Raw genomic sequence first — 54751 nt, forward strand, 5'->3', positions numbered from 1 at the left:
GACCAGGTGCCAGCCCAGCAGCAGCGCGAGCACCGTCACGGCGATCATCAGGCCGAGGTTCGGGGAGGCGGTGAACCAGACCGTCAGCGCCACGAAGGCGCCGAGCGCGCCGAGGTTGAGCGCGTTCTTGCCCGGCAGCATCAGCGGCCGGGAGTTGATCCGGGCCGACAGCTTGAGGAAGGCGACGATCGAGCCGGTGAAGGTGACCGCGCCGATGAAGATGCCGATGAACACCTCGGCGTGGTGGATGCGCAGCAGGTCGGAGCCGATCAGCGTCTGCGCGGCGCCGTGCGACTCCACCTCGAGGTAGCTGTTCCAGCCCACCAGCACGGCGGCGAGGCCGACGAAGCTGTGCAGGACGGCGATCAGCTCGGGCATCTGCGTCATCTCGACGCGGCGCGCCCGCCACAGGCCGATCACGGCGCCGAGCGCCATGGCCAGGACGATCAGCGCGACCGCGCCGGCGGTGATGCTCTGTGCGGCGACCACGATGGTGGCGACGAGCGCGAGCGCCATCCCGGCGATGCCGTAGACGACACCGGCGCGGGAGGTGCGGTGCTGGGAGAGGCCCGCCAGGCTGAGGATGAACAGCAGCGCGGCGACCAGGTCGGCCGCGTGGGAGGCCGTCGTGGAGGTCATCTCGGCTCAGCCTTTCGAGAACATGGACAGCATGCGGCGGGTGACGGCGAAACCTCCGAAGATGTTGACGCTCGTCAGCAGGATCGCCACGAAGGACAGGGTGGTGACGATCCAGCTCTCGTGGCCGATCTGCAGCAGTGCGCCGATCACGACGATGCCGGAGATGGCGTTGGTCACCGACATCAGCGGCGTGTGCAGCGCGTGGTGCACCTTGCCGATGACGTAGTAGCCGATCACGACCGCCAGCGCGAACACCGTGAAGTTCTCCGCGAGCTGCGCGGGCGCGAAGGCCACGAGCAGGAACATCGCGAGCATCCCGGCGCCGATCAGGCCGAGGCGGCCCGCGGGGGTGAGCTTCGGCTGCTTGGGTTCCGGCTTCGCCGCGGCGGCGGCGGGCTGCGCGGCGGGCGCGGCCGAGACCGAGACGGCCGGCGGCGGCCAGGTGACGTCGCCGGCCTGCACGACGGTGACGGCGCGCTGCACGACGTCGTCGAAGTCGATCGTCAGCTGCCCGTCCTTGCCGGGGGTGAGCAGCTTGACCAGGTTCAGCAGGTTGGTGCCGAACAGCTGGGAGGCCTGGGCCGGCAACCGGGAGGCGAGGTCGGTGTAGCCGATGATGGTGACGCCGTTGTCGGTCACCACGGCGCGGCCCGCGACGGTGCCCTCGACGTTGCCGCCCATGGCCGCGGCCATGTCGACGATGACGCTGCCGGGCTTCATCGCCGCGACGTCGGCGGCCGTCAGCAGGCGCGGTGCCGGACGGCCGGGGATGAGCGCGGTGGTGACGACGATGTCCACGTCCTTGGCCTGCTCGTGGTAGAGCTCGGCCGCGGCGCGGTCGTAGTCGGCGGAGGTGGCCTTGGCGTAGCCGTCGGTGCTCTGCTCCTGCACCACGTTGACCGGCAGGTACTCGCCGCCCAGTGACTTGACCTGGTCGGCGACCTCGGGGCGCGGGTCGGTGGCGCGGACGATGGCGCCGAGCGAGGAGGCGGCGCCGATGGCGGCGAGGCCGGCGACGCCGGCCCCGGCGATGAGGACCTTCGCCGGGGGGACCTTGCCGGCGGCGGTGACCTGGCCGGTGAAGAAGCGGCCGAAGACGTGGGCGGCCTCGATCACGGCGCGGTAGCCGGCGATGTTGGCCATCGAGGACAGCACGTCCATCGACTGCGCGCGCGAGATGCGCGGCACGGCGTCCAGCGCCAGGGCGGTGACCTGGGCGTCGGCGAGCGACTGGAGCAGCTCGGGCTTCTGGGCCGGGGCCAGCAGACCCGCGACGGTCGCGCCGTGACGCAGCTTGGCGATCTCGGCCTCGGAGGGGGCGTTGACCTTCAGGACGACGTCCGCGTCCCAGGCGTCGCCGATGCCCGCGCCGGCGTCCAGGTAGGCCTGGTCGGTGAAGCCGGAGGCCGCGCCGGCCTCGGACTCGACCACGACCTCGTAACCGAGGCCCAGCAGCTGCTTGACGGTCGCCGGGGTCGCGGCGACGCGCGTCTCCCCGGAGACGGACTCGGCGACGACGCCGATGCGCTGCGGAGGGTGGTGCGCGGGTTCTTGAGCAGACATGTCGTTGTCTCGTGTTCTCTCGTCAGAGGAGGGTGTGACGGGGGATCCGCGATCGGGGAGGCGTCATGGGGGACTCCTTCCCCTTGGTCGCAGGAACCTACCCGTCACGGAGCGTCGCCACGACGGAGCACGGCCGTGACATGTTTCACTTTCCGGCGGTTCGGGAACCGGCGGCAGCGGCCCGGCGTCACCCGGCGGGATCGCGACAGATCCGCGCGGGGCCGGGGGAGTCGCCTGCTTCGTGTGCGTCTTCCCGGTCCGGCCAGGGCAAGGCCGGGCGGCGGCAAACCCGTTCCACGGACTTGGCCTGAACATGACGGTCGGCGAGCGGAATGATTGCTTCATACACCCACCGCTCCTAGCGTGATCATGTCGGCGGCCGCAGTGGACCGGCCGCACCCCGCCGCCACGGGGTGAAGCGCCGACCCACGCAGAAGGGCAACCGAGCCGTATGTGCGGGATCACCGGATGGGTCTCCTACGACCGCGACCTCACCACCGAGCGGGCCTCCGTCGACGCGATGAACGCCACCATGGCTCTGCGCGGCCCCGACGCCGCAGGGGTCTGGCTGGACACCCACGCGGCCCTCGGCCACCGCCGGCTGGCCGTCATCGACCTCGAGGGCGGCGCGCAGCCGATGACCGTCACCCACGACGGCCGCACCCTGCTGGCCACCACCTACAGCGGCGAGATCTACAACTACCGCGAGCTGCGCGCCGAGCTGACCGCGCGCGGCCACACGTTCACCACCGCCAGCGACACCGAGGTGGCGCTGCGCGCCTACCTGGAGTGGGGCGAGGACTTCACCCACCGCCTCAACGGCATGTACGCCTTCGCGCTGTGGGACCCGCGCCGCGAGGAACTGCTGCTGGTGCGCGACCGCATGGGCATCAAGCCGCTCTACTACTACCCGACCCGCGACGGCGTGCTGTTCGGCTCCGAGCCCAAGGCGATCCTGGCCCACCCCCTGGCCCGGGCCGTCGTCGACGCCGAGGGCCTGTCCGAACTGTTCTCCTTCGTGAAGAGCCCCGGCCACGCCGTCTACTGCGGCATGCGCGAACTGCGTCCCGGTCATACCCTGCGGGTGCGCCGCGGCGGCCTCACCGAGCGCCGCTACTGGGCGCTGGAGGCGAGGGAGCACACCGACGACCTCGACACCACGGTCGGCCGCGTCCGCGAGCTGCTCGACGACATCGTCGAGCGCCAGCTCGTCGCCGACGTTCCGCTGTGCACCCTGCTCTCCGGCGGCCTCGACTCCTCCGTGATCACCGCCCTCGCCGCCCGGCAGCTCGGCGAGAACGGCCGTGGGCCGGTGCGCTCCTTCGCCGTCGACTTCGTCGGCCAGACCGAGAACTTCCGCCCCGACGCGCTGCGCGGCACCCCCGACGGCCCCTACGCGCACGCCCTGGCCGAGCACGTGGCCGCCGACCACCGCGACATCGTGCTGTCCACCCTCGACCTGACCGAGCGCGCCGGCCGCGACGCCGTGCTGTTCGCCCGCGACCTGCCCATCGGCATCGGGGAGGGCGACACCTCCCTCTACCTGCTGTTCAAGGCCATCCGCGAGCAGACCACCGTCGCGCTGTCGGGCGAGTCCGCCGACGAGGTCTTCGGCGGGTACTCCTGGTTCCACGACCCCGAGGCCGTCGCGGGCGACACCTTCCCGTGGCTGTGGGCCATCCAGCGCGGCTTCGCCGGCGAGGGCGCCGCGCTCTCCGCCACGGCGCTGCTCCAGCCCGGCCTGCTCGGCAAGGTCGACGTGGCCGGTTACCGCCAGGCCCAGTACCGGCAGGCGCTGGCCGAGGTGCCGCGGCTGCGCGGCGAGGGCGCCACCGAGCGCCGGATGCGCGAGATCAGCCACCTCCACCTCACCCGCTTCGTCCAGATCCTGCTCGACCGCAAGGACCGCGCGTCCATGGCCACCGGCCTGGAGGTCCGCGTTCCGTTCTGCGACCACCGGTTGGTCGAGTACGTCTTCAACGCCCCCTGGGCGATGAAGACCTTCGACGGCCGGGAGAAGTCGTTGCTGCGCGCGGCGACTCGCGACGTCCTGCCGGACGTCGTCGCCGAACGCGTCAAGAGCCCCTACCCCTCCACCCAGGACCCCGCCTACGCGGAGGCGCTGCGCGGCGACCTGAAGGCTGTCCTGGCCGACCGCGACGCCCGTGTCCACGACCTCCTCGACACCCCGGCCGCGGCGGCGGCGGTCGCCTCCGCCGCCGGCCCGGACCTGCGCAACGCCGCCGAGACGGTCCTCGCCCTGGACACCTGGCTGCGCAACTACGACGTGTCGCTGGAGGTGTGAACCCGGTCCGGCCCCCCGTCGGCTGAACGGCGCGGCCGGGGCCGGGTCGGCGCGGGCCCTGCCGCCCCGGGCGGAGGCGGCGGGGCCCGCCCGGGGGTCAGAGCAGCTGGGCCATCCAGGCCTCGACGTCGTCCGCCGCGCGCGGGAGGCCGGCGGAGAGGCAGAGCGGGCCGTCTGCGGTGATCAGGAAGTCGTCCTCGATACGCATGCCGATGCCGCGCAGTTCCTGGGGGACCGTCAGGTCGTCCGCCTGGAAGTACAGGCCCGGCTCGACGGTGAGCACGTGGCCGACCTGGAGCGGGCCCTCGTGGTACGTCTGCTGGCGGGCCGCGCCGCAGTCGTGGCAGTCCAGGCCGAGCATGTGGCCCGAGCCGCACAGGGTGTAGCGGCGGAACAGCTGGCTGTCGGGGGCGAGCGCCGCCTCGGCGTCCGGCAGCAGGCCCCACGCTTCCAGGCCCTCGGCGATGACCCGCACGGCCGCGTCGTGGAAGTCGCCGTAGCGCGCGCCCGGCCGCAGCGCGGCGATGCCCGCCGACTGCGCCGCGAACACCAGGTCGTAGACGCGGCGCTGCGCGTCGGTGAACCGGCCGCTGACCGGCAGCACGCGGGTGACGTCGCCGGTGTAGAAGCTGTCCGCCTCGACGCCCGCGTCGAGCAGCAGCACGTCGCCCTCGCGCACCGGACCGTCGTTGCGCATCCAGTGCAGCGTGGTGGAGTGGGTGCCGCACGCGGCGATGGTCTCGAAGCCGAGCCCGTAGCCGTCCAGGCGGGCACGGCGGTTGAAGGTGCCCTCGACCCAGCGCTCGCCGCGCGCCAGGCGGGTGGCGTGCCGAAGCTCGCCCACCACGTCGTGGAAGCCGGCCACGGTCGCGTCGACGGCGATCCGCAGCTGCTCGACCTCCCACTCGTCCTTGACCAGCCGCAGCTCCGACAGGAACTGCAGCAGCTCCGCGTCGGCCTCGGGGGCGGGCGCCACCGTCGCGTCGACGACCGCGTCCTGGCCGCGCACCACGCGGGTGGGCACGCCGGTGCCGAGCGCGCGCGGCAGCTCCTCGCGCGCGGCGGCGGCGAGGCCGAGTGCGTCGGAGGTCTCGGTGAGGCTGCGCCGCCGGCCGACCCAGAACTCGCCGTGCTGCCGGTCGCTGTAGAGCTCCGTGCCGCGCGGTCCGCCGTCGCGCGGCGAGCGGCCGCGGGTGAACAGCGTGACGTGGTGGCCGTTGCCGTGCGGCTCGAAGACCAGCACGCTGTCCGGGACGGCGTCGGCGCCCTGCTCGGCGGTCAGGTGCACGAACGCGGAGTGCGGCCGGAAGGTGTAGTCGAAGTCGTTGCTGCGCACCTTCCAGCCGCCGGCGGGCACCACGATCCGCTCGCCGGGGAACCGCTCCGACAGCGCCGCGCGGCGCTTGGCCGCGTAGGCCGCGCCGGGCAGCGGCGCCAGGCTCAGCGAGGTGTCCGCCCAGCCCTGCCGGAAGTTCTCGGCCAGGACGTTGGGCACCGCCTTGTCGTGGCTCTGCGTCCCGTCGAGGTTCCGGGTCCCGCGCACCGCATCGCTCTGCCGCTCCACGGCATGCCTCCGCTCGTCGTCTTCGTCGACCAACGGCGGCGACAATACCATTGCACATATGACACGGCGCTAGCCTCGTGCTGCGCGAGCCCGGGCTCAGCCGCCGTAGATCGACGAGCCCACCACCACCTGGTGTCCGGTCACCTGGAGGTCCACGCCGGTCGGCGTCGAGGTCGCCGCCGTGAAGTCCACGTTGTCCGGCAGCGGGATGCTCCAGTCGTAGCCCGACGTCTGCATCCCGGGCACCTCGATCTCCACCTGCCCGCGCTGCGCCAGCAGGCTCGCCACCACGTCCAGCTGCCGACCCGCCCAGGGGCCGCTGATCCGGATCCTGGCCTCCTGCTCGTTCGACCCGGGCGCCGGGCCGACCGTCAGCGCGCCGCCCTGTCCCATCAGCCGGGTCACCACCCCCGACAGGTCCTGGTAGCTGAACGTCAGATCTCCGGTCACCAGGTCGACCTGCGCACTGCGCGCCGTCAGCGACGGCACGTGCAGGCCGTGCAGGTCCAAGGTCAGCCGCTGCACGTTCAGGTAGTCCCCGGCCGCATGGGAGCTCGTGTTCACGCTGAAGTCGCCCGCGCTGAGGGTGACGTGGTCCAGCTGCCCGCCGAGCGCCTGGGTGAGGAACGGGAACCCGTCGATGGCCACGTGCACGTAGCCGTTGGTGGAATCCTGTCCCCAGCCGTACTTCTGCTGCGCGAGCTTGGCCGCCTCCTGCTCGGCGAGGTGGTTCGCCACCCGGTCCGCCGCGATGCCCAGCACCGCGAGTACCACCACCACGATCGTCAGCACTTTGACCCACCGACGCCTCATCGTCCGCCCCCGTCGTTCGTTCCGAGGCCCCCGGCCTCGGCGATGGTCAGCAGGCTAACCGGTCGGGTGCGGAGCTTGATCGCCAGGGGTCAACTTCGCGGCACGCTGCCCTCCAGGAGCAGCAGCAGCTCGGCCAGCCGGTCGGCGAGCTCGGCCCGGTGCTCGGGCGAGAGTCCGGCGAGCAGCGCGTGCTCGCGGTCGAGCTGGTCCGGCAAGGCCCGGTCGGCCAGCTCGCGGCCGGCCCCGGTGAGCGTCAGATGCGCGACGCGGCGGTCGCGTTCGTCGGTGCGGCGCTCGACCAACCCCTGCTGCTCCAGCCGCTGCAGCCGCTTGGTGACCGCCGCCCCGGACGCGAACGTCTCCCGGGCCAGCTCTCCCGCCGTCAGCGGCCGACCGGACCGGCGCAGGGTGCCCAGCAGGTCGAACTCGGCGCGGGTGAGCCGCTCCGGCCGCAGTTGCGCGTCGGCCGCCTGCTGCAGCAGGGCCGCGCAGCGGTTGATCCGGCCGATCACGCCGATCGGCTCCAGGTCCAGATCCGGGTGGACCTGCGCCCACTGCCGCATGATGCCGGTGACGATGTCCTCCTGCCGCGGCCGCGCCGCGGCCGCGCGCGTCGTCCCGTGCGTTGCCGCGTGCGTCGCCCCGGGCGCGGGCGCCGTCGTGTCAGACATGCGCCGCCTCCCGTTCCGCCAGCAGGGCCAGCATCCGGTGCCCTTCACGTTCCACCTGTGCCACCTCCTGCAACGGTGCCGGTCGCTGCCACCACTCTCCCGCATGCCCGTCCGCCGACTCGCGCAGCTCGTGGAGCGTGTCGGCGAGCCGCGCGTGCACGGCGGCGCGCGGGGGAGCGGGGCGGGCGATCTGGGTGCGCGCCACCGCCTGCGCGGCCCGCGCCTGCCCGAGCGCGGTCGTGAGCCGCTCGCCCGCCCGCCGGTTGGTCACCAGCAGCGCCCCGGCCATGCCGAGCCCTGCCCCGAACAGGGTGTCCAGCCAGCGGTCGCCGACCAGCGTGCCGACCGGCTCGGCGGTGGTCAGGCTGGCCAGCAGCAACGCCATCGGCGTCACGAAGACCTGCCCCAGCCAGTAGTTGCGGGTCATCGTCGCCTCGGCGCCGACCTGGCAGGCGGCGATCAGTGCCAGTGCGAACAGTGCGCCGAGCTCCGGTTGCCGGGCGAGCGGCACGGCAACGCTGAACACCACCAGCCCCAGCAGGCTGCCGAGCGTGCGCTGCAGCGCACGCTGGAACGACACGCTCGTGTTCGCCCGGTGGACGGCCGCCGCCGTGACGACGGCCCAGTACGGGTGCCCGACGCCGGCTGCGAGCGACGCCAGACCCGCCAGCGCGCACCCGAGCCCCACGCGCGCCGCCAGCGGCAGGTGCGCGCGCAGCTGCCGCGGCGCACGCGGCCGTCCCAGTGTCAGTGCGGGCCCGTGCGCGCGCACCAGCGCCGGCGCGAGGCAGACCAGCCAGGCGACGGCTCCTCCCGCCGCGACCAGGGCCAGGTGGGCCGGTACCTCGGCGAGCCGCTGCGGCAGGAAGAACGCCGACGCGCTGACGAAGGTGAAGATCACGTTGCCGGGCGGTCCGAGCCGCGTCGCGTCGCACAGCAGCTTCTGTGCCGCCGCGACGGCCGACGCCAGCAGCACCAGCACCACCGTCGACCGCACGAGCGAGGCCGCCGTCAGGGCCACCGCCACGCTGACCGCCATCGCGCCGACCACCCACAGCAGCGTCCGCGCCCGCTCCCGGTAGGGGAGCGCGTGCGCGAACAGCGCGCACATCGTCCCGGCGCTGGTGTAGGGCACCAGGTCCAGGCGTCCGATCGCGAGCAGCAGCAGGTTCGGCAGCGCGGTGGCGACGGCGACGCTCAGCGCGGGCCGGTGCCAGGGCCCGACGGCGGGCCGCAGGCGCAGGGCGCCGCGCAGCGGGAGGGCGGGGTTGTGGTGGTGCATGGAGATAGTTTAGCAAGTGTTTTACTCGTGAAACATCTCGCGCTTGCCTCGCGCCTGCCTCGCGCGCGCCCCGGCCCTGCCTCCGCTTCAGCGGCGCGGCGAGAAGCGGTGCAGCGGGAGGCGGCGGAGCAGGGCCTGGACCTCGGCGATGCCGAACAGGTGGCTCGCCAGCAGGAACGCCACCAACATCACCAGACCGCCGGCTGTCAGGGACGACAGGGCGGAGGTCGCGAGTCGGAGCGGGGAGCCGCCGGTGGCGGTGGGGAGGCACTGCGCCACCGCCCAGCCGGCCGCGCCCGCGAGCGACGCCGCCGCGACAAGTCGGCCGTAGGTGCGCAGCACTCGTCGTCCGTCCAGGCGGCCGTCGAACCGTCGGCGCAGTCGCTGAGCCGTGATCAGCAGCCCGGCGAGGTAGGAGACCGCGTACGCCGCCGCCATCCCGACCACCGCGTACCGCGCCGGCAGCCACAGGTGGCAGGCGGAGGCCAGGACGATGTCCAACAGCGAGATCCACGCCGCCATCCAGAACGGCGTCCGGGTGTCCTCGAAGGCGTAGAAGCCACGCAGCAGCACATACTGCGCAGAGAACGGGATCAGCCCCAGCGCGAACGCCTGGAGCATCTCGCCGAACGGCGGAGCGCTCAGGGGGCCGCCGAGTCCGTAGGAGAACAGCAACGTGGCGAGCTGCGGCCCGAGTGCGAGGAAGAAGAAGGCCGCCGGCACGATCAAGGCCCCGGTGTTGCGCAGGGCCTGGGACAGGTCGGCGCGCGCCGCGTCGATCCTGTGCTCCGCCACGGCCCGGGTCAGCCCCGGGAGCATCGCCGTCACCAGCGACACGGTGACCACGGACTGCGGCAGGATCCACAGGCTCTGCGCGAAGAAGTACGGGGTGCTGCCGGCGTGGGCGTCCATCGCGTCCCGCGCGTTCGCGAAGCGGGTGACCACGGCCAGCGCGATCTGGTTCACCAGCACGAACAGCAGCGTCCAGCGCGCCGCGGAGACGCTCTTTCCCAGACCCGTGCCGCGCCAGTCGAACCGCAGCCGGAACGAGAACCCGGCCCGCGCGAGCGCGGGCAGCAGGCACAACGCCTGCACGGCGATGCCCGCGGTGGTCACCAGTCCCAGTGCGGTCACCTGCCCGGAGCCGAGGTGGTAGCCGTCACCGCGTGGCACGACCAGGTAGAACACCGCGAACAGGACGATCAGCACCACGTTGTTCAGCATCGGGGCCCAGCCCATCGCGGCGAACCGCCCTCGGGCGTTCAGCAACTGGCCGAGCAGGAAGTAGACGCCGTAGAAGAGGATCTGCGGCAGCAGCAGCCGGGTGAAGGCGATCGTCAGCGCGAGGTCCCGGTCGGACGCCATGTAGAGCGAGGCGATCTGCGGCGCGAAGGCCACGGCCGTCACCGTCCCGACCACCAGCACGACCAGCATCATCGTCACCAGGCGCTGTTCGTGGGCCCGCCCGCCGTCGGGGTGCTCGCTGCGGGCACGCACCAGCTGAGGCACCAGCACGGAGTTGAGCGCTCCACCGATCATGAGCGTGTACAGGCTGGTCGGGACCGTGTTGGCGGTGTTGTAGGCCGCCCCTACGCCCAGCGTTCCCAGGGCGATGTTCTGGAGCACCATCCGCCCCAGCCCACCGGCCCGGGAGGCCACGGTGGCGACAGCCAGCAGCGCGGACGACCGCGCCAGGGTTCCGCCTGCGCTGCTGCCGCGCCGCTTGGCGTGGCGTCCCCGTCCGCGTGGGGAGGGAATGGACTGTGCGGACATCTCCGGCGAGGACGCCGCCCCTCTGGGCTCCACCATCCGCACAATCTAGCGATCATCGGATGCTGGATACGGTTCGAATCCGGATCATCCGGAGATGTCCGCGGCCCCTTCCAGCTCCAGCACTGTCAGCGGCGAACCCTCCGGGTGGGCCTCGCGCAGCGGCTCGGTCAGGTGGACCACGTACGGGCCGTTGCCCCGGCAGCTGTCGATGCTGACGACCTCGTCCTCGATCCGCGCCCGGCAGGGCACCGGCACCGGCTCGGTGATGGGCAGGTGGTGGTTGCGCCAGTGGATCGGGTCGGTCGGGTGCGCCGTGGAGACAGGGGCGACGGCGGTGGCGAGCACGGGGTTCATGGCCGAGCAGAGTACGCCCGAAAGGCGTCGCTGGGGAGTCCTTGAGGGGGCCTCTTTTCCCTGGTGGGAGACCTGTCAACAGCGTCGGCGGCGGGGCTGTCCGGGGTCTTCGGCGACCCGCTGCGGAACTGGGAATTCCGGTCCGGGAGTTGGCGACCGGTCAGACCGGCGGCGCTCCCGGCGCGTGGCGATCGGGTGATCCGGCCCTGTCCCGAGGCGCGGTCACGCCGTGTCCGGATGCCGGGATGGCACGATCGGCGGGCGGGGGAGCGGCCGGTCCGACCGGTCGCCGACCGGCACGCCGAGAATGGAGACGCTGTGTCCCACCACCTGAGCGGCCCCAACCTGCGCTCCCCGAAGGGTGACGCCCGACTGGACCTCACCGACCTCTTCGTCTTCCCCGCCGCCGAACCCGGCCGCACCGTGCTCATCATGAACGTCAACCCCTTCGCCCCCACCCAGGGCGAGGCGTTCCACCCCGACGCCGTCTACCGGATCAACGTCGACCTCGACGGCGACAACCGGGCCGACCTTGCCTACAGCTTCGTCTTCGACGCCCCGCACGACGGCCGGCAGACCGTCACCGTCCACCGCGCGGAGGGCGCTGACGCCCGCAGCCACGAGCCCACCGGACCCGCCGTCATCACGGGCGCCGCCGTCGACTTCGGCCGCGTGCCCAGCATCGTCCACAGCGGCGGCTACCGCTTCTTCGCGGGCCTGCGGAGCGATCCCTTCTTCGCCGACCTCGACGGCATCGTCAACGGGTTCCAGTGGACCGGCAACGACTTCGGCCTCGACAAGAACGTCTTCGGCATCGTGCTGGAGGTCGACGACGACGAGCTCGGCCCCGGCCCGATCGGCGTCTGGGCCCGCGTCAGCCTGCGCCAGGACGGGCAGCTGCTCTCCGTCGACCGCGGCGCCCACCCCTCCCTGACCGCCTACTTCAACGCGGAGGAGGTCAAGGACGCCTACAACGCCGGCGAGCCGGCCGACGACTGGGACGCCTACCGCGAGGCCTGGACCGCGGTCCTGGCCCACACCGGCGGCTACGGTCAGGCCGACGCGGAGGCGGCGCTGCGCACCGTCCTGCCGGACGTCCTGCGCTACGACCGTTCCCAGCCCGCCGCCTACCCCAACGGCCGCACCCTGCGCGACGACGTCACCTCCGCGCGGCTCGCGATGGTCTCGGGCGGCAAGGTCACCGACGACCACATCCCACCCCACACCGACCTGCTCACCGTCTTCCCCTACCTCGGGCAGGCCCACGCCGTCGCGCCCTGACCGCCGTAACCCCGGTGCGGCCCGGGGTCCTTCGTTCGGGTGGTGGTGTCCGCCGAAAGTGGAGTTGTGGGGTGGGCGGGTAATACGGTCACGGCGTGATCGCCGACCTGACGCCGGCCGACCTGGTCACCGACCCGGCCGACTGCCTGCCCATCTTCGAGGAGCGCGTCCGCGCCGAGCAGCGCCGGCTCGCGGTGCTCCAGGAGGTCGTGCGGGAGCTGCGCGGCATCGAGCAGGCCCGCGCGCGGCTCCAGACCCTCCTGGACGGTGACGCGTGCGGCGTCGCCGTCGGCGCGGGCCTGCCCGGCCAGGTCGGTGCCGAGCTCGCCGCCCACGACGTCGTCGGGGAGGAGGGGTTGGGTCTGCACCACCGCGACCTCGTCACCGGCGTCTCCCCGGTCGCCCTCGTCCGCGCACCCGGCCGCGGCCGCGCCGCGTCCGGCCCCGGGCCGAGGTCCGGGGCCGAGGGCGGTCGCCGTGGCCGCCCCGGCCGGCACCTGGACCGCGCGATGGAGGTCCTGGCCGCCGAGCCCGACCGCCGTTTCAGCGCCCCGCAGATCGCCGCGCTGATCGGCGCGGATGCGGACTGGCTCCGCTTCGTCCTGCACAGCGCGGCGAACCGGGGCCTGGTCCAGCGCCATTCCCAGTCCCGCCCGATGGGCGGCCGCGGCCGCCCGGTCGTCATCCAGTTCAGCGCCGCCCGGCCGGAACACCCGCCCCTCCACGGCTGACGCCCGCTCGGTGTCGGGTCAGTCGGCCGCCGAGGTCAGGAACCGGTCGCGGTCGACGACGACACGGTCGACCTCGCCCGAGGCGATCTCCCGGCCGTGGCCGTCGACGGCCTGGACCCGAAAGGTCAGCCGCCGACCCTCCGCGCCTTCCGGCGCCTGCGCGGTGACGGAGACCCAGCCGCCCACGGGTGTGGCCCGTACATGGGCCACACGGATCGCCGTGCCGACCGTCGTCTGCCCCGGCGCCAGCAGCGGTGCGGCCGCCCGCACGGTCGCGGCCTCCAGCCACGCGATCAGGCGCGGCGTGGCCAGTACGGGTACGTCCCCGCTGCCCAGAGCGATCGCGGTGTCGGTCTCGGTCACGTCGTGGCGCATCGCGCCAGGTTAGCCGTCTTCGGGGCGCGAACGCCTCATGAGTCCGCGCCGCTGACGTCGCCGATCGCGACGATGACCGCGGTGGCCTGCCCGCTCGGCGTCCGGTAGGCGACGCTGTCGCCGACCCGATGGCCCAGCAGGGCCTCGCCGAGGGGGCTGTCCGAGGTGACCAGGCCCTCGTCGAGCTCGTTCGCCACCACGCCGATGTGGAAGGTCTCCTGCGTTCCGGCTCCGTCGAACCGCAGGGTCACCGTACTGCCCACCCCGACCTCGTCGCTGCTCGGCGGCCCGGCCTCGGCGCCCTGGCGCAGCCGCAGCGTCACGTCGTTGATCCGGGCGTCCAGCCGGGCCACGTCCGTGACCCGCTGCAGCTCGTCCGCCTGGTCGGCGCGGTCCCCGGCGGAGTCGGTCACCCCGAGGGTCTCGGCAGCCGCCTGCCGCTCCGCGCGCAGGTCCACCAGCTCCTGCTCGAGCGCCTGCCGCGAGGCGGCACTGATCGGCTCCGGTTCACTGCTCATGCGAGGCTCCGGGAGGTGCGTCGGGACACAACGGACGTATCAGGAGCAACCTACGCCCTGACGAGCCCGGCCCGGAGCAGGAACGCCGTGGTTTCCACCCTCACCGGGCAGCGTCGACGCGGTCGACTGTCCGGCGCAGGTGGGGGAGCGCATGCTGGAGGGGAGGCGGTGAGGGCATGGCGGAACCAGCCGGGGAGGCGGTGATCCGGGCGACCGGGCTGACCAAGCGGTATCCGCGGGCTGCGGTCGCCGCCGTCGACGGGATCGACCTGGCCGTCGGGAGGGGTGAGCTCTTCGGGTTGCTCGGCCCGAACGGTGCGGGGAAGACCACCACCGTGGGCATGCTGACGACGCGGGTCGTGCCCACCGCCGGGCAGGCGGTCGTCGCCGGGATCGACGTGGTGGCCAGGCCCACGCTGGTCAAGCAGCTGATTGCCGTGGTGACGCAGCAGAACACCTTGGACCGGTCCCTCACCGTGCGCGAGAACCTGTACTTCCACGGCCTGCTCTTCGGCATGCCGTCGCGCCGGGCCCGCGCGGAGGCCGACGCGATGCTCGAACGCTTCCGGCTCGCCTCGCACGCGGACGACCCGGTACAGATCCTGTCCGGTGGCACGGCGCAGCGGCTGATGGTGGCCCGGGCGATCCTGCACCGGCCCGCCGTGCTCTTCCTCGACGAGCCGACGGCGGGCCTGGACCCGCAGAGCAGGCTCGCGCTGTGGGAGGTCCTCGGCGAGCTCGTCGCCGAGCGGCAGACGATCCTGCTCACCACCCACAACATGGAGGAGGCCGACCGGCTCTGCGACCGGGTCGCCATCATCGACCACGGCCGCATCCTGGCCCTGGACACCCCTGCGGAGCTGAAGCGCGGCATCCGGGCCGACACCCAGGTGACCGTCCAGCTCGCACCCCCGGAACGCGCCCTTGAACCCACCGCGGCGGCAGCCGCGCCGGACGGCGACGGCCGGGGCGCGGCGCTGGCCGAGGTGCTCACCGAGCGGGTGCCGGGCGTGGTCCGCACCCGGGTCGTCGACGGGCGGCGCGTCGAACTCCAGCTGCGGGGCCGAGACCGGGTGCTGCCGCGGGTGCTGGAGGCGGCCGAGTCCTCCGGCTTCCACGTCGCGGACCTCTCCGTCACGCAGACCTCGCTGGAGACCGTCTTCATCCGGCTCACCGGAAAGGAGCTGCGGGAGTGACGAACCTGGAGACGCCGGCCCTGGCCGTGATCAGGCCGGAACGCTCCGCCGCGGCGGCCTCCCGGGCCGCGTTGCGGGCGCTGATCCTGCGGGATCTGACGGTGCTGCGCAAGAACTTCGGCGAGTTCGTCGGGCGGACGGTGATGCAGCCGCTGATGCTGGTCTTCGTCTTCCTCTACGTCTTCCCGACGATCGGCCAGGGCGTCGGCTCGGGCGGCGGCCGGGCCGGGGAGTCGGACTTCGCGACGGTGCTGGTGCCGGGCGTGGTCGCGATCTCGATCATGTTCCAGGGGATCCAGTCGGTGGCCATCCAGCTCTCGCAGGAGTTCGGCTACACCCGGGAGATCGAGGACCGGGTCCAGGCGCCGTGTCCGATCTGGCTCGTGGCGGTCGCGCGGGTGCTGTCGGGGGCCACGCAGGCGCTGATCTCCGCGCTGATCGTGTTCCCGATCGCCGCCGTGGTCCACGCGCCGGGCGTGCACGCGCACCTGAGCGTGCACTGGTGGGTCGTGGTGACCCTGATCCCGCTCTCCTGCGTGGCGATGACCTCGCTCGGCCTGCTGCTGGGCACCACCTTCGAGCCCCGCAACATCGGCCTGATGTTCGGCTTCGTGGTGCTGCCGCTGGTGTTCCTGGGCGGTACCTACTACCAGTGGACGCGCCTCGGCGCGGTCAACGCGGGCGGCTTCCACTGGCTCCAGGTGCTGGTGCTGGTCAACCCGCTGATCTACATCGCGGAGGGCATGCGCGCGGGGCTGACCGACGCCGCGCACATGCCGCTGGTCGCGGTGTATCCGGTCCTCGTCGGCTTCTGCGTGCTCTTCCTCAGCATGGGCCTGCGCAACTTCCGTCGCCGCGTGCTGTCGTAGCTGCCGCGGACGCGGGACGGCGGACAGCGGCCGGCGGTCAGTGGCCGGCGGTCAGTGGCCGGGGCCGTGGGTGCGGCGCAGGAGGCGCCAGGCCCAGGTCGAGAGGGACTCCGGCGGGGGGCCGAGGCGTGCGGAGCGGCCGTGGATCCAGGCGTCGTACAGGGAGATGGGCGTGTCGTGGCGGACGGTCAGCCGGCACAGGCGCAACGGGTCGTCGGAGGTGGTGGCGAGCGCGTCCGAGGTGGCGCAGGCCGAGTCCCAGCCGGCCTGGCGTACCGCGCGGCGCACGGTCGGGCCGTGGTAGCCGAGCGGGTAGGCGTAGCTGGTGACCTCGTGGCCGAGGGCGTCCTCCAGGTCGCGCTTGCAGCCCTCGATCTCGGAGCGCAGCGTGCGCCCGGAGACGGTGTCGAGCGCGGGGTGGGTGCGCGAGTGGCCGCCGATCTCGATCCCGTAGGCGTCCAGGCCGGCGACCTGGCGCCAGTTGAGCATCATCGCGGGCGGCAGGCGCGAGCCGGAGGGCCGGCCGCCGGGCGGGTGGATCGCGCCGGTGACGACGAAGAGCGTGGCGGGCAGCTCGCGGGCGGCGAGCATGGGGGCCACGGTCCAGTAGAAGTCCGCGAAGCCCTCGTCGAAGGTCAGCACCATGGCCCGGGGCGGCAGCGGTGGACCGCCGCGGATCGCGGAGACCAGCCGCCGCAGCGGGACGACGGACATCTGCGCGTGCGCCAGGTGCTCCAGCTGCTCGTCGAAGCGGTCGGGGCGCACCGTGAGCGGTGCCGCCCACTCGGGCGGGTTCTCGGCGACCGAGTGGTACTGCAGGATCGGGACGACGCTCACCGGGCGCCCTTGTCTCCCTCGGCGGGGCTGTCGGCGCGGCCGGGGCCAGAAGCCACTCGTCGCGGGTGTCCCTGCGGTCGCACCGACGCCGGCACGCTTTCGGGGCTGTGCGTCGTGTGGGCGGCGGGGCAGGGGCAGGCCGCGTCGGAGTTCCGGCCGCGTCGGTTCATGGGGGCGTGCCCGTCGTGCAGGCCGAGCGCGGCCAGGCGTCGGCGGACCGGCGCCAGTTCGAGGACGGCGAGGACGAGCAGCGCCACGGCGGCGACGGTGAGGTAGCTGCCGAGGATGTCGGTGGGGTAGTGGTCGCCGAGGTAGACGCGCCCGAACCCGACGGCGAGCGCGAAGAGCAGCGCGAGCGCGGCGCCGACGCGGCGCAGGCGGCCGGTGCCGACGAGCACCGAGACCACGATGACCAGCAGCAGCGTCGCGGTCGTGTCGTGGCCGCTGGGGAAGCTGCCGGAGTTGTCGGGCGGCTGCACCCACAGCGAGGCGGGCGGCCGGGGCCGGTCCACGACGGCCTTGAGCACCAACGCGAGCGACCAGGCCGCTCCCGCGGTCACCAGCAGCCGGGTGGCGGCGAGCCGTCGCCCGCGCAGGACCAGCACCCCGACGCCGATCACCAGCGCCGCGATGCCGACGGCCTCGGCCGAGGCGTCGGTGAGCCACCGGAACGCGTCCGTGGCCCCGGCCCCTCGGAGTGGTGCCACGGCGCGGTCGATCCGCAGGTCCAGCCGGGTGACGGCGGAGACGTGCACGAGCACCGCGAGCACCAGCAGCAGCGCGAGCAGCGCCACTCCGGCGACCGCCGCGCGCGGGAGCGAGCGGCCCGGCGCCGGCGAGGCGGCAGGCCGCGGGGTCATCCGCGGGCCAGTCGGGAGGGCCGCGCGGACCGGGTCCGGCCCAGTTGCCCGCGCCTCGCCGCCGCCGACCCCGGCGCCGCCCCTGTCGGGCGGTGCGACGTCGGTCGGCGCGACCGCGGGTGGCAGGACCTCGGGTGGTGCGACGTCGGGCGGCTGGAAGTCGGTTGACGCGACGTCGGGTGCGGTGGGCGCCGCGGAGGCGGTGTGCCGGCCGGTGGGGTCCGGTCCGCCGAAGGCCCGGGAGCCGGTGCGCGGGCCTCGGCCATGGGTCGGCGCGCGGCCGTCCTTCGGGTGGAAGCGGTGGGTCGCGGTCATCGCGGTGCCTCCTCGGCGGGGCGGGCGGCCTGGGCCAGGGCGCGGCAGACGGTGTCGACCTGACGTTCGGTGAGCCCCGGATGCATCGGGAGCGAGAGCAGGCCCGGGAAGAGCGCGTCCGCGCCAGGGAAGCCGCCCGCGGGACTCAGCGCGGTGCGGCGGAAGTAGGGCATCCGGTGCAGCGGCACGAAGTGCACCGAGGTGCCGATCTCGCGCGCGGCCAGCCGGTCGATCAGCTCGTCGCGCGCGAGGCCGAACCGCTCCTCCAGGACGCGGACGGCGTACAGGTGCCAGGCGTGCCGGCCTTCGGCCGGCTCCAGCGGCAGACGCAGGCCGGGGACGTGCCGCAGCCGCGCGGTGTAGAGGGTGGCGATCGCCTCGCGGCGGCGCTGCCACTCGGGCAGGTGCCGCAGTTGCATGCGGCCGATGGCCGCCTGAAGGTCCGTCATGTTGGCCTTGATCCCGGCCTCGTCGACGGTGTAGCGCCATCCGCCGCCCGGCTGGTAGCGGCGCCAGGCGTCGGCGGACATGCCGTGCAGGCGGGCGCGGTGGACGTGCGCGGCCAGCTCGGGGTCGTCGGTGGTGACCATGCCGCCCTCGCCGATCGGCAGGTTCTTCGTCGCGTAGAAGCTGAAGCAGGTGGCGCGTGAGAGCGAGCCGACGGGCTTCTCGCCGACGTAGGTGCCCAGGGCGTGCGCGGCGTCCTCGACGACCAGGTCGAGCGGCAGCGAGGCGGCGGTGGCGAGCTCCTCCAGGGGCGCGGGGGCGCCCGCGAGGTGGACCACCACCATGGCGGCGGGTCGCCCGGTGCGGGTGACCGCGCGGGCGGTGGTGAGCGCCGAGGGCATGCCGGTGCGTGGGTCCACGTCCACCAGGACCGGCAGCAGGCCGGCGTGCAGCACGGCGTGGGCCGTGCCGCAGAAGGTCAGCGTGGGGACCAGGACCCGGCTGCCGGCCGGCAGGCGCAGGGCCCGGAGGGCCAGTTCGAGCGCGGCGGTGCAGGAGCTGACCCCGACCGCGTGCGCGGCCCCCACGTACGCGGCGAACTCCCGCTCGAACAGGGCGGTCTCCGGGCCGGTGGTCACCCAGCCGGACGCCAGTACCCGCTGCGCGGCCTCCCGCGCCTCGGTGCTGATCTCGGTCCGTGCGAAGGGCACGGGCCCGTCGGGCACGGGCTCTTCACGGCGGGCTGGACCGCCGTCGCGGCGCCCCTCGAAGAGGCGGTCCGGGAGACGGTCGGGGAAGGACCGGCTGACGTCCATGGCTCGCTCCTCGTCCGGCGGAGGTGCCCGCCGGACCTCCGACGCTAGGCCGTCGCCGCCCGGTGCGGATCACGCAAAGGTACGAGCCGGATCTCGCCCCGCCGCATGAGCCCGTCATGGCCCTGCGCTGCCAGGATGAGGGCACCTCCTCGCCGGGTGGTCCCGCGGGACGACCGCGACCGACCGGCGGGGCCGCACGAAGAGCGAGCCGCAACAGGAGCGGGTTGGCCATCGGAGGTCGGCGGATGGAACTCAACGAAGCGCTGCACCGGATCGTGGTCGGCCACTGGCGGCTGCTGCTGGTTCTGACGCTGCTGCCGGTGCTGGTCATCGCGGCCCTGCAGGTGCGGGCCAAGCCCGGCTACGACGCCACGGCCAGGCTGCAGGCCTCCAACCAGACGCCGAGCACGACCACCGAGGCGGACGCCGTACTGAACCGGGCCCAGGGCTTCGCAACCAGCCAGTCCGTGGTGGAACGGGCCCTGCAGCAGGCAGGCATCACCAGCCGGACGCCGACGCAGATCGAGCACGCGACGACCCTCACGCGGGTCGGCACCTCCACGGTGCTGAACCTCACCGTCAACGACCCGGACCCGCACACCGCCGTGGCCGTCGACTCCGCGCTGGCGACCCAGCTGGTCACCTACCTCAACGGCGGGCCGCAGACCACCAGCGACGCCTCGCTGGTCAGCCAGCTCACCGGGCAGGAGCAGGCGCTGCTCGGGCAGCGCAGCCAGGTCGCCGCGCAACTGGCGCTGGCCCGCACGACCGCGGACAGTGCGCGGCTCTCCGCGCAGCTCGCTGCGATCGACCAGCAGCTGGGCGCCGTGCAGGCGGAGCTCAACGGCATCAACAACAACTCCGCGTCGGTGATCTCCCAGCCGTCCTCGGCCCAGCCGGCCAAGTCCTCGCTCGTCACCGACGTCACCCTGGGAGCGCTGCTCGGCCTCGTCACCGGCCTGCTGGTGGCCTCCGTCCTGGAGTCCGTGCGACCGCGCGTCGCCGACGCCGCCGCGTTCGGCCGCGAGATCGGCGCGCCGCTGCTGGGCGAGATCGCCGTGGACGGTGAGGGCGAGGAGGTCAGGGTCCAGATCCCGGCCGAGACGCGGGTCGGCGCCAGGCGCGCGGTCGCGCACCACCGCGTCGACACCCTGGTGCTGACCGGACCCGACCCGGCCGGCCGACTGCCGTTCGTCGCCGACGCGCTCGAACGGGAGCTCGGCAGCGTGGTGTCGACGGCCGACAAGCCGCGGCAGCCGTCCCCGAACGGCGACGGGTCCGGTGTGCGCGCCGCCGCCCACACCCCGCGAGCCGGCGGCGCCGCTCTGCTCGGTGCGTCGCAACTGCTGGAGGCTGCCGACTTCACCGACCACCCCGAGCCGGCGCCCGCCCGCCCGGTACGCGTCCGGGCCCTGTCCGAGCTGGACGACGCCCCCGACCGGACCGAGTGGGACGAGGGCCGCCGCGAGGGACTGCTCGTCGTCGTGCCCGACCTGGCCTCGCACCGCGAGGTACGGCGGGTCCGCCACCTCGCCGACGCGACCGGCTGGCCGCTGGTCGGCGTGCTGGGCATGGACCGCGACCGCGGCGACCGGCGTGACCACCAGCGCGGAAGGCGGTGAGCGCGGTGACCACGATGGCCGGGGAGGCCCCCCGGATCAGGGTCGAGTGGGGGACGGACGACGCGGGCCTGGGCGCGGTGCTGCGTGCCGCACTGGCCGTGCTGGACGGTGGCGGCCGGATCCGTCTGGTCGGGGCCGGTCAGGCGGCCGACATCGTTCACACCGTCGGCGTGACCGCTGCGACGGGTCCGCGCGGCGCGTGGGACGGGGGCGCGAACGGCGCGAACGGTGCGGCGCACCGGGTGCACACCCTGTCCGCCGTGCCGCTGCGGCCCGCCCGCACGGTGCCCGGCTGGTGGTGGGGCCGCCGCCAGCGCCGCCGTGTCGGCGCCTCGGCCACCTGGCTGGCCCACGGCCGCGTCGCCGCCCAGCTCCTCGTCGCCTCGGGCGCGGTGCCGGGCGAGCAGATCCACTGGCTGCCGATCGTCGCGCCCCTTGCCTGCCACGCCGACGGCCCGGTCGACCGCGCCGAGGTGCGCGCCCGGCTGGGCGTCCCGCCGGGCGTGGTCCTGGCGCTGACGTGCACCTCGCTCGGCGCCCCGGACGCCGCCTGCGGCTGGGAACGTTTCCTGGCCGCCGACCACCGGGACGTCATGACCCTGCGCTGCGCGCTGCCCGGCGCGCCTGCCATGCGTCCGCCGGACGCCTCCGACGCCTCCGACGCCTCCGACGCCTCCGGCGCTCGGTGGGACGCCGCGCCCGGCGCCCCCACCTTTCCCGAACTGCTGGCGGCAGCCGACCTGTTCGTCGCCGACCAGGGTGAGCTGACCGCGGCCAACCCCGGTGTCGCCGCGGTCGCGGCCGGAGTGCCGGTCATCGCGGTGACGACCGACAGCACGGCGGAGCTGGTGCGCTCCGGCCGCAACGGCTTCGTGGTACCACCCGATGCGGGCGCCGTCGCCGAGGCTGTGCACGCCTGTGCGGCGGGAGAACTGCCGCACGCCCGGACCCCTCGGGCGACCGCCGGCAGCAGGCCGGACCCGGTTCTGGAGGAGCTTGCCCGGGGCCTGCTGCGCGCCTACCACTGCGCGCTCATCCACCACGGCGGCCGTCACGCTGTCGGCCGCGCCACCGCCAGCGCATTCGCCGCCGGACCGGACCCGGTCCCGGCGGGCTGAACCGGAGGGACGACCATGCAACTCGTGCACCGGGACCACCGCAGCCGCCGCACCCGCCCCGCGCGGCCGACCGGCTGTCGCACGCTGATCGTCGGCGCCGGCGACGCGGGCCGCACCCTCGCCCACGACCTGCTGGAGACACCGTCCTACGGCCTCGCGCCGTTCGGCTTCCTCGACGACGACCCGACCAAGCACCGGGTCGACCGGCTCCCCGTTCTCGGACCGCTCGCGGCGCTCGCCGCCGTCGTCCAGGCCGAGGCAGTGGACGTGGTGATCGTCGCGATCCCCTCGCTGCCGCCGCTCGAACTCGCGGCGCTGCTGCGCCAGGCCGCCGACTCGGGCGCGCGGGTGCGCTACCTGCCGGCGTTCCACGCGGCCGTGCAGCGCGGCAGCCGTGCCGGGGACCTGTGGCAGGTCTCGCCCACGACGCTGCTCGGACGCGACGAGATCCACGTGGTCCGCGCCGCGACCCGGTCGGTGGTGGCGGGCCGCCGGGTGCTGGTGACCGGGGCGGGCGGCTCGATCGGCAGCGAGCTCTGCCGTCAGGTGCGCTCCTACCACCCCTCCGCGCTGTACATGCTGGACCACGACGAGTCCAACCTGCACCGCCTGCAGCTGGAGGTCACCGGCAGGGCCCTGCTCGACACCGACGAGCTGCTCGTCGCCGACATCCGCGACCGGGCCCGCCTCGACCAGATCTTCGCGACGCTCCGTCCCGAGGTGGTCTTCCACGCCGCCGCCCACAAGCACCTGCCGCTGCTGGAGCTGCACCCCTGCGAGGGCGTCAAGTCCAACGTGATGGGCACCCAGCACCTCGTCGAGGCCGCCGTCACCCACGGCACCCGCCGCTTCGTGCTCATCTCCACCGACAAGGCCGCCTCCCCGACCTCGGTGCTCGGCGCCACCAAGCAGCTCGCCGAGCTGATCGTGCGCAGCCACGCGGGGGAGGGCACCAGCGTCGGCTCGGTCCGCTTCGGCAACGTGCTCGGCAGCCGCGGCTCGTTCCTGCACGTGATGGCCCACCAGATCGCCAACGACGAGCCGGTGACCATCACCGACCCCGAGGTCGACCGGTTCTTCATGACCGTCGAGGAGGCAGTCGGCCTGGTGCTGGAGGCGGCGGCCATGGCCGAGGCGGGAGAGACCTTCGTCCTGGACATGGGGGAGCCGGTGCGGATGGTCTCGCTCGTCGAGAACTACGCCGCGCTCGTCGGCAAGCCCGACGTGCAGATCCGGTTCACCGGCCTGCGGCCCGGCGAGAAGCTCAACGAGACGCTGTTCGCCGAGGCCGAGGAGAACGTCCCGACCGCCCACCCGAGGATCTCCGCGACCCGCGGCGCCGTCCTGCCCGACAACCTCGACACCGGCCTGAAGGAGCTCTACGAAGCCGCGGGCCACAACGACAGTTGCGCGGTGCGGCGGCGGATGGCCGCCCTGGTGCCGGAGTACCGGCCGCCGCTGCTGACCGAGCCCGCCGCCCGTGACCTGCTCGACACCCTGTGGCTGGACGACTTCTGATGCGCGCCACACTCGTCCAGGCCGGGGAGCGGCTGGTGGTGTCCTGCGCCGAGCGCTGGGTCGCCCGCGTGCTCGCCGAGGCGTGCCCGGATGCCTGGCACCCGGTCGGCAGCACCGTCCCGGACATCGAGGTCTTCGTCTCCACCGAGCGCGCCCCGATGGACCTGACCGGCGCCGAACCCCTCACCCGCGGCGCCTGGCTGCGGCGCGGCGACGTGCTGCTGACCAACGCCGCCGGCAGCGGCTTCGACCTGGGTGTGCGCGTCGAGGGCGACCGGCTGCGGGTGGAGGCCCGCTGGCGGCCGCCGCTGCGCGAGCACGCCGCCGCCTACGCGCTGCGCTCCCGCTTCCACCTGCTGGCCCGTGCCGCGCTGGTGCAGTACCCGGCGCTGTGGTGGTCCGGCCGCCGCGGCCGCGCGCCGCTGCACGCCGCCGCCGTCACCGTCGGCGACGCCACCTGCCTGCTGGCCGGGCCCGGCGGCATCGGCCGCTCCACCCTGCTGCTGCAGGCCGTCGCCGCCGGCGAGCACGCCTGCTCGGACAACCTCTGCGTCAGCGACGGCGTCTGGACCCACGGACTGGTCGAGCCGGTCCGCGTCGAGGGCGGCGGCGGACGCCGGATGGCCTACGGTCGCAGCGAACGCGCACTGCCCGGCCGAGTCGACGCGCTGCGCCCGGACCGGCTGGTGGTGCTGCGCCGCTCCAACGCCGCCTGGCCGGTCGTGAACCCGCTGGAGCCGACCGCCGCCGCCCGCGCGATCACCGCCGGCACCTACATGGCCGGTGAACTGCGCCGCTACTGGGCCTTCGCGGCGGCCCTCGCGCTCGGCACCGGCATCGGCCCGAGCCATCCGGAGGTCGCCGAGACCTCCGCCGAGCTCGCCGCCCGGCTGCCTGCCTACGAGATCGTCCTCGGCGCCGCCCCCAGCGCGGGCCTGGCCGAACTGCTCTCCCATGCCTCGGCGGTGATGCTGTGAACAGGATGCGGGTTGCCACCGTGATCACCCGGATGCAGGCCGGGGCCGGCGTCGTCGCGCTGCGCGGCGCGCTCGCCCTGGACCCGCAGCGCTACCAGGTGACGTTCGTCGCCGGCAGCGGTGACCGGCTGCTCGACGAGGCGCGGGCAGCCGGGCTGGAGGTGCTCCTGGAACCGGCGCTGCGTTCGCCGATCGCGCCGCACCAGGACCTGCTCGCCCTCCACCGCCTCACCCGCCTGTTCGTCCGCCGCGGCTTCGACGTCGTGCACACCCACAGCTCCAAGGCCGGCGCGCTGGGACGCGTCGCCGCCCACCGTGCCGGGGTGCCGCGCATCGTGCACACCTTCCACGGCTTCCCGTTCCACGAGTTCCAGTCGGCGCCGCGCCGCGAGGCCTACGTGCGCATCGAACGGCGCGTGGGACGGTTCACCGACGTCGCGCTGTGCGTCGGCACCGCCGTCTCCGTGGAGGCTGTGCGGCGCGGGCTGGTCGGGCCGGAACGGGTGCGCACCATCGCCATCCCCGTGCCCGTCGGCGCGACCACCGTGACGCCGCAGACCCGCGCCCACGCCCGGCGCGCGCTCGGACTGACCGGTGCCGGGCCCGTCGTCGGCGCGGTCGGCCGCCTGTCCTACCAGAAGGCGCCTGAGGACTTCGTCGCCGCCCTCCTCGCCCTGCACCGGCCGGACGTGACCGGGGTGTGGATCGGCGGCGGCGAACTGGCCCACCGGATGCAGGAACTGGCCCGCGACGCCATGCCCCGGGCCCGGATCGTGCTCGCGGGCGAACGCGGCGACGTGCCCGAGCTGCTGCCCGCGTTCGACGTCTTCGCCCTGCCCAGCCGCTACGAAGGCCTTCCGGTCGCGATCTGCGAGGCCATGGTCTGCGGCGTCCCGGTCGTCGCCACCGCCGTCAACTCCGTGCCGGACGTCGTCTGCCCGGGTGAGTCCGGGCTGCTCGTCCCGCCCGAACGCCCCGACCTGTTCGCCCGCGCCGTCGCCCACCTGCTCGACCGGCCCGCCGACGCCGCCCGGATGGCCAAGGCCGCCCGCGCCCGCATCGACGACCGCTTCAGCGAACACGCCCTCGGCGAGACCCTGGCCGCCGCGTACAGCGACGGCGCGCCGTGGACCACACCCCACGACGCGCCGTCCCGGCCCGTCGGCCGTCACGCCGTCTTCCAGTAGCAGGAGGGGACATGCGCATCGACGTGTTCTCCGCCCGTGCGGGCTCCGACCCCACGCGCCCGTTCACCGCCATCGGCCCGGACGAGGGCGCACCGGGCGCAGCCGCCGACGGCCTCACCGTCTTCGACAGCCCCGACGCCCGCGCCGATCCGGCGCTGCTGGCCCGACTGCGCGACGGCACCGCGACCGCCGATCTCGCCGCGCCGCCCGTGGTGCTGCCGGACTTCTGCCACAAGGAGAAGTCGGAGATGCCCTCCAGCATCGCCGTCGCCACCCGCGACGCCATCCGGCCCGCCCTGACCGACGCCGCCCTCAACTGCGGCATGGCGCTGGCCACGCTCGACATCCCGCGCCCGAGCCCCGCCGCCGTCACCGACTTCTACTGCCGCGTCCGCGAGCGCTACCCGAACCCGCCCGGCTGGCGCTTCGACCTCAGCCGTGAAGACGTCCTGCAGGCCGCTGTGACCGGCGCCGGCTTCGCGGCCGAACGCTACGGCATCGACCGCCACGACCTGGACCGCGTCGAGGAGTTCGGCGTGCTCCCGGTCGACCGGTTCGGCGGCGCCCGCCGCGCCCGGCGCGAACTGCCGTGGATCTGCGTGCAGCTGGCCCGGCTCCGGTTCGGCTCGATCGGCCCCAGTACGCACTTCCTGGAACTCCAGGAGGTCGAGGAGGTCTTCGAACCGGAGATCGCCGCCCGCCTCGGTCTGCACCAGGGCCAGGTCACCCTTCAGTTCCACAACGGCGGCGGCGTCCTGACCAGCCAGATCGGCGAACTGTACGCGCGGCGCAAGGCCGCCTCGACACGGCTGCGTGCCCAGATGGCTGTGCAGAAGCCGCTCACGCACCTGCTGGCCGGCTCCCCGCTGCGTGCCCGGCAGCGCTACGAGGCCTACTTCACCGCCGGCTGCCCCTCCGTCGCCGCCGACTCCGACGAGGGCCGCCGCCTGATGCTGGCCCAGCGCCTCTCCATGAACTACGGCTTCGCCTACCGCCTGGCCACCTACGCGACGCTGCGCGCCTTCGCCACCGAGGCCTTCGGCGCTGACGCCTGCCTGCGCCTGGTCGTCGACTCGCCGCACAACTCCGTCTACGAGGAACAGATCGACGGCGCGCCCGCGTTCGTGCACCGCCACAACGCCGCCCGGGCCTGGACCCCCGAGCTGATGCGCGGCCACCCCGCGTTCGCGCAGACCGGCCAACCGCTGCTGGTTCCCGGCACCAACCGCACCTCCTCGTTCCTGTGCGTGCCCGCCCGGCAGGCCCGGCGCAGCCTCTACACCGCCTGTCACGGCACCGGCAGCATCATCAGCGCCTTCGCCCGCGACGGCCGCTCCGACGCCGACCCGTACGGCCGCCGCACCCTGCGCTACGGCTACAGCGACGCCGCTCCCCAGGAGATCCCGCAACTCGACGACCTTGGCGTCGACGCCGCGCTGTCCATCCTCACCGGCAACGGTCTGGTCCGGCCGGTCGCCCGGCTGCGCCCCTTCGCGGTGCTGACATGACGACCGAGCTGGCCCTGACCCCGGACCGCACCGGCGCTGTGACCTGGCAGGAGCTGCTCCCGCAGGGCCGCCGCTACGTCGCCCTGCCGTCCCGCGGCGATCCCGTCGTCGTCGCCCTCGACGACCGGCCCGTGCTGGAGTACCTGCGCACCTCGCTGCTCACGGTGCCCCCGCACAGCCGGCTGCCCGGGTGGTGCGTCAGCGCCGCGTGCGGTCTGCTGCGGCTGCCCCCCGCCTGGCGGCTGACACCCCATCTGGCGCCACCCCGGAGCGGGCCTGCTCCCGGCCCGGACCATCCCGACGACGCCGCACCGGTGCCCGTCCTGCGCGGTCGGGACCGGGACCGTGCCGGGCAGCCGACGCCGGGCGCACTCGGCCCGGCCCTGGCGGACCTGCTGGCCGCACACGACGGCCGGATCCTCATGCTCCGCCACAGCCACGACCCCGACGCCAGCACCCTGCTGCTCCTGTTCGGCGCCGGCGAAGCCACGCCGCGCCTGGCCGTCAAACTCCCCGCCCGCCCCGGTGCCGCCGCCCGCGTGCTGGCCGAGGCCGACCGCCTGGACGCCCTGGCCGCCCTCCCGCTCGGACGCCTGCGCAGCACCGTGCCCGAGGTCGTCGAGCTGCTCGGCCACCCCGGCCAGCCCGCCCTGGTCACCACCGCCCAACCCGGCACCCCCATGCTGGTCGACTACCACCGCCGCGGGCACACCGCCCATCCCGAGACCGTCCGCGCCGACCTCGCCGCCGCCCAGGCCTGGCTTGCCGCCTTCCAGTCCGCGACGGCCGGCCGCCCGGCGCCCCTCGATCTGGCCCCCGGCGTGCTGGACGCCCTCGCCGAGCACGACAGCGCGCACCCGCGCCTGCAGCGGCTCGCGGTGCTGCGGCGCCGGCTGCGCCGGCATCAGGCTCGCCAGGTCGCCGTGCACGGCGACTACTGGCCGGGCAACATCCTGCTGCGCGGCGGTACGGTCAGCGGCGTCGTCGACTGGGAGCGCTCGGCGCCCACCGGCAGCCCGATCCGGGACCCTGCCCGCCTCGTCCTCGGCTACTCCCAGTACCTCGACGGCCACACCCGCCCCGGCCACCGGATCCGCGGCCACCCCGGCCTCCTTGCCGGGGACCCCGCCGCGTGCGTCGCCTACGCCCTGGACGGGTCCGGCTGGTACCCGGACCTCGTCCGCGCCTCGCTCGAGCGCGCCCTCACCCGCGCCGGCGTCCCGGCCCACTGTGCCCGCGACGCCGTCCTCGCCGAGACCGCCGCACTCGCGGCCGAGGCCACCGACCCGACCTACCGCGCACAGGTGCTGGCGGTCTTCGACCGCCTCAGCGAGGCAGGCCCCGGCGGGGGGGTGACGGCGTGACGACGACTCTTCTGCCGCCGCGGACCGACCCCGGCCCCCGCCCCGAGCTCGCGCCCGAGCCGCTGCCCGCAGGGCCGCCACGGCGCGGGACCGCCGAACGGGCGGCCGTGGTGGCCGCGGCGCTGGCGATGGTGTTCCAGCCGATCCTGCAGCCGACCGGCCCCGGCCACACCTCGCCCGTCGACCTCTTCACCCTCGCCACGCTGCTGTTCACCGGCGTCTGGGCGGCCACCAGCGGACGCCGCCTCGGCGCGCCCTACGTGCTGCCGATGGCCCTGCTGATCATCGGCGGCGGCATCGCCGGACTCGCCGGGCCGCTGCCCGGCACCTCGCTGCTGCAGCTCGTCCAGGACCTGGTGCTGATCGCCTGGACCGCCGCCCTCTACAACCTCGGCCGCCGCCCGCACGTCCTCGGCACCCTGACGGCTGCGTTCGCCTACTCCGCGATCGGCTGGGCCGCCCTGCTCGACCTCGCCTCCGTGGCCCACATCAGCGCCATCGAGGGGATCTCCGAGGCCGACGGCAACCGCCTGCTGTTCACCTTCGGCGACCCCAACTACGCCGCCGCGTACTGGGTCGTGGCCATCCTCGTCGTCTACGCCACCTGCAGGCCGCGCCGCCGTGCCGCGCGACTGGCCGGATACACGCTGCTGCTGTGGGCGTTCGCCCTCTCGGAGTCCAACGGCGGGCTGCTGGAGCTGGTCATCGCCGTCGTCTTCGTCGCGGCCGTGCGGATGTGGCGCCGACACGGGCTGGTACCCGCCATCGCCATGGTCCTGGTCACCGCCGCGCTGCTGACGACGGCCCTGAACGCCGTGCCGCTCGGCACCGTGCAGAACTGGGCCGCGCAGTCCGGCCAGCCGCTGCTGGTCAACTCGATCGGCCGCAGCGACAACAGCACCTCGCAGCGCTCGACGCTGATCGCTGAGTCCATGCAGCTCTACTTCTCCGACGGCGTCCTCGGCAGCGGCCCGCGCACCACCAAGCAGCTGCTGACCGATCGCCAGTACCCCTACGCCAAGGAAGCCCACGACGACTACCTGGCGGCCCTGACCGAACGCGGCCCGCTCGGCGTGATCGGCATCGTGATGCTGGTCCTGGCGGGGTTCCTGCGCTCCAGCCGGGTCCTGCGCGCGCCTCCTGGCCGCGGTGCGTTCGGCACGCAGGTGCCTCGCCCGGCGGGCCTGGTCGCGGCGCTGCTGGCCATGGGCGTGGCGGGCGCGTACTACCAGGTGCTGCACTTCCGGTTCGTCTGGATCCTGCTGGCCTTCGTCGCGGTCCTGGCCGCGGGGCCGGCGCGGGAGCTCGTCGCCGAGCGTGCGGGAGGCCTCGGCACGCTCGCACGCATCGGCCGCGGCCCCCTGCGGGGCGGCGAAGCCGGGCTGAGGACGCCGGGCGGTCCCGCGCGGTTCGACCCCGGCCCTGCCCGGGGCGGGGAGGCGGGGCTGTTTCCGCCCCGCACGGGCGCCGGCGACGCGGGCGGTCCTGCAGGGCTCGATCCCGGCCCTGTTCGGGGTGCCGAAGCCAGGCCGGGGGCGCCGGGCACGGGCGTCGGCGACCCGGGAGGTCCTGGAGGGCTCGACCCCGGCCCCGCTCGGGGCGGGGAGGCGGGCGCACGGCCGGGGAGCGGCGTCAGCCGCGGCAGTACCACGGGCGCGGGCCTCGGCGCGCCGGGCCGTGTGCCCCTCGGCGCCGCACCGTCCCCACCGGCGATCCGGCCGTCCGGCCCGCCGCAGGCGGCCGGTGGCCGAGGGAGTCGAGGTTCGGCGCGGCCCCCCGCCGGGACGACGCAGAGCCCGCGGGGCGGGACCGGCACCGCCGGACTCGGGCGGCGCAGCATGGCGACCAACCTGGCCGCGCAGGGTGCCGCGCTGCTGGTGGTGTCCGTCGCCAGCCTGCTCGTGGCGCGCCTGTCCGGCGCGGCGGTCCTCGGCGAGTACACGCTGTTGCGGGTGCTGCCCTGGTTGGTCGGCGTCGTCGTCAGCTGCGGCCTGCCCGTCGCCTCCACCTACTTCCTCGCCGCCCGTCCGGACGACCGACGGCTGCGGCCCACCCTCACCCTCCTCGGCGTGGCGAGCGCCCTGCTCGGCACCGCGCTGTGGGTCGCCATGACACCCCTGCTGCAGCGCGCGCTCTTCTCGGCGCTGCCCAAGACGCTGATCGCGTTCATGGGGGTCACCGTCGCCACTCAGCTGCTCACCGTCTGGGCCAAGGCCTGCTGTCAGGGCCGTGCCGACATGCGCGGCGCGAACCTGGTGATCGTCTGCGAGGAACTGCTCTTCCTGCCCGCCTATGCCGGCGCGCTCGCCCTCGGGATGCGCGGCATCGAGGCCGTGGCGGCCGGCATGGTCGTCGGCGGCCTCGCCGCAACCGTCACGGGGCTCGCCCGGCTCGCGCTCACCGGCTTCGGACGCGACTGGGCCCGTCCCTCGCGCGACGTCGCGGGGGAGGTGCTGCGCTACGGCGCCAGGGGCCAACTCGGCAACGTGCTGATGCTGGTCAACCTGCGCCTCGACTTCGTCGTCCTGGGCGCCATCGCCGGGCCGGCGGTGCTGGGCGTCTACGCGGTGGCGTCGAAGTTCGCCGAGCTGATGCGCCTGCCCGCCGCCGCGCTGAACTACGTGCTGTATCCGCGCTTCGCCCGCGAGGAGCCCCGCGAGGCCGCCGCCGACGCCCGCCATCTGCTGCCGCGCGCCCTCCTCGGCACCCTGCTGCTGACGCCCGTCGTCGCGGGCGCCGCCGTGGTCGCTCTGCCCGTCCTGTACGGACGGGCGTTCCACGGCGCGGTGGTGCCCGCGCTGATCCTGCTGATCGGCCTCGCCGTCGAGGGCGCCGCCGCCGTCTCCTCCGCCTACCTGTGCGGGGCCGGCCGCCCCGGGGCGAACTCGCTCGGCATGGGCATGGGCGTCGTCATCACCGTGGTCCTCGACGTCCTGCTCATCCCGCGCCACGGCGCCGTCGGCGCGGCCGTCGCGTCCAGCGCGGCCTACCTCGTCACCACCTGCATGCTCACCACGATCAGCCGCGCCGTCGCCCGGCGCGCGGACGAGAAGGAGGAGTGACCGATGGCCGCCTCCACCGTTCCCGAGCCCCGGCTTCCCCACCGGGGCGCCGCCACGCTCCGGCCCACCGTGCGGGCTCCGGCCGCCACCGCCGGGGAGATCCGCCAGGACACCTGGCGGCGCCGCGGTGTGGACCTCGTGGTCGCCTTCGTGCTGCTCGTCGTGCTGTCGCCGTTCCTGCTGCTCGGCGTGCTCGTCGTGGAGCTCACCAGCCGCGGACCGGCGATCTACCGGCAGCAGCGGGTCGGCCGCTTCGGCGAGCCGTTCACCATCTGGAAGCTGCGCACCATGGTCGCCGACGCCGACCGCGCCGGTCCTGCCGTCGGCGGCAGCACCGATCCGCGGATCACCGCCGTCGGCCACTGGCTGCGCGAGACCCGGCTCGACGAACTACCGCAGCTGGTGAACCTGTTGTGCGGTGACATGACGCTGATCGGGTCGCGCCCCGAGGTGGAGCGCTTCCTGCGCTTCTACACGCCGCGCGAACGGGAGATCCTGCGCACCCGACCCGGCGTCCTCGGCCCCGGCGCGCTCTACGGCGCCGGCTGCACCGAGGAGCTGTGCACGGTCGCCGACCCGGACGCCTGGTACGCGGCCCACCAGCTGCACCCGAAACTCGCCCTCGACCTCGCCTACCTGGCGGACCGTCGCCTGCGCACCGACCTCGGGCTGCTGCTGCGGACCGCGGCGGTCGTGCTCGGCAGGACGCTTCGCACGCCCTGAGCCCCGGCGGCCCCGGCGACGAGGGACGGCGCGGGCTGCGCGGTCCCCGACGCGTTGTGCTGGGCGAACACCGCACGCAGCGCGGCCGGTGCGTTCACCAGCGTGGTGTCGTTCTTCTGCGTCCCCCAGCTGTACGCCTGGTCGAAGACCGGATCGGGGACGAACTGCCGCCACACGGCCATCATCTGCGCCGCCTGGTCCGGCGTCGGCAGCAGCCAGGGAGCGCCCTCGTCGTCCCGCCACCCGCCGCCCCCGAAGGCCTGGTAGACCGGGACCACGGAGGAGAGCGGCCAGCCGACGGCCTGGGCCGCCTGCAGGAAGGTGCTGATCTGGTTGAGATCGCAGCCGTGCAGTTCGGCGCGGCACGGGTACGGGTCGATACCGACCAGGTCGATGTGGGTGTTGGACGGGCTGTAGAAGTCGCCGCGGTTCACGTAGGAGGGTGCGGCGGCCATGCCGAGGTCCATCATCAGGAAGAAGGTGTGCCGGCCGGGGGAGTGCTGGTGCAGGTAGTCGCTCTCCGCGGCCAGGTTGCCCGCCGGACACTCCGGCTTCCACCGGCCGTTCGGGTCCGGCTCGTCCATCAGGTAGTAGCCGAACACCTTGGGGGAGTCCAGGTAGGGCTGGACCGCGTTCTCGAACGCCGGCGTGACCCCGTCGCACCGGCCCACCCAGATCAGCGCCTTGACGCCGCTGGGCAGCGCGTCCAGCTCCGCCGTGGTGGCGACCTCGGCCAGGTTGAAGCCCAACGCTCCCGGACCGAAGCCCAGAGCCGCGTCGAAGTTGGTGTTCGACGCCTCGTGCAGGGTCACCGTGCCGGGCCTGGCCGCGGGCGGCGTCGTGGTGGGGGTGCCGATCTGGACCGGATCGCTCACCGAGGCGGTCTGGACCATCAGCACGAGCAGGGCGGCGGCGACGGCGGTCAGCGAGGCACGCCCTGCGAGGGCGGTGCCCTGCATGAGCACACCTCCAAGGACGGGAGCAGGCGGCCCGGCGCGGCGCCGGGCGCCACGTCAGAACCCCTGCGATCCCAGGCTAGGACGGGATCGGGCCGGGGCCCTACGGTGTTTGACGCAGGGCCGCCTGCGTAGCTCCCAGTAGGGGCGCCTGCGACGTTCGACGCTGGTGGCGGCCGTCCGTGCGACCGAGCCTTGATCCATGACCAGCAGCGACAACGCCACCCTCGTCCGTGTCCTGGTAGCGGACCGTCACCGTACCGTCGGCGAGGCCCTTGCGCTGGGGTTGCGCCGGGCCGGGCTGGCCGCGGAGCCGGCCACCGGCAGCGAGGAGGCCCGACGGATCGCCGCCTCGCGGGTGGACGTCGCCCTGCTCGACGTGGGCCTGCTCGCCGAGGATCTGCCGGCGGGCCTGCGGGACTGGGTCGGCCGTGCCGACGTCCCCGTCGTGCTGCTGGGCGACGACGAGCAGGTGGGTCAGGACGACCCGTCCCTGTTGTGCGCGGCGGTCCGGGCAGGGGTCCGGGGCTGGGTCCCGCGCAGCTGCCCGCTGCCGGAGCTGCTGGTCGTCCTGGACGGCGTGCGGCGCGGGGACACCTGGATCCCGCCGCGCCTGCTCACCGCGGTGCTGCGGGAACTGTCCCGGGCCCGCGGCGAGTTGGACGAGGGCGCACGCCTGGCCGCGGCGCTGACCCCGCGCGAGCTGGAGGTTCTCGGCTTCCTCTGCGCGGGCCTGACCCGCTGCGCGATCGCCGAGCAGCTCTTCGTCTCACCCCGCACGGTCCGTACCCACGTGCAGAACATCCTCGCCAAGCTGGACGTCCACTCCTCGCTCGCCGCGGTCGCCCTGGCCCGCCGAGCGGGCCTGGCCCCGTGAGTCGCCCCCTCCAGGGGTGCCGGTTCCCCGCGCACCTGGAGGGGGCGACTGAGCCTCACTGTCTGACCAAGCCGGCCTTGTGAGCCATCGCGACGGCTTCCAGACGTGAGTGCACGCCCAGCTTGTCCAGCACGTTCTGGACGTGCGTCCGTGCCGTGTTCGAGGCCATGCCGAGGACGCGCGCCATCTCGGCGGTGCCGTCGCCCTCGGTGAGGCGTTCCAGGACCTGGCGTTCGCGCTGGGTGAGCCACCGCAGGGGATCGTCCTGCTCGGTGCGTTCGCGCCTCAGGTGGCGCAGGGTGTCGCGGCTCAGGGCGGGTGTCAGCACCAACTCGCCGTGCAGGATGCGACCCAGGGCCTGTTCGATCGCGTCGATGCTCTGGTCCTTGGTCAGGTAGCCGACCGCTCCGGCCTCGATCGCGGCAGCGACGGACGCCGGCTCGGCGTCGGTGGAGAGAACCAGGACCCGGACCGCGCGTGCCTCGGCGTGCAGCCGGCCGATCAGGTCCAGCGCGGAACCGTCGGCGAGGTGGAGTTCCGTCAGGCACACCGCGGGCTGGAACTCCAGGGCGGTGCGCAGCACTTCCGCGCAGGTGGTGGCGGTGGCGCGGACGTGGAAGCCGCGGTCGGCGAGGGCCAGGGCGAGCGCGTCCAGCAGCAGCCGGTGCCCGTCGCCGAGCACGAGCGGCGTCGGCGGGTCGGTTCCTTCCTGCGGGTCGGGCGGTGCCTGGTTGGGGAGTTGGAGGGTGCTCCAGGGGGACATCGGGGTAGTCATGGACAGTTGCCTCGCAAGGCACGGGGCTTCACCCGGAGAAGGGGTGTCGCCCAGGAACGACAAGGGGGCCCGGCCGCCGGGTGGCGGGGACCTGCCCTGCAGGATGAAGGAGAAGGGGCCGACGGGCTGCGACGGCGGGCTCGAAGCCCACTCTCGTCACCGCAACCGAAGAGCGCCGGTCGCTCTCAGACGCTCTCGGCGTCGACCACCACGGCTGGCGGCCTCCAGACCCTCATCAACAGCCTCAATAGCCCCACGAGGAAAGCACTGCCAGGTGGCTCAGCATTCCCGCTCGCGCGGGCGGGTGTCAAGGTATTTTGCTCTGCTTTGTCAAGACTTTGCTTATATGTCCGATATGCCGTAATCGGTTGACACGGCCACTACGCCGGCCGCGTGAACGTGAACCCGGACTGCCCTACAGCGCTGGTGCCCGTCCCGCGCGGGGCTTGTACTGGCCCAGACGGAACCCAGATCGACCGGAAGACGGGCGGCACCATGGCGAGACTGCGACTGACCCTCCGTTGGATCCTCGTCGTGGCCCTCGCCTTGCTGGGGTTCGCGGCCGTCCCGACCCAGGCGCAGGCGGCGCCCGGCTACGTGCAGGGGACGGCGTTCACCACCTCCAGTCGCGTCGCCTCCCTCTCGGTGAGCCTCACCGGCGCCGTCGGGTCGGGGCACCTGCTGGTCGGGTGGTTCGCCGAGTACAACGCCGCCGGCCAGGTCCGCGTCTCCGACAACGTCAACGGCGCCTGGACCCGCGCACCGGGCTCGACCGCCTTCCAGAACGACTCCGGTGACATCGCGCTCTACTACGTGCAGAACGCCAAGGCCTCGAGCGGCCTGACCGTGACGATGACCGCGAGCGCCCCCGCGTACTTCCAGGGCTCGCTGGCCGAGTACGCGGGTGTCGCCATTGCCGGACCGCTGGACCAGGTCCTCTCCAGCCGCGGCGTCGGCACCGTCGTCGACACCGGTGCGACCCCGTCCGTCCCGAGCGGCGAGCTGGTCTTTTCCGCGCTGATCACCGGTGGCAACCCGGGCAGCGTCACGCCGGGCACGAGCGGCGGCCTCGCCTACACGGCCCGCAACCACACCGCCTCCGGCTCCGCCTTCGAGGAGGACATCGCCTCGGGCGCGGCCGGCGCCCAGCACGGCACCGCGACCCTGGGGTCCTCCACCGACTGGTACGCGGTCGTCGCGACCTTCCGACCGACCACCGTGGACATCCTGCCGCCGACCGTGCCGCAGAACCTGCACGCCACCAGCATCGCCGCCGGCAGCGTCAGCCTCGCCTGGTCCGCGTCCACCGACGACGTCGCGGTGACCGGCTACACCGTGTACCGCAACGGCGCCGTCCTGGCGACGACCGGCGCGAGCACCACCAGCTACACCGATCCGACCGTCGCCGCGAACACCGCCTACAGCTACACCGTCGACGCCTTCGACGGCGCGGGTCTGCACTCCGCCCAGTCCGCACCGGTCCAACTGACCACCCCGGCGGCCTCGCCCTCGTTCGTCCAGGGCGCGGCCAACTCGCCCGGCACCCGCACCACCACGGCGACCCTGACGCTGACCTCGCCGGTGACGGCGGGGCACCTGCTGGTCGGCTGGTTCGCCCAGTACGACGCGCCGGGCCAGGTGCAGGTCTCCGACAACGTCAACGGCGCCTGGACCCGCGCGCCCCAGTCCGAGCACTTCACCAACGGCGGCGGCGACATCGCCCTCTACTACGTCCAGAACGCCAAGGCGGCCCCCTCCCTGACCGTCACCCTGTCCGCCTCGGCGGCCACCTACCTGCCCGGCGCGCTCGCGGAGTACTCCGACGTCGCGGCCACCGGATCGCTGGACCAGATGGCCGTCGGCGAGGGCAACAGCACCACCGTCGACTCCGGTTCCACCCCGGCCGCCGTCGGCGGCGAGCTGGTGGTGGCGGGTCTGATCACCGGAGGCCAGCCGCTCACCGTCACCCCCGGCAGCAGCCAGGGCGTGCCCTACACCCTCCAGGTCTTCAACGGCAGCCGGTCCACCGACATCGCCGGCATCCTCTCCAGCGCGGCGGGCCCGCAGAACGCGCGCTTCACGCTCGCCAACGGCAGCGACTGGTACGCCGTCGCCGCCACCTTCCACCCCGACCCGCCGGCCGGGCACGGCGTCAGCGGCAGCGCCCACGGAAAGGGGCAGGGACACGGCGCGCCGCAGCACGCACGGAGTCGGCGATGACGCGTGACCCGCTCCCGCCCGGGATCGACCCCGGGCGGCCCAGCATCGCGCGGGTCTACGACTTCTTCCTAGGCGGCACGCATCACGTCGAGGCGGACCGCGAGGTGGCCCGCAGGATCGCCGACGTGATGCCGGACTTCCCGACGGTCGTCCGCCACAACCGCGCGTTCGTCCGACGCGCGGTGCGGTACCTCCTGGACGAGGGGGTGCGGCAGTTCGTCGATCTCGGCTCCGGCCTGGCCACGGCAGGCGCGGTGCACCTGGTCGCCCAGGAGTTCGGCGCCGATGCCAGGGTCCTGTACGTGGACAGCGACCCGACGGTCGCCGCCGACAACCGGTCGCTCGTCCCGGCGGCGACGGCCGGTTCCGTCGCCGCGGACCTGCGCGACCCCGCCTCCGTCCTGGACTGCGCCGAGGCGCGCCGCCTGCTCGACCTGGACCGGCCCACCGCCTTGCTGATGATCGCGGTGCTCCACTTCGTGCCCCACCGCGACGACCCGGCCGGCGTCGTGGCCGGCTACCGCGAGGCCGTTGCCTCGGGCAGCTTCGTGGCGCTCACCCACGCCGAGGACGCCTCCCGGGTCCCCGGCACCTTCGAGGCGGCCCGCCTCTACTCCCAGGACGTGGCGCAGATCCACCTGCGCAGCCGCACCGAGATCGCCGACATGCTGCGCGGCTGGGAGCTCGTCGCCCCCGGCCTCGTGGCCACCCCGGCGTGGCGTCCCGATCCGGAGGTCGTCACGCCGCCCACCCGCCTCAACGGCCTGGCGGCCGTGGGCCGCAAGCCGTAGCCGTAGGCGTGGCCCCGGTCAGGGGGAGCTTCGGGCGGGGGGCTCAGGCGCGGCCGGGGAAGAAGATCTTGATCTCGCGTTCGGCGGCGTCCACGCAGTCCGAGGCGTGGATCAGGTTCTCCTGGACGTGGCTGGCGTAGTCGCCCCGGATCGTGCCGGGTCCCGCCTGGAGCGGGTTGGTGCGACCGGCCAACAGGCGGACGCCCTCGACGACGCTCTCGCCCTCGACCATCACGGCGATCGAGGGCCCGGAGGACATGAAGTCCACCAACTCCCCGTAGAACGGCTTGTCGAGGTGTTCGGCGTAGTGCTGCTCCAACGTGGCGGCGTCCAACGTGCGCAGCTCCAGGGCGGTGATCCGCCAGTGCGCCTTGCGCTCGATCCGGGAGAGGATCTCGCCGACCAGGCCCCGGGCCACGGCGTCGGGCTTGAGCAGGACCAGGGTGCGCTGCGGAGAGGACATCGAACCAACTCCTCGTGTTCGGCGGGGCGACATCTGCAGGCTAGAACGCCCAATCGCCTTTGTCTGCAAGGCCGAACGTCCTCGCCCGCAGGACGGAGGGCCCCGGTATCCTGTCCGCCTTGCCCGTGTGAACCATCGGTGTCACCATGGGTTCAGAAATAGGACGGGAGAGAAACGTGGAGCCAGCAGGCTGGGGCGGAACGCTCGCCGCGGGCGCGGCGGTGGCAGGTGTCGCGGCGGGAGCCGCGTGGCTCTGGCGGCACCAGGGCGACCTTGCCACGTCGCGCCCGCTCAACGAGTGGACGTTCACCCACATGTCGGCGCTGATGCCGACCGCCACCGTCGCTCGCCCGCCGGACCCGAGGCCGCTGCGCCACGCGCCCCGCCCGCTCGAGGTCACCTACGCGCACGCCGGACGCGAGCGCACCCTCGCGGACCTGCACGCCGCCACGCACACGACGGGCTTCGCCGTGCTGCACCGCGGGGAGTTGGTGCACGAGTGCTATCCCGGCCGCTTCGCCTCACCCGAGGCGCGCTTCCAGCTGTTCTCGCTGACCAAGTCGGTCACCTCGATGCTCGTCGGCATCGCCCTGCACGACGGGGTTCTGGCCGGCGTCGACGACACCGCGGTCTCCCATCTGCCCCACCTCGCCGGCACCGCCTACGACGGCCCGACAGTCGCGGACCTCCTGCACATGAGCAGCGGGGTCGAGTTCACCGAGGACTACGCCGATCCGCAGGCCGCCTTCGCCCGCTTCGAGCGCGCGGTCACCGGCGGCGGATCGGTCCTGCAGGTACTGCGTTCCCTGCCGCGCGCGGCCGAGCCCGGCACGGTGTTCAACTACTCGACGCTCGACTCCCAGGTGCTCGGCTGGGTCCTGGAGGCGGCGACCGGCCGGACGCTCGCCGACTACGCCGCCGAGCGGCTCTGGCATCCGATCGGCGCGGAGCGCGACGCCTACTACTTCCTCACGCGCGGCCGCCCCCGCACCGCCCTCGGCGGCGGCTCGCTCAACGCCTCCGTGCGCGACCTCGCCCGGCTCGGCCTGCTGATGGCCCGCGGCGGCGCCCTGGACGGCGAGCAGATCGTGCCCGCCGCGTGGGTCGACCGCAGCCGCGGCACGGACCTGCCCCACCTCGCCGTCGGCGCGCTCGGCGCGACGACGCCCGCGCACTACGGCTACGCCAACCAGTGGTGGACCGTGGCGGGTCCGGAGCGCGGCTTCACCGGCCTGGGCATCCACGGCCAGTACCTCTGGGTCGATCCGGAGGCGGACGTGGTGGTCGTCAAGACGAGCGCCTGGCCCGTCGCGGACGACCCCGAGCGTGACGCCGAGACCGTCGCCGCGTTGCGCGCCGTGGTCGCCCACCTGCGGTCGGAGGCCTGAGCGGCCCGGGCGAACAGCCGCGTGGCGGCCGTCGGCAGGCCGATAGGATGGCCGCCATGACGCAGAGCGGGACGGAAGCCGCGCCGAAGGCGAAGCCCCGGCGCGGACGGCCGCCGTCCACGTCCCTGAACCAGACGCTGATCCTGGACACCGCGCTCGCCATCGTCGAGAGCGAGGGCCCCGACGCGCTGACGCTGCGTCGGCTCGGCGCGGACCTGGGCGCCAACCACACGGCCGTGCTGCGGCACTTCTCCGGCAAGGACGAAATCCTGCTGGGGCTCGCCGAGCGGCTGATCCAGGAGGCCATGGACGGCTTCGTGCCGGCCGAGTCGTGGCGGCAGACGCTGGAGTCGCTGGCCCGCCGCGTGCGGGCGGCGTGCCTGGCCCACCCCCAGGTGGCCGTGCTGGTGGCCACCCGCGTCTCCCGGCGCGGCGCCGAGTTCCACGGCGCGGACGTGGTCATCGGCGCCCTGCGCGAGGCCGGCTTCGCCGACCGGGACGCGGCCCGCTACTACCGTTCCCTGGTCGACACGGCCATGGCGCTGTCCGCGTACGAGGCGGCATTCGCCGCGCTGGACAGCCAGTCCCAGGAGGGCGACCGGATGGCCTGGCGCCGCGAGTACCTGGCGGTCTCCCCGGCGCAGTACCCCAACCTTGCCGCGGTGGCCCCGTTCCTGGCCGAGGCGGACGCGGACGATCAGTTCGAGACGACCCTCGCCCTGATCCTCGACGCAGTCGCCGCCCGCGCGATCACGCTCCGCCCGGCGACCTGAGGCGCCCTCGTTACGTCAGTACTCGCCCTTGATCACGAAGAAGGAGCCGCGGATCTCGCCGGCCAGCTTCGACTTCTGGCGTGCGAACTTGAAGCGGGTCGACAGCTCCTCGGGCACCTCCATGCCCTGCGAGAGCTTGAACCCGACCGCGCGCTTCTTGCCGTCCTCGAGGCCGTACATCACGTTGATCGACAGGCCGGACTCGTAGAACACGTACGCCATCCGCAGGCCGTCCACCTCGAAGGAGGTGACCTCCAGTGCGGGGGAGGCGATGGCGATGTCGCGCTCCTCGGCGAGGATGCGCGTCACCCACTCCAGCACCTGCGGGGCCTCGGCGGCCGGGGTGACGGTGAAGACGTGGTCGTACTTGTTCTTGTAGTACCTCGCCTCGTTGGCCCGCAGGCCCGCAAGGGCCTCCGCGACCGGGGAGGACTCCAGCCCGACGGTGGACACGTTCACGAAGTCGACGGCGTACGGCATTCGTCCTCCTGCCTGATGACGATTCATCGCACATCCTCGCAGAGGGCCGTTCGCCGGGCATCTCTTCCGCTTCGAGGTCCCCTGACAGAGGATGTCAGTGGACCTGGGTGATCGTGGGGACATGACCACGCAGACGACGAACCCGCCGGTCGACGACGGCCGCCACGACTTCGACTTCCTTGCCGGCACCTGGCGGGTCCACCACCGCAAGCTGGCCGACATGACCGATCCCACCTGCGAGGAGTGGGTCGAGTTCGAGGGCGTCCAGTGGATGCGCCAGACCCTCGGGGGCCTTGGCAACGTGGACAACCTGAGGGTCGAGTCGATGCCCAACGGCCGGTCCTTCGAGGGGATGTCCGTCCGGCTGTTCGATGTCGAGGCCGGACTGTGGCGGATCTGGTGGGCCTCGACCGCCGCACCCGGCCATCTGGACTCCCCGGTCTCCGGACGCTGGAACGGCAAGCGCGGTGACTTCCATGGCGCGGACGTGGTGAACGGCACGCCGGTCTCGGTCCGCTTCGAGTGGACCGTGGAGGACGGCGACACCGCGCGGTGGGAGCAGTTCTTCTCCTTCGACGAGGGCAGCACGTGGGTGCACAACTGGCGCATGTCCTTCACCCGCCTGGACGGTGACACAGCGCCCCTGGCATAAGGTCGTCCCGATCGCACGGACGGCGTGGGGTGGGGGCGATGACCGTGCAGCAGACGGCTTTCGACGCGGCGGAGCGTCGGATGTGGGGCGGACGCGCCGACGCGTACGCGGGCAGCTTCGCCCGGCTGTGCGCCCACACGGTCCCGCACCTGCTCGACGCCGCGGCGGTGGGCGCCGGCACCCGTGTCCTCGACGTAGGCACCGGGACGGGAGCCGTCGCCGCGGCCGCCTGCGAGCGTGGCGCGCGGGTCACCGCGATCGACGCGGAGCCCGGCATGGTCGCGCTGGCACGCCGCGCCGCCCCCGCGGCCGAGGTCCACACCGCCGTCCTGCCGTCGTTGCCCTTCGCCGACGGCGCCTTCGACGCGGCCGTCGCCAACTTCGTGCTCAACCACGTCGGCCGTCCACGGGACGCGCTCGCCGAGCTGCGCCGTGTGGTGCGGCCGGGCGGCCGGATCGGCCTGACGATCTGGTGCGCCCCCGGCGCCCCTGGCCAGGAGCTGCTCGGTCGGGCCATGGAGGCGGCCGGCGCCGTCAGGCCGGCCCACCTGGCGCCGCTCGCCGCCGAGGACGACTTCCCGCGCACCCCCGACGGCCTCACCGGCCTGCTCGACGCTGCCGGCCTGCGCGGGCCGACCAGCAGCACACTCGCCTGGGACCACCGGGCCGCGCCGGACGAGTGGTGGAGCGGACCTGCCGCCGGAGTGGCCTCCATCGGGCAGCTGCTGGTGAGTCAGCCCGCACCGGTCCGGGCGGAGGCGAGGCGGCACTACGACCTGCTGTGCCGGGAGTATCTGGGCGACGACGGCCGCCTGGTCCTCCCGCACAGGGCCCTGCTGGCCACGGCCCGCCGCTGACCCGGCGGGGTCAGGGGGAGGGCCAGCCCCGGGCGACGGCGTCGAGATGGGCGTCGAGGTCGGCCAGGTCCGGCTGGTCGAACACGGCCTGGTCCGCGGTCCATTCGTGGTGGTCGCGCTGGTAGGCGGCGACCACGTCGTTCAGCGACGCGCCCGTGCAGCGGGCGATGTCCACGATGTCCTCCGGGTCCAGCCCGGTGGTGCGGGCGGTGGTACTCCAGCACCACAGCAACGCCTCGGGGATGTCCCGGTCGACGACGCCGTTGTCCCGTGCCTGCTGCTCGATCCACCGGGTGAAACCGGTGCGCCAGGTGTGGTCGCTCATGGGCCGCGTCGATCCCCTTCCATCTCGGCGTCGTCCCGATGTTGCTACCCCGTCGGAGCCCACACGTGCCCTCCGCGGGCCTCGCCGCGGTGACCGCCGTGTGAACTTTCGATGTGCGCCGCACCCGGCCGCGGATCTTTACGGGATCTGAAGCAGATCCGAATCCTCGTTTCACGTTCGCCTGCTCACACTGGAGAGCGAAGGCCCCGAGTCCGGCAGTCCGGTGAGGAGAGCGACGTGTCCGCCATCCACCCCTCCCGATCCCCCCGTTCGCCCGACCCCTTCGGCCGCCGCGACGCCGGGCTGCACCACGTGCGCGCCATGACGCGCTGGACGATCGTCGGCTCCGCCGCCGCGGCGCTCGTGCTGGGCCTCGGCTACGCGCACGCCCTGCCGGACCTCGCCGCGCTCCTCCCCGCCCACGGTTCCGGCGGTGGTGGCGGTGGCGGGTTCACGGAGCATCCCGGCGCCGGCTCCGGGGGAGTCCAGGCCCCGGGCCTCCCAGGTGGCCAGGGCGGCAGCCACACCACGACCGGATCCTCCTGACGCCACCCCGCCGACCTGCTGAAACGTCCCTGTTAGCCTGGGCGGCATGATCAGGGGCGGAGCCGGGGACGACACAGCCGGCGAGCCGACCGCCCGCGCGCAGCGCGCCCTGATCGTCGGCAGCTTCGTCAGCAGGGTCGGCAACGGCCTCTTCAACACCGCCGCGATCCTCTACTTCACGCTCGTCGTCCACCTGCCGGCCACCCAGGTCGGCGCGGGACTGACGATCGCCGGCCTCGGCGGCCTGCTGGCCGGCATCCCGGCAGGCAACCTCGCCGACCGGTACGGGCCGCGCACCGTCTGGCTCACGGCCCTCGCGCTGCAGGCCGTCACCATGGCGGCCTTCGTCACCCTCCACAGCTGGCTCGCGTTCACCCTCGTCGCCACCCTGGACCGGCTCGCCGCCACGGCGAGCGGCGCCGCGGGGGGCGCCGTCGTCGCGCGGGCGGGCGGCGAACGTCCCGCCGCCTTCCGGGCCCGGCTGCGCACCTTCGTCAACCTCGGCGTCGTCGTGGGCACCCTCGGCGCGGCCGTCGCCATTCAGATCGGCACGCGCACCGCCTACACCGCGCTGATCCTCGCCAACGCCGCCAGCTTCGCCTGCGCCGGCTTGATCGCGCTCCGCGGCGTCCCGAACTACCGGCCCCTGCCCCGGCCCGCGGAACACCGCCGCTGGTCCGTCCTGGCCGACCGCCCCTACGTGTCGTTCGTCGCCCTCTACAGCGCCATGGGTCTGCAGTACCAGACGGTCTCGCTGCTGCTGCCGATCTGGCTCACCGCCCACACCGACGCGCCGCGCTGGACGGTGGCCGCGCTCTACGCCGTCAACAGCGGCGTCTGCGTGCTGCTGCAGAGCCGGCTCGGCGCCAGGGTCGAGACCCCGGGGCAGGGCGGGCGCGCCTTCCGCCTGGCCGGCCTCCTCTTCCTGGTGAGTTGTCCGCTCATGGCGCTGACCGCCGACGTGCCCGCGTGGGTCGCACCGGTCCTCGCCGTGCTGGCCGTCTGCGTGCACAGCGTCGGCGAGGTGTGGGAGTCCTCCGGCGGCTTCACGCTCGCCTTCACCCTCGCGCCCGAGCATGCGCAGGGCCAGTACCAGGGCCTGTTCGGTATCGGCTTCGACGCCGGTCAGGCCCTCGCCCCGCTGCTGCTGACGGGCGTGGTCCTGGCGCTGGGGCAGCCGGGCTGGCTGCTGCTCGGCGCCTTCCTCGCCGGTGTGGGTGCGGCGGGACCCCCGGTCGCCGCCTGGGCCGAGCGCAGCCGCGCCGCCGACGCGCGGCCGGAACCGGTGGGCACGCCGGAGCAGGCCGGAGCCTGAGCCGGCCTGAGCCTGAGCCGGACGGCACCGGGTCGCGAGCGGCGGGGCCGCGCGGGTGGTGTTGCCGGACGTCGTGGTGCGGCGTGGCGCTGTGCGCGCGGGGGTGCCGCTTTGATGAACGAGGGATCAGCCGTCGTCGTCAGGAGGCCAGGGCGCATGACCCCCACCCCGCATCGGCTGCTGCTCGCGCGCCACGGCCTGACCGAGTGGGCCCTGACCGGCCGCCACACCGGCCGCACCGACATCCCGCTGCTCCCCAAGGGCCGTCAGCGGGCTCGGCTGCTCGGACAGCGCCTGCACCGGCCCCCGTGGGACGACCTGCCGCACGCCCAGATCCGCACCAGCCCGCTGCTGCGCGCCCGCCAGACCTGCGACCAGGCCGGTTTCGGCGACCGCGCCACCGACTGGGACCTGCTGGTGGAGGTCGACTACGGCGACTACGAGGGCCTGACCACCGACCAGATCCACCAGCAACGCCCCGACTGGCAGTTGTGGCGCGACGGCACGCCTGGCGGCGAGACCCTGGCCGAGATCTCCGACCGCGCCGACGCCGTCGTCGCCTGGTCGCGTGCCGCGGCCACGGACGTGCTGGTCTTCGCCCACGCCCACTTCCTGCGCGCGGTCGCCGCCCGCTGGCTCGGCAACGACGTCTCCTTCGCCGCCCGACTGGAACTCTCCCCGGCCTCCCTGTCCGTCCTCGGCTGGGAACACGGCCAACCCACCCTGGCCCACTGGAACGACAACAGCCACACCGAAGGCAGCTGACCGAGGCCCCTCACGGGCGGCAGGTGACCAGGGCGAGCGCCTGCTTCAGGTTGTACTCGGCGATCTCCTGCATGAAGGCCCGGTCGGGGAAGTCCCCGTCGAGCAGCCGCAGCGGACCCGCGACGAGGGAGAGGCGCATCGCGAGCATGTAGAGGGCGAGCCGGTCGGGATCGAGACCGGGTCGGTCAAGCGCGTCGTACCGCTCGCGAAAGCGGATCCGCAGGAACACGTGCTCCCACTCGACGTCGAAGGACATCACGCCCTCGATGTCGATGAGGACCGGGTGCCCGTCGGCGTCGATCAGCACGTGGTCCGGACCGAGCTCCCCGTGGATCACGCCGTACTCCGTGCGCGGGGCGACCCGCCCGGCGAGCTCCCGCAGTCGGTCGCGCAGCGCCCCGGCGGCCGACGCCATCCGGTCGTCGCGGACGGCGGCCTCGTCCAGATCCGCCAGGGCGCGGCCCAGGACCACCTGCTCGCAGGAGGTCCCGCTCACCGGGCCCCCGCGTTCGAGCACGTCGAGCCGGCCGTAGCGCGGGCCGCGCTGCCGGTGCATCACGTGCAGCATCTCAGCGAGCTCACCCAGAGCCGCCGTCCCCTTGACGGGGTCGCTCGTCAGCAGCTCCTCGAGCGTGCCCCGGCCGGCGTCCTCGACGACGGCGACGTCCGCCTCGTACCTCGTCCGGCTGTCGTCGGCCAGCACCACCCGCGGCACCCGCACCCCCAGCCCGTCCAACCGCCGCTGCGCCGCCAGGAACGGCACCAGCCCGGACGCGGGTGCGAACGGACTGTCGGCGTCCTGCCCAGCCCCCTCCGGCCAGAAGTTCTCAGCCTCGGCCCAGCGGTAGACGATCACGCTCGTGGCCTCCGCCGAGCCGTCGACGTGGACCCGGTAGACACCCTTCTTACTCCCCCCACGCAGGCGGTCCACGCCCACGACCCGGGATCCGGTGCCCAATGCGTCCCGGGCAAGTGCTGACAGCTCTTCGGTCTCCGCGAAACGGCGCATCCGCCGAGCCTACTCACACGCCCGGTTCACAGGCTTGGTCGACGATCTCGACCTCGTCCGGTCTGGGGAACGGCATCATGTCCCAGCCCCAGGGCCAGCCATGGTCCGACACTCCCTCCTCGGACTCGGGCGCGAGGCGGCGGGGGATGCGGAGCGTCCACCAGGGGGCCACCCTCAGCTCCTGTTCGGGCCAGGCGACGGTGGCGGCGCGGAAGCGGTCGTCGAGCGCGTCGAGCATCGGCTGACGCATCTCCCGCACCCGCGCGGGCAGCAGCGGCCAGACTTGCCCGAGGGTGGTGCGGCACCACCGGTCGTGGCTGAACTCCGCTGCGCACCAGCCGTAGCCGACCTCGACCTCAGCGACCAGCCCGGCCCACGCATGCAGCAGCGAGTTGAGTGTCCGCCCGGTACCGTCGACCCTGCGCCGCGTGACCTCCCCGACGGCCGCCTGCACCGCTTCGTACTCCTCGCCGGTCAGGGAAGGGTCCATGCGGACGAGTGTTCCAGCCCTCCGGCGCGTCCGCTATCGTCTTCTGGCTTCGCCGGAGCCGCCGGAGCCGGGGGAGCGATGAAGACGGGGGCAAGGGTGGGCAAGGACGATCTGTATCCGAAGAACGGCTACATGGCCGGATACCGGGACGGGAGCGCGTCGAGTCGGGCGAAGCAGGCCTACGCCCGTTGGGCGATGCTGGGGCTCTGCCTCTTCGCCATCGGCTTCGGGATCCCCGCCGTCATGGAGGGCTGGGCCGTCGCGCACGGCGCCGGCACCGCAGGACGCTTCACCGTGAGTCAGGTCGGCGGCTGCGGCAAGAACTGCGAGTACGTCGGCGACTTCACACCCACGGGCGCGAACTCGCCGACGGAGATCGGCATGAGACCGATGGCCGGCTTCGACCTGCGCCAGGTCGGCGACAGCGCGCCCGCCGTCTCCTACGACGGCGAGGTGTTCCCGCGGGGAGGCGGGGACGCCTGGTTGCGGGCGCTGGGACTGCTGCTCGCGGGTGTCGTCGGGCTGGGGCTCTGGATCTGGCGCATGATCTGGCGGCGCCGGCACCGGACCTGGCTCAGTTAGACGAGTTGTTCCGGAGTCTGACCGGCTGCTGACGGCGGCGCGGCGAGAGCCCGATGCAACGGGATGGCGGTGGCCAGGACGAATACACCGAACAGTGTGATCGGCAGCAGCCCGAACGGGGCAAGGTAGTCGAGCGGATGACGCACCACGTTGCCGGCCTGGGTCCACCAGTTACCGAACGCATCGGCCGATATCGCGAATGCCGCCAACGGAGGCGCGGCCGGACTCGCCCGGACGGTGAGCACGACGGCCAACACGTCGAGTGCCAGCATCGCGTGGAACACCACCTGGATCGGTACAGGGGCACGGCTGAAGGCGTGTATCCCTCCGGTGCACAAGGAGTACGCGTGCGAGCAGGTGCCCTCCCCGAAGCCCACGACGTAACCGGCTGCGACCCAGCGCGCGCGACGGGAGGCTCGCCCCCCGCGCCACGCACGCAAGAACCTGTCCGACATGTTCCCCCCACCTGCCCCAGCAGCCAGGCTACAGAACCGTGTTGGCGGTAACGGACGGTTCTTGGCGGCGGGGCGCCACTTGATCAGTCAGCAGGGCGTTCCTGTTGCAGGCCGAGATAGGTCCAGGTCACTCCCGGCCGGGCATGCGGGTCCTCGCGCTGGGCGAGGTGAAGGACTTCGAGGCCGTGCTTGCGGGCAAGCTCGATGGTCTCTTGCGCGGTGACGGCGAACATACGACGACCAGCGGGGACGGGTCCGTGGCGGAGCGAGAGAATCACCCGACCCCGCTCGGCGAGGAGTCCGGCGAGGGTGGTCATGGCGTCCGCGCGCTGCTGTTCGTCCAGGTGCATCCAGACCGCGGTCAACAGGATCAGATCGAATCGGCGCTGCTCTGCCGTCAGACTCGGCAGGTCCGGGAGGGCGTCGGAAAGCCACTCGATGCTCTGACCGGCGTGGACGGCTTGTCCGAGCTCGCGCAGCTCGGTCGTGGGTTCCGCCGCCACGACCCGGTGCCCCTGCGCGGCGAGAGCCGCGGCGTCGCGCCCGCTCCCCGCCCCGACATCCAGAACCGAGCCAGGCTCCGCTGGGAAGAGGTGCAGCACCTCACGGTGGACTTCGGTGAAGGTCACGCTCTCGTACTGGTCGGCCAAGGCTTCAGCGGCCTCGCCGTATCCGGCGGTGCTGTCCATGGCACGGAGTTGGTCGTCAGGGGTCTGGCTGATCACAACGGTGGACCCTATGCCCCTGCGTTCGCACGGCGCCAGCATGGAGGCCCTGGGCCGAGGCCAGCAAAGATCGTCGGACCACCGGATCTGAGTACGCATACTCATGCGGAGCAAGGCCGAACGCCGCCAAGCTGCGGGCGGCCATCGAAACACCGCAGCTCAGGAGGCATGAATGCGCCGAAATCCGGCGTCGGATCACCTCGGCTCCAGCCCGACAACAACACCCACCCTCATCACGTCCGCAGCGGCCATCCTGGGTGCTGTGCTGGCCGGCTGCAGCGCCGCACCGTCCCAGCCCGCCCCCGAGTCACCCCCGACGCCGGTCACCTCCGTCTCGACGTCGGCGACGCGCGCCGCGCTGAACTCGCGGGCACAGGCCGCAGAGCAGGTCCAGCAGGCGCTGGGCGCCCGAATCACCCTCGACGAGGAACGCTACGGCTCGGGAACCGGCTCGCCCTGCTCAACCTCCTCCGCCACGTTGTTCACCGCACGGTGCGGACAGGTCGCTGCGGCTGTCGACACCGACGCCGCGCTGGCGCTCTCCGCCATCAAGGGACGGGTCGGCTTCGCGACACTGAGCAGGACCGCTCGGGCTCTCCTGGTGGACGCGCGCAGCTACCGGAACCTCGGCTGTGACGGGAATCCGGCTGCCGACGCCACCCGGCACGCGTGCCTGGCACCCTCCGCGGCCCTCGCCCAAGCCTTCCCTGATCTGCGGGACGGGATCAACCTCGCCTTGAGGGGCCAGTGACCACGCCACCCCGTCCGACCACGGCAGCGCCTTCGCCAGTCCCGTCCCAGACTGCGGCACGGTCCGGAATCGGCTGTCTGGTGGCCGCGTTGGCAGTCTGCGCCATCACGGTCGGCAGCCTGATGTGGGCGTGGCAGTCGCTCCGCGACCGGGTCAACCCGCCCGGACCCAACGTGTCAGCCCTCGCGACGTCCGCGCCGGTTGTCGCGGCCGACCAGAACGCCGCCGCGCAGGTGGAGACCGAACTCACCCGCGTCCGACACCTGTTGCCATGGATACGCCCCGTGACACAAGGCGTCCAGGACACCTGCGCTGCACAGGAGATCGACGCCACCTCCATCGGCAGCTGGCCGACCTGGACCCCGGTGCAGTGTCTGCGGACAGTCGTCTGGTTCGGAAGCTTCAACGGTCCGCTCCCTGCCGCTTTGAACCGCCTCGACGCAACAATGGAGCGCGCCGGGATGCAGCCGGACGGCACCGCGATCAACCAGCTCCTCACGAGCGATCACACGCAGACCCCCGCGCTGAACTTCGCCTTCGGCGACTACCGTGACCAGAACTGGACCGTCGACCTCACCGTGGACGCGCCGCCCGACCTGCGCCAGGCCCTCCTGAGCAACCCGGACCTGCTGATCTCAACCAGCCCCCTGTCCGCACCGCCGAGCACGTTCACGCGCACGTACCGGCCGGTGCAGACCAGCGAGCTGACAGCCAAGGTGACGCCGCCCGACTACGTGGTCGGTGTACGCCTCAGGCTCGGGTACTACCAGCAGTCGCCGACAGCGGCGGCTTCGCCGTGACATCTACGCGCCCAGGACACCTGAGCGCTGGTCCGCCTGCAGGACGAAGAACAGGAAGCAGAGGAAGCGTTCCTTGAAGTCGGGGAACAGGTCGCGGCCGGCAGGGTCGGCGTCCGGTTCGCTGATGACCGTGATGCGGAAGCCGGCTGCGGTGAAGGCGTCGGTCATCGCGTGCAGCGGCCGGTTCCAGAAGCGCAGTTGGGCGGTTTCGCCGCCCATCGTCCACTCCTCGATCCGGTCGTAGGTGGCGAAGTAGTCGGTCTTGTTCCCGGCCAGGTACTCGCTGCCGTGGACGGCGAAGGGGTGGTCGACGGACATGATCAGCCGGCCGCCGGGCTTGAGGACGCGTCGCACCTCGCTCAACGCGGGCCCCCAGTCCTCCAGGTAGTGGAACACCAGGGAGGCGACGACGTCGTCGAACGAGTCGTCGGGGTAGGGGAGGGGGCTCCCCAGGTCGGCCACCCGGAGGTCGGCGTCCTCGCCGAGCCGACGCCGGGCCAGCTCCAGCATCCCGGCGCTCGCATCGAAGCCGCTGACCGTCGCGCCACGCTCACGCAGCGCCGCGAACAGCGGCCCGGAACCGCACCCGGCATCCAGGATCCGCCGCCCGGCCACGTCCCCGGCGAGCGCCAGCATCGCGGGACGCTCGTAGTAGGCGTTGACGAGGCTGGTCTCGTTCCCGCTCGAGTACGCCTCGGCGATGCTGTCGTAGTCGTTGACCGTCGCCGTGGCGGCGCCCGTGTGGCTCTCGTGCGTCCGGTGATCGTCTGAAGTCATGGTGCGGGAGACGTGGTCCGCCGCCGGTTCGGTTCCTGGCCGAACCATCGCGCTGATCGGACCAGGCTCGCGGCCAGCTCCGCCACGGCGGAGGCAAGCTCGGCGTCGGTTCCCAGCTCCGGAGCGAGGAAGGTGAGCACGGCCCGTGCCGCCTCCGGAAGCGGACCGGACGCGAGGGCCGGGTCCACGTTCGGGTCGCGGAGCGGCGCGCCGTGGCCGCGCAGGTGCAGGAGCCAGGCGGCGAGGACGGTGGTGGCGCCGGTCGGCAGGCGGCCCGCGGCGCGCTCGGCGCGGAGGGTCGGCAGGATGCGGACGGGGAGCTTCTGGGAGCCGTCCGCGGCGATCTGGGCGAGGGCGTGGCGCAGGCGGGGGTTGGCGAAGCGCGCCAGCAACCGTTCCTGGTAGGCCGCCAGTTCGGACGGCGGCAGCGTGAGGCGGGCGGAGGCCTCGCGCCACCACGCGAGCAGTGGGTCGCGGCACCCGGGATCGGCGACCGCCTCGGCGACGGTGGCGTGACCGCGCAGCGGGCCGAGGTAGGCGAGGAGCGAGTGGGCGCCGTTCAGGAGCCAGAGCTTGCGCTGCTCGTACGGGGTCACGTCGGGGACGAAGTGTGCTCCGGCGTCCTCCCAGCGCGGGCGCCCGGCCGGGAACGTGCCCGCGAGCACCCACTCGGTGAACGGCTCCGTCACCACCGGCGCCGCGTCGGCCCGGCCGGTCGCCTCGGCGACCTCGTCCAGGTCGGCCGGCTCCGTGGCGGGGGTGATCCGGTCGACCATCGTCGTCACCCAGCAGGCGTGCCCTGCGGCCTCGGCCAACTCGGGCCGACCCGTGGCCGAGGCCAGCTCGGCGACCACGTGGGCCAGCGCCTCGCCGTTGCCCGGCAGGTTGTCGCACGGCACGACGGCGACGAGCCCGCCGCCCGCCCGCAGGCGCGCGGCGAGGCCGGACAGGACGCGCCCGGCGGCGGTGGTGACCGGACCGGTGCCGCTGCGGAGCGCGGCGATGTCGGCCGCGACGTCGGCGCGGTCGGTGTCGAGGCCGCCGTCGGGGCGGCGGGTCCAGCCGGCCTCGGTGACGGTGAGGGTGACCACCGCCAACGCGGGGTCGCGCCAGTGGCGCAGCCATGCCTCGTGGTCGCCGCCCGCGTGGGCGGCGCTGAGCGCACCCACCACCTCGTGCCGGTCCCCGTCCGGGCCCCGGGTCAGCAGGGTGTAAAGGCCCTGCTGGGCCGTCAGCTTCTCGGCGAGGCCCGCGCTGCGTCCGGTGAACGCCGCGATGCCCCACTCCTCCGCGTCGCCGGCGTGCTCGGTGTACCAGGCCTGGTGGGCGCGGAAGAAGTTGCCGAGCCCGAGGTGCAGGATCCGGACGGGCGCGGCCGGGCGGCCGTCACCCGCCGACCGGGAGAGCGGGGGCAAGGAGTCGACGGCGGTCACAGCTTGAACGCCCTTCGCGGGTTGTCGGTCACCAGCTCGGCGGCCGTCTCGAACGCCTCGTCCTCCTCGAGCCGGTGCTCGGCGACCAGCTCCGCCAGCACCCCGCAGTCCAGGCGGCGGGACATGTCGTGGCGCGCCGGGATCGAGCAGAAGGCGCGGGTGTCGTCGACGAAGCCGGAGGTGCGGGTGAAGCCCGCCGTCTCCGTCACCGCGCGGCGGTAGCGGCGGATCGCGTCGGGGGAGTCGAGGAACCACCACGGCGCGCCCGCGTAGACGGACGGGTAGAAGCCCGCCAGCGGCGCGATCTCGCGGGAGAAGACCGTCTCGTCCAGGGTGAACAGCACCAGCTGGAACCCGTCCGCGGTGCCGTAGCGCTCCAGCAGCGGCCGCAGCGCCGTCGTGAACTCCGCCCGCAGCGGGATGTCGTGGCCGGTGTCCGGGCCGAACCGCTCGAACGTCGGGGCGTGGTGGTTGCGGGCGACCGCGGGGTGGAGCGTCATCACCAGCCCGTCCTCGCACGACATCCGGGCCATCTCCAGCAGAAGGTGGCGGCGCAGCGCCGTGCACGCCCCGTCGCTGGCCTCGCCCGCCAGCGCCGCGACGAACAGGTGCGCGGCCTCGGCGGGTTCCAGGGGGTCGGTGCGGACGTCGGCGTGGCTGTGGTCGGCGGAGGTGGCGCCGTGCTCGACGAAGTAGCGGCGCCGGGACGCCAGTGCGTGCAGGAAGCCGTCGAGGGTGCTGGTGTCCGTGTCGGCGGCCTCGCCCAGTCGGGTGACGTCCTGCGCCCAACCGGGGCGGCCGGGTTCGAGGTAGCGGTCGGGGCGGAAGGTGGGCACGACCCGTCCCTGCCAGGTCGGGTCGGCGGCCAGCGCCCGGTGCGCGGCGAGGTCGTCGCAGGGGTCGTCGGTGGTCGCCAGCACCTCGATGCCGAAGCGGCGGAACAGCGCGCGCGGCCGATATTCCTCCCGCGTGAGGCGGTCGGCGACCTGGTCGTAGATCCGGTCGGCGCTGTCCGGGCCCGGCCGCTCGGTGACGCCGAAGATCTCCGCGAGCTCCGACTCCAGCCAGTACCGCACGGGCGTGCCGCGGTAGACCGCCCAGTGCTCGCACAGCCGCCGCCACACCGCCCGCGCCTGGTCCTCGGTCAGCGGACCGGCGCCCACGCCGAGGTCGGCCAGCGGTACGCCGCTCGCGTGCAGCAGCCGGGTGACGTAGTGGTCGGGGGTGATCAGCAGCGCCGCCGGGTCGGCGAAGGGCTCGTCGTCCAGCAGCAGACGCGGGTCGACGTGCCCGTGCGGGGAGAGGATCGGCAGCTCCCGGACGCTCTCGTAGAGCCGCCGGGCGAGCGCGCGCACGCCCGGGTCCGGCGGCAGCAGCCGGTGCGGGTGCGGTCGCAGCGGGACGGGACGGGCGGGGGCGGCTGACAGGGCGGACATGCTGCGGAGTCTCGACCCGGCGCGCGGGCCTGGCAATCGGTTGCCGCCAGTTGCCGTAGCGCCTTGCGGCGGCACGGGGTCCGTGGTGCGCTGCTGCCCATGAGCGTCGACACCCCGCCCCTGCAGCGTGCCGCCGTGCTCGGCGGTCCCGGCGTCCGGCTCGACGCGGAGCAGGTGCGCGCGTTCGTCGCCGAGCGGCTGCGCGCCGAGGACCTGGACGGCCGCAGCGTCTGCGTCGTCGTCCCCGACGGCACCCGCAGCTGCCCGCTGCCGCTGCTGCTCGACGCCGTCCACGGCGCCTTGCACGGACGGGTGAGCCGGCTGACGGTCCTGATCGCGCTCGGGACCCACGCCGCGATGGGCGAGCGCGAGCTCGCCGCGCACCTCGGCTACGACGAGGGCCGCCTCGCGGAGCGCTATCCCGGCACCACGGTGCTCAACCACGCCTGGTGGGACCCGGACACCTTCGCGAGCGTGGGGATGGTCGGCGCCGAGCGGGTCGCGGAGCTTTCCGGTGGGCTGCTGCGGCAGGAGGTCGACGTGCGTCTCAACCGCGCCGTCGTCGAGCACGACGTCGCGCTCGTCGTCGGTCCGGTCTTCCCGCACGAGGTGGTCGGCTTCTCCGGCGGCAACAAGTACTTCTTCCCCGGCGTCGCCGGGGCCGAGATCATCGACCTGTCCCACTGGCTCGGCGCGCTCATCACCAGTGCCGAGATCATCGGCACCCGCGGCATCACACCCGTCCGCGCGCTCATCAACGAGGCCGCGCAGCTGATCCCGGCCCGCCGACTGGCCCTGTGCCTGGTCGTCGAGTCCGGCACGG

The 54751-nt window shown here is 73.6% G+C and carries 53 protein-coding genes (2 of these 53 cut by a window edge); 28 read left to right on the forward strand and 25 right to left on the reverse strand.

Annotation, left to right across the window (positions count from 1 at the left end; all coding sequences use genetic code 11):
* Nucleotides 1-639: the start of a Re/Si-specific NAD(P)(+) transhydrogenase subunit beta gene (pntB, locus tag BMY61_RS18725; protein ID WP_042445293.1), read on the reverse strand. It extends 822 nt beyond the left edge of the window; 639 of the gene's 1461 nt are visible here — the first part of the coding sequence; the start codon lies at nucleotides 637-639; the stop codon falls past the left edge of the window.
* A gap of 6 nt (nucleotides 640-645) precedes the next feature.
* Complete coding sequence (locus BMY61_RS18730; RefSeq protein ID WP_042445296.1) at nucleotides 646-2202, reverse strand: Re/Si-specific NAD(P)(+) transhydrogenase subunit alpha; 1557 nt, start codon at nucleotides 2200-2202, stop codon at nucleotides 646-648.
* A 451-nt stretch (nucleotides 2203-2653) separates the two neighbouring features.
* Here BMY61_RS18730 and asnB point away from each other — a divergent pair, with 451 nt between their 5' ends.
* Entirely contained in the window at nucleotides 2654-4507 is a 1854-nt protein-coding gene (gene asnB / locus BMY61_RS18735) for an asparagine synthase (glutamine-hydrolyzing) (RefSeq protein ID WP_042445299.1), read from the forward strand.
* Between the two features lie 97 nt (nucleotides 4508-4604).
* Here asnB and BMY61_RS18740 read toward each other — a convergent pair whose 3' ends face one another.
* The 6 genes from BMY61_RS18740 to BMY61_RS18765 all read right to left on the reverse strand — a co-directional run bounded on the left by BMY61_RS18740 (nucleotide 4605) and on the right by BMY61_RS18765 (nucleotide 10964).
* Entirely contained in the window at nucleotides 4605-6122 is a 1518-nt protein-coding gene (locus BMY61_RS18740; RefSeq protein ID WP_082014900.1) for an aminopeptidase P family protein, read from the reverse strand.
* Nucleotides 6123-6167: 45 nt separating this feature from the next.
* Nucleotides 6168-6884 (reverse strand): LmeA family phospholipid-binding protein, encoded by a 717-nt coding sequence (locus BMY61_RS18745; RefSeq protein ID WP_236655946.1) that lies wholly within the window; start codon nucleotides 6882-6884, stop codon nucleotides 6168-6170.
* 89 nt (nucleotides 6885-6973) lie between these two features.
* Nucleotides 6974-7447: a MarR family winged helix-turn-helix transcriptional regulator gene (locus BMY61_RS18750; protein WP_042445735.1), complete on the reverse strand. Its 474-nt coding sequence runs from the start codon at nucleotides 7445-7447 to the stop codon at nucleotides 6974-6976.
* A 100-nt stretch (nucleotides 7448-7547) separates the two neighbouring features.
* Complete coding sequence (locus BMY61_RS18755) at nucleotides 7548-8837, reverse strand: FUSC family protein (protein WP_042445305.1); 1290 nt, start codon at nucleotides 8835-8837, stop codon at nucleotides 7548-7550.
* Nucleotides 8838-8924: 87 nt separating this feature from the next.
* Nucleotides 8925-10646: a murein biosynthesis integral membrane protein MurJ gene (murJ, locus tag BMY61_RS18760; protein WP_082014930.1), complete on the reverse strand. Its 1722-nt coding sequence runs from the start codon at nucleotides 10644-10646 to the stop codon at nucleotides 8925-8927.
* Between the two features lie 48 nt (nucleotides 10647-10694).
* A complete protein-coding gene (locus BMY61_RS18765; RefSeq protein ID WP_042445311.1) occupies nucleotides 10695-10964 on the reverse strand; it encodes a hypothetical protein in 270 nt (89 codons plus the stop codon).
* Nucleotides 10965-11282: 318 nt separating this feature from the next.
* Here BMY61_RS18765 and BMY61_RS18770 point away from each other — a divergent pair, with 318 nt between their 5' ends.
* Together BMY61_RS18770 and BMY61_RS18775 are read left to right on the forward strand one after the other, a co-directional pair.
* Complete coding sequence (locus BMY61_RS18770; protein WP_042445313.1) at nucleotides 11283-12245, forward strand: DUF4331 family protein; 963 nt, start codon at nucleotides 11283-11285, stop codon at nucleotides 12243-12245.
* Nucleotides 12246-12340: 95 nt separating this feature from the next.
* The gene (locus BMY61_RS18775) at nucleotides 12341-12976 is read left to right on the forward strand and encodes a hypothetical protein (RefSeq protein ID WP_042445315.1); all 636 of its coding nucleotides are present in this window, start codon (nucleotides 12341-12343) and stop codon (nucleotides 12974-12976) included.
* An 18-nt stretch (nucleotides 12977-12994) separates the two neighbouring features.
* On the opposite strand, the gene BMY61_RS18780 is transcribed toward BMY61_RS18775, so the two are convergent.
* Together BMY61_RS18780 and BMY61_RS18785 are read right to left on the reverse strand one after the other, a co-directional pair.
* Entirely contained in the window at nucleotides 12995-13351 is a 357-nt protein-coding gene (locus BMY61_RS18780) for a thioesterase family protein (protein WP_042445317.1), read from the reverse strand.
* A gap of 35 nt (nucleotides 13352-13386) precedes the next feature.
* The gene (locus BMY61_RS18785; RefSeq protein WP_042445319.1) at nucleotides 13387-13869 is read right to left on the reverse strand and encodes a GreA/GreB family elongation factor; all 483 of its coding nucleotides are present in this window, start codon (nucleotides 13867-13869) and stop codon (nucleotides 13387-13389) included.
* Between the two features lie 176 nt (nucleotides 13870-14045).
* Here BMY61_RS18785 and BMY61_RS18790 point away from each other — a divergent pair, with 176 nt between their 5' ends.
* Complete coding sequence (locus BMY61_RS18790) at nucleotides 14046-15065, forward strand: ABC transporter ATP-binding protein (protein ID WP_042445321.1); 1020 nt, start codon at nucleotides 14046-14048, stop codon at nucleotides 15063-15065.
* Complete coding sequence (locus BMY61_RS18795; RefSeq protein ID WP_052438543.1) at nucleotides 15062-15934, forward strand: ABC transporter permease; 873 nt, start codon at nucleotides 15062-15064, stop codon at nucleotides 15932-15934. Before BMY61_RS18790 ends, BMY61_RS18795 begins: the two co-directional genes overlap by 4 nt.
* A gap of 51 nt (nucleotides 15935-15985) precedes the next feature.
* Here the strand turns inward: BMY61_RS18795 and BMY61_RS18800 are convergent, their stop codons facing one another.
* From BMY61_RS18800 to BMY61_RS18810, 3 genes are read right to left on the reverse strand one after another with little or no spacing between them, the layout of a single operon-like run.
* On the reverse strand, nucleotides 15986-16771 hold the full coding sequence (locus tag BMY61_RS18800; RefSeq protein ID WP_052438544.1) for a polysaccharide deacetylase family protein: 786 nt from the start codon (nucleotides 16769-16771) through the stop codon (nucleotides 15986-15988).
* Nucleotides 16768-17946, reverse strand: coding sequence for a phosphatase PAP2 family protein (locus tag BMY61_RS18805; RefSeq protein WP_052438545.1), 1179 nt, complete (start codon nucleotides 17944-17946; stop codon nucleotides 16768-16770). Before BMY61_RS18805 ends, BMY61_RS18800 begins: the two co-directional genes overlap by 4 nt.
* Nucleotides 17943-19208: a DegT/DnrJ/EryC1/StrS family aminotransferase gene (locus tag BMY61_RS18810; RefSeq protein WP_082014902.1), complete on the reverse strand. Its 1266-nt coding sequence runs from the start codon at nucleotides 19206-19208 to the stop codon at nucleotides 17943-17945. The genes BMY61_RS18805 and BMY61_RS18810 overlap by 4 nt, the downstream gene beginning before the upstream one ends.
* Nucleotides 19209-19453: 245 nt before the next feature.
* Here BMY61_RS18810 and BMY61_RS18815 point away from each other — a divergent pair, with 245 nt between their 5' ends.
* Genes BMY61_RS18815 through BMY61_RS18855 form a run of 9 tightly spaced genes read left to right on the forward strand, consistent with a single transcriptional unit; the run spans nucleotide 19454 to nucleotide 32287 of the window.
* Nucleotides 19454-20830: a hypothetical protein gene (locus BMY61_RS18815; protein ID WP_042445324.1), complete on the forward strand. Its 1377-nt coding sequence runs from the start codon at nucleotides 19454-19456 to the stop codon at nucleotides 20828-20830.
* 14 nt (nucleotides 20831-20844) lie between these two features.
* On the forward strand, nucleotides 20845-21948 hold the full coding sequence (locus BMY61_RS18820) for a glycosyltransferase (RefSeq protein ID WP_236655960.1): 1104 nt from the start codon (nucleotides 20845-20847) through the stop codon (nucleotides 21946-21948).
* A gap of 15 nt (nucleotides 21949-21963) precedes the next feature.
* Nucleotides 21964-23466, forward strand: coding sequence for a polysaccharide biosynthesis protein (locus BMY61_RS18825; protein WP_042445329.1), 1503 nt, complete (start codon nucleotides 21964-21966; stop codon nucleotides 23464-23466).
* Nucleotides 23466-24443 carry a hypothetical protein gene (locus tag BMY61_RS18830; protein WP_042445332.1) on the forward strand — a complete coding sequence of 326 codons (978 nt, stop codon included), beginning with the start codon at nucleotides 23466-23468 and terminating at the stop codon, nucleotides 24441-24443. Before BMY61_RS18825 ends, BMY61_RS18830 begins: the two co-directional genes overlap by 1 nt.
* 5 nt (nucleotides 24444-24448) lie before the next feature.
* Nucleotides 24449-25630 carry a glycosyltransferase gene (locus BMY61_RS18835; RefSeq protein ID WP_082014931.1) on the forward strand — a complete coding sequence of 394 codons (1182 nt, stop codon included), beginning with the start codon at nucleotides 24449-24451 and terminating at the stop codon, nucleotides 25628-25630.
* A gap of 11 nt (nucleotides 25631-25641) precedes the next feature.
* Nucleotides 25642-27138, forward strand: a complete 1497-nt coding sequence (locus BMY61_RS18840; protein WP_052438546.1) for an RtcB family protein — start codon at nucleotides 25642-25644, stop codon at nucleotides 27136-27138.
* Nucleotides 27135-28502: a phosphotransferase gene (locus BMY61_RS18845; RefSeq protein WP_042445335.1), complete on the forward strand. Its 1368-nt coding sequence runs from the start codon at nucleotides 27135-27137 to the stop codon at nucleotides 28500-28502. The genes BMY61_RS18840 and BMY61_RS18845 overlap by 4 nt, the downstream gene beginning before the upstream one ends.
* Complete coding sequence (locus BMY61_RS48425; protein WP_143094426.1) at nucleotides 28499-31564, forward strand: oligosaccharide flippase family protein; 3066 nt, start codon at nucleotides 28499-28501, stop codon at nucleotides 31562-31564. Before BMY61_RS18845 ends, BMY61_RS48425 begins: the two co-directional genes overlap by 4 nt.
* 3 nt (nucleotides 31565-31567) lie before the next feature.
* The gene (locus BMY61_RS18855; RefSeq protein ID WP_042445339.1) at nucleotides 31568-32287 is read left to right on the forward strand and encodes a sugar transferase; all 720 of its coding nucleotides are present in this window, start codon (nucleotides 31568-31570) and stop codon (nucleotides 32285-32287) included.
* On the opposite strand, the gene BMY61_RS45050 is transcribed toward BMY61_RS18855, so the two are convergent.
* Nucleotides 32197-33246, reverse strand: coding sequence for a hypothetical protein (locus tag BMY61_RS45050; RefSeq protein ID WP_052438547.1), 1050 nt, complete (start codon nucleotides 33244-33246; stop codon nucleotides 32197-32199). The two genes, BMY61_RS18855 and BMY61_RS45050, sit on opposite strands and share 91 nt — an antisense overlap.
* 199 nt (nucleotides 33247-33445) lie before the next feature.
* On the opposite strand from BMY61_RS45050, the gene BMY61_RS18865 reads away from it, so the two are divergent.
* The gene (locus tag BMY61_RS18865) at nucleotides 33446-34120 is read left to right on the forward strand and encodes a response regulator transcription factor (RefSeq protein ID WP_042445342.1); all 675 of its coding nucleotides are present in this window, start codon (nucleotides 33446-33448) and stop codon (nucleotides 34118-34120) included.
* A gap of 55 nt (nucleotides 34121-34175) precedes the next feature.
* Here BMY61_RS18865 and BMY61_RS18870 read toward each other — a convergent pair whose 3' ends face one another.
* Nucleotides 34176-34895, reverse strand: a complete 720-nt coding sequence (locus BMY61_RS18870; RefSeq protein ID WP_082014903.1) for a LuxR C-terminal-related transcriptional regulator — start codon at nucleotides 34893-34895, stop codon at nucleotides 34176-34178.
* A gap of 495 nt (nucleotides 34896-35390) precedes the next feature.
* Between BMY61_RS18870 and BMY61_RS18875 the strand changes: the two genes are divergently transcribed.
* Nucleotides 35391-37115, forward strand: coding sequence for a fibronectin type III domain-containing protein (locus tag BMY61_RS18875; RefSeq protein WP_042445345.1), 1725 nt, complete (start codon nucleotides 35391-35393; stop codon nucleotides 37113-37115).
* A complete protein-coding gene (locus tag BMY61_RS18880; protein WP_042445349.1) occupies nucleotides 37112-37906 on the forward strand; it encodes an SAM-dependent methyltransferase in 795 nt (264 codons plus the stop codon). Before BMY61_RS18875 ends, BMY61_RS18880 begins: the two co-directional genes overlap by 4 nt.
* 43 nt (nucleotides 37907-37949) lie before the next feature.
* On the opposite strand, the gene ndk is transcribed toward BMY61_RS18880, so the two are convergent.
* Complete coding sequence (gene ndk, locus BMY61_RS18885) at nucleotides 37950-38369, reverse strand: nucleoside-diphosphate kinase (RefSeq protein WP_042445354.1); 420 nt, start codon at nucleotides 38367-38369, stop codon at nucleotides 37950-37952.
* 176 nt (nucleotides 38370-38545) lie between these two features.
* On the opposite strand from ndk, the gene BMY61_RS18890 reads away from it, so the two are divergent.
* Complete coding sequence (locus BMY61_RS18890; RefSeq protein WP_236655947.1) at nucleotides 38546-39757, forward strand: serine hydrolase domain-containing protein; 1212 nt, start codon at nucleotides 38546-38548, stop codon at nucleotides 39755-39757.
* Between the two features lie 56 nt (nucleotides 39758-39813).
* The gene (locus tag BMY61_RS18895) at nucleotides 39814-40530 is read left to right on the forward strand and encodes a TetR/AcrR family transcriptional regulator C-terminal domain-containing protein (protein WP_143094427.1); all 717 of its coding nucleotides are present in this window, start codon (nucleotides 39814-39816) and stop codon (nucleotides 40528-40530) included.
* Nucleotides 40531-40545: 15 nt separating this feature from the next.
* Here BMY61_RS18895 and BMY61_RS18900 read toward each other — a convergent pair whose 3' ends face one another.
* Entirely contained in the window at nucleotides 40546-41010 is a 465-nt protein-coding gene (locus tag BMY61_RS18900) for a hypothetical protein (protein ID WP_042445364.1), read from the reverse strand.
* A 121-nt stretch (nucleotides 41011-41131) separates the two neighbouring features.
* On the opposite strand from BMY61_RS18900, the gene BMY61_RS18905 reads away from it, so the two are divergent.
* On the forward strand, nucleotides 41132-41662 hold the full coding sequence (locus BMY61_RS18905) for a hypothetical protein (RefSeq protein ID WP_042445367.1): 531 nt from the start codon (nucleotides 41132-41134) through the stop codon (nucleotides 41660-41662).
* Between the two features lie 38 nt (nucleotides 41663-41700).
* Nucleotides 41701-42519 (forward strand): class I SAM-dependent methyltransferase, encoded by an 819-nt coding sequence (locus tag BMY61_RS18910; protein WP_042445370.1) that lies wholly within the window; start codon nucleotides 41701-41703, stop codon nucleotides 42517-42519.
* 10 nt (nucleotides 42520-42529) lie between these two features.
* On the opposite strand, the gene BMY61_RS18915 is transcribed toward BMY61_RS18910, so the two are convergent.
* On the reverse strand, nucleotides 42530-42844 hold the full coding sequence (locus tag BMY61_RS18915; RefSeq protein WP_042445373.1) for a hypothetical protein: 315 nt from the start codon (nucleotides 42842-42844) through the stop codon (nucleotides 42530-42532).
* 237 nt (nucleotides 42845-43081) lie between these two features.
* Between BMY61_RS18915 and BMY61_RS18920 the strand changes: the two genes are divergently transcribed.
* The 3 genes from BMY61_RS18920 (at nucleotide 43082) to BMY61_RS18930 (ending at nucleotide 45470) form a co-directional block, all read left to right on the forward strand.
* A complete protein-coding gene (locus BMY61_RS18920; RefSeq protein WP_042445376.1) occupies nucleotides 43082-43390 on the forward strand; it encodes a hypothetical protein in 309 nt (102 codons plus the stop codon).
* Nucleotides 43391-43436: 46 nt separating this feature from the next.
* Entirely contained in the window at nucleotides 43437-44705 is a 1269-nt protein-coding gene (locus tag BMY61_RS18925) for an MFS transporter (protein ID WP_042445378.1), read from the forward strand.
* Between the two features lie 156 nt (nucleotides 44706-44861).
* Entirely contained in the window at nucleotides 44862-45470 is a 609-nt protein-coding gene (locus BMY61_RS18930; RefSeq protein WP_042445381.1) for a histidine phosphatase family protein, read from the forward strand.
* Nucleotides 45471-45480: 10 nt separating this feature from the next.
* On the opposite strand, the gene BMY61_RS18935 is transcribed toward BMY61_RS18930, so the two are convergent.
* Together BMY61_RS18935 and BMY61_RS18940 are read right to left on the reverse strand one after the other, a co-directional pair.
* Nucleotides 45481-46479 carry a phosphotransferase family protein gene (locus BMY61_RS18935; RefSeq protein WP_042445387.1) on the reverse strand — a complete coding sequence of 333 codons (999 nt, stop codon included), beginning with the start codon at nucleotides 46477-46479 and terminating at the stop codon, nucleotides 45481-45483.
* A 13-nt stretch (nucleotides 46480-46492) separates the two neighbouring features.
* A complete protein-coding gene (locus BMY61_RS18940; RefSeq protein WP_052438549.1) occupies nucleotides 46493-46969 on the reverse strand; it encodes a hypothetical protein in 477 nt (158 codons plus the stop codon).
* A gap of 96 nt (nucleotides 46970-47065) precedes the next feature.
* Here BMY61_RS18940 and BMY61_RS18945 point away from each other — a divergent pair, with 96 nt between their 5' ends.
* Complete coding sequence (locus BMY61_RS18945) at nucleotides 47066-47551, forward strand: hypothetical protein (RefSeq protein WP_042445390.1); 486 nt, start codon at nucleotides 47066-47068, stop codon at nucleotides 47549-47551.
* Here BMY61_RS18945 and BMY61_RS45055 read toward each other — a convergent pair.
* Nucleotides 47548-47823, reverse strand: coding sequence for a hypothetical protein (locus BMY61_RS45055; RefSeq protein WP_143094428.1), 276 nt, complete (start codon nucleotides 47821-47823; stop codon nucleotides 47548-47550). The genes BMY61_RS18945 and BMY61_RS45055 overlap by 4 nt on opposite strands.
* A gap of 266 nt (nucleotides 47824-48089) precedes the next feature.
* Nucleotides 48090-48731: a class I SAM-dependent methyltransferase gene (locus BMY61_RS18955; RefSeq protein ID WP_236655949.1), complete on the reverse strand. Its 642-nt coding sequence runs from the start codon at nucleotides 48729-48731 to the stop codon at nucleotides 48090-48092.
* Between the two features lie 172 nt (nucleotides 48732-48903).
* Here BMY61_RS18955 and BMY61_RS18960 point away from each other — a divergent pair, with 172 nt between their 5' ends.
* Together BMY61_RS18960 and BMY61_RS18965 are read left to right on the forward strand one after the other, a co-directional pair.
* Entirely contained in the window at nucleotides 48904-49482 is a 579-nt protein-coding gene (locus BMY61_RS18960) for a hypothetical protein (protein ID WP_143094429.1), read from the forward strand.
* On the forward strand, nucleotides 49479-50282 hold the full coding sequence (locus BMY61_RS18965; RefSeq protein WP_143094430.1) for a hypothetical protein: 804 nt from the start codon (nucleotides 49479-49481) through the stop codon (nucleotides 50280-50282). Before BMY61_RS18960 ends, BMY61_RS18965 begins: the two co-directional genes overlap by 4 nt.
* Nucleotides 50283-50285: 3 nt before the next feature.
* Here BMY61_RS18965 and BMY61_RS18970 read toward each other — a convergent pair whose 3' ends face one another.
* Genes BMY61_RS18970 through uxaC form a run of 3 tightly spaced genes read right to left on the reverse strand, consistent with a single transcriptional unit; the run spans nucleotide 50286 to nucleotide 53928 of the window.
* On the reverse strand, nucleotides 50286-51059 hold the full coding sequence (locus BMY61_RS18970; protein WP_042445404.1) for a class I SAM-dependent methyltransferase: 774 nt from the start codon (nucleotides 51057-51059) through the stop codon (nucleotides 50286-50288).
* Nucleotides 51056-52492 (reverse strand): mannitol dehydrogenase family protein, encoded by a 1437-nt coding sequence (locus BMY61_RS18975; RefSeq protein ID WP_082014905.1) that lies wholly within the window; start codon nucleotides 52490-52492, stop codon nucleotides 51056-51058. The genes BMY61_RS18970 and BMY61_RS18975 overlap by 4 nt, the downstream gene beginning before the upstream one ends.
* Nucleotides 52489-53928: a glucuronate isomerase gene (gene uxaC, locus BMY61_RS18980; protein WP_042445406.1), complete on the reverse strand. Its 1440-nt coding sequence runs from the start codon at nucleotides 53926-53928 to the stop codon at nucleotides 52489-52491. Before uxaC ends, BMY61_RS18975 begins: the two co-directional genes overlap by 4 nt.
* A 99-nt stretch (nucleotides 53929-54027) precedes the next feature.
* Here uxaC and BMY61_RS18985 point away from each other — a divergent pair, with 99 nt between their 5' ends.
* Nucleotides 54028-54751, forward strand: partial view of a lactate racemase domain-containing protein gene (locus tag BMY61_RS18985; RefSeq protein WP_042445410.1) — the 5' portion only. Its footprint extends 560 nt past the window's final position; only the first 724 of its 1284 coding nucleotides appear in the window; it begins with the start codon at nucleotides 54028-54030; the stop codon falls past the right edge of the window.

Source organism: Streptacidiphilus jiangxiensis (assembly GCF_900109465.1).
Lineage (GTDB): Bacteria > Actinomycetota > Actinomycetes > Streptomycetales > Streptomycetaceae > Streptacidiphilus > Streptacidiphilus jiangxiensis.

Bases quoted from the DNA above. Each gene is read 5' to 3' on its own strand.
- BMY61_RS18730 (WP_042445296.1), bottom strand. From the start codon at position 2,202: ATGTCTGCTCAAGAACCCGCGCACCACCCTCCGCAGCGCATCGGCGTC.
- asnB (WP_042445299.1), top strand. From the start codon at position 2,654: ATGTGCGGGATCACCGGATGGGTCTCCTACGACCGCGACCTCACCACC.
- BMY61_RS18740 (WP_082014900.1), bottom strand. From the start codon at position 6,122: ATGGTATTGTCGCCGCCGTTGGTCGACGAAGACGACGAGCGGAGGCAT.
- BMY61_RS18745 (WP_236655946.1), bottom strand. From the start codon at position 6,884: ATGAGGCGTCGGTGGGTCAAAGTGCTGACGATCGTGGTGGTGGTACTC.
- BMY61_RS18750 (WP_042445735.1), bottom strand. From the start codon at position 7,447: ATGCGGCAGTGGGCGCAGGTCCACCCGGATCTGGACCTGGAGCCGATC.
- BMY61_RS18755 (WP_042445305.1), bottom strand. From the start codon at position 8,837: ATGCACCACCACAACCCCGCCCTCCCGCTGCGCGGCGCCCTGCGCCTG.
- murJ (WP_082014930.1), bottom strand. From the start codon at position 10,646: ATGGTGGAGCCCAGAGGGGCGGCGTCCTCGCCGGAGATGTCCGCACAG.
- BMY61_RS18765 (WP_042445311.1), bottom strand. From the start codon at position 10,964: ATGAACCCCGTGCTCGCCACCGCCGTCGCCCCTGTCTCCACGGCGCAC.
- BMY61_RS18780 (WP_042445317.1), bottom strand. From the start codon at position 13,351: ATGCGCCACGACGTGACCGAGACCGACACCGCGATCGCTCTGGGCAGC.
- BMY61_RS18785 (WP_042445319.1), bottom strand. From the start codon at position 13,869: ATGAGCAGTGAACCGGAGCCGATCAGTGCCGCCTCGCGGCAGGCGCTC.
- BMY61_RS18790 (WP_042445321.1), top strand. From the start codon at position 14,046: ATGGCGGAACCAGCCGGGGAGGCGGTGATCCGGGCGACCGGGCTGACC.
- BMY61_RS18805 (WP_052438545.1), bottom strand. From the start codon at position 17,946: ATGACCGCGACCCACCGCTTCCACCCGAAGGACGGCCGCGCGCCGACC.
- BMY61_RS18810 (WP_082014902.1), bottom strand. From the start codon at position 19,208: ATGGACGTCAGCCGGTCCTTCCCCGACCGTCTCCCGGACCGCCTCTTC.
- BMY61_RS18815 (WP_042445324.1), top strand. From the start codon at position 19,454: ATGGAACTCAACGAAGCGCTGCACCGGATCGTGGTCGGCCACTGGCGG.
- BMY61_RS18820 (WP_236655960.1), top strand. From the start codon at position 20,845: ATGGCCGGGGAGGCCCCCCGGATCAGGGTCGAGTGGGGGACGGACGAC.
- BMY61_RS18825 (WP_042445329.1), top strand. From the start codon at position 21,964: ATGCAACTCGTGCACCGGGACCACCGCAGCCGCCGCACCCGCCCCGCG.
- BMY61_RS18830 (WP_042445332.1), top strand. From the start codon at position 23,466: ATGCGCGCCACACTCGTCCAGGCCGGGGAGCGGCTGGTGGTGTCCTGC.
- BMY61_RS18835 (WP_082014931.1), top strand. From the start codon at position 24,449: ATGCGGGTTGCCACCGTGATCACCCGGATGCAGGCCGGGGCCGGCGTC.
- BMY61_RS18840 (WP_052438546.1), top strand. From the start codon at position 25,642: ATGCGCATCGACGTGTTCTCCGCCCGTGCGGGCTCCGACCCCACGCGC.
- BMY61_RS18845 (WP_042445335.1), top strand. From the start codon at position 27,135: ATGACGACCGAGCTGGCCCTGACCCCGGACCGCACCGGCGCTGTGACC.
- BMY61_RS18855 (WP_042445339.1), top strand. From the start codon at position 31,568: ATGGCCGCCTCCACCGTTCCCGAGCCCCGGCTTCCCCACCGGGGCGCC.
- BMY61_RS45050 (WP_052438547.1), bottom strand. From the start codon at position 33,246: ATGCAGGGCACCGCCCTCGCAGGGCGTGCCTCGCTGACCGCCGTCGCC.
- BMY61_RS18865 (WP_042445342.1), top strand. From the start codon at position 33,446: ATGACCAGCAGCGACAACGCCACCCTCGTCCGTGTCCTGGTAGCGGAC.
- BMY61_RS18870 (WP_082014903.1), bottom strand. From the start codon at position 34,895: ATGACTACCCCGATGTCCCCCTGGAGCACCCTCCAACTCCCCAACCAG.
- BMY61_RS18875 (WP_042445345.1), top strand. From the start codon at position 35,391: ATGGCGAGACTGCGACTGACCCTCCGTTGGATCCTCGTCGTGGCCCTC.
- BMY61_RS18880 (WP_042445349.1), top strand. From the start codon at position 37,112: ATGACGCGTGACCCGCTCCCGCCCGGGATCGACCCCGGGCGGCCCAGC.
- ndk (WP_042445354.1), bottom strand. From the start codon at position 38,369: ATGTCCTCTCCGCAGCGCACCCTGGTCCTGCTCAAGCCCGACGCCGTG.
- BMY61_RS18895 (WP_143094427.1), top strand. From the start codon at position 39,814: ATGACGCAGAGCGGGACGGAAGCCGCGCCGAAGGCGAAGCCCCGGCGC.
- BMY61_RS18900 (WP_042445364.1), bottom strand. From the start codon at position 41,010: ATGCCGTACGCCGTCGACTTCGTGAACGTGTCCACCGTCGGGCTGGAG.
- BMY61_RS18905 (WP_042445367.1), top strand. From the start codon at position 41,132: ATGACCACGCAGACGACGAACCCGCCGGTCGACGACGGCCGCCACGAC.
- BMY61_RS18910 (WP_042445370.1), top strand. From the start codon at position 41,701: ATGACCGTGCAGCAGACGGCTTTCGACGCGGCGGAGCGTCGGATGTGG.
- BMY61_RS18915 (WP_042445373.1), bottom strand. From the start codon at position 42,844: ATGAGCGACCACACCTGGCGCACCGGTTTCACCCGGTGGATCGAGCAG.
- BMY61_RS18925 (WP_042445378.1), top strand. From the start codon at position 43,437: ATGATCAGGGGCGGAGCCGGGGACGACACAGCCGGCGAGCCGACCGCC.
- BMY61_RS18930 (WP_042445381.1), top strand. From the start codon at position 44,862: ATGACCCCCACCCCGCATCGGCTGCTGCTCGCGCGCCACGGCCTGACC.
- BMY61_RS18935 (WP_042445387.1), bottom strand. From the start codon at position 46,479: ATGCGCCGTTTCGCGGAGACCGAAGAGCTGTCAGCACTTGCCCGGGAC.
- BMY61_RS18940 (WP_052438549.1), bottom strand. From the start codon at position 46,969: ATGGACCCTTCCCTGACCGGCGAGGAGTACGAAGCGGTGCAGGCGGCC.
- BMY61_RS45055 (WP_143094428.1), bottom strand. From the start codon at position 47,823: ATGCTGGCACTCGACGTGTTGGCCGTCGTGCTCACCGTCCGGGCGAGT.
- BMY61_RS18960 (WP_143094429.1), top strand. From the start codon at position 48,904: ATGCGCCGAAATCCGGCGTCGGATCACCTCGGCTCCAGCCCGACAACA.
- BMY61_RS18970 (WP_042445404.1), bottom strand. From the start codon at position 51,059: ATGACTTCAGACGATCACCGGACGCACGAGAGCCACACGGGCGCCGCC.
- uxaC (WP_042445406.1), bottom strand. From the start codon at position 53,928: ATGTCCGCCCTGTCAGCCGCCCCCGCCCGTCCCGTCCCGCTGCGACCG.